At 62.2% G+C, this 57,475-nt stretch carries 46 protein-coding genes, 4 tRNA genes and 1 pseudogene; 46 read left to right on the plus strand and 5 right to left on the minus strand.

Annotated elements, in window-relative coordinates:
* Both ARB25_RS04465 and ARB25_RS04470 read right to left on the minus strand, forming a co-directional pair.
* A partial coding sequence (locus ARB25_RS04465) for a diacylglycerol/lipid kinase family protein (protein WP_055286128.1) occupies positions 1–841 on the minus strand: 841 nt, incomplete at its 3' end.
* An 87-nt stretch (positions 842–928) separates the two neighbouring features.
* Positions 929–2,350, minus strand: coding sequence for a chloride channel protein (locus ARB25_RS04470; protein ID WP_172676321.1), 1,422 nt, complete (start codon positions 2,348–2,350; stop codon positions 929–931).
* A 210-nt stretch (positions 2,351–2,560) separates the two neighbouring features.
* On the opposite strand from ARB25_RS04470, the gene ARB25_RS04475 reads away from it, so the two are divergent.
* The 16 genes from ARB25_RS04475 to ARB25_RS04550 all read left to right on the plus strand — a co-directional run bounded on the left by ARB25_RS04475 (position 2,561) and on the right by ARB25_RS04550 (position 18,158).
* Positions 2,561–3,823 (plus strand): molybdopterin molybdotransferase MoeA, encoded by a 1,263-nt coding sequence (locus ARB25_RS04475; RefSeq protein ID WP_055286130.1) that lies wholly within the window; start codon positions 2,561–2,563, stop codon positions 3,821–3,823.
* A gap of 10 nt (positions 3,824–3,833) precedes the next feature.
* Positions 3,834–4,313, plus strand: coding sequence for a MogA/MoaB family molybdenum cofactor biosynthesis protein (locus tag ARB25_RS04480; RefSeq protein ID WP_055286131.1), 480 nt, complete (start codon positions 3,834–3,836; stop codon positions 4,311–4,313).
* A gap of 203 nt (positions 4,314–4,516) precedes the next feature.
* Positions 4,517–5,389: a molybdate ABC transporter substrate-binding protein gene (gene modA / locus ARB25_RS04485; RefSeq protein ID WP_055286133.1), complete on the plus strand. Its 873-nt coding sequence runs from the start codon at positions 4,517–4,519 to the stop codon at positions 5,387–5,389.
* A gap of 68 nt (positions 5,390–5,457) precedes the next feature.
* Entirely contained in the window at positions 5,458–6,900 is a 1,443-nt protein-coding gene (gene modB, locus ARB25_RS04490; RefSeq protein ID WP_253276046.1) for a molybdate ABC transporter permease subunit, read from the plus strand.
* A gap of 3 nt (positions 6,901–6,903) precedes the next feature.
* A complete protein-coding gene (locus ARB25_RS04495) occupies positions 6,904–7,974 on the plus strand; it encodes a sulfate/molybdate ABC transporter ATP-binding protein (protein WP_055286137.1) in 1,071 nt (356 codons plus the stop codon).
* A 429-nt stretch (positions 7,975–8,403) separates the two neighbouring features.
* Positions 8,404–9,687, plus strand: a complete 1,284-nt coding sequence (locus tag ARB25_RS04500) for a double-cubane-cluster-containing anaerobic reductase (RefSeq protein WP_055286139.1) — start codon at positions 8,404–8,406, stop codon at positions 9,685–9,687.
* 154 nt (positions 9,688–9,841) lie between these two features.
* Positions 9,842–11,005: a double-cubane-cluster-containing anaerobic reductase gene (locus tag ARB25_RS04505; RefSeq protein WP_055286141.1), complete on the plus strand. Its 1,164-nt coding sequence runs from the start codon at positions 9,842–9,844 to the stop codon at positions 11,003–11,005.
* Between the two features lie 155 nt (positions 11,006–11,160).
* On the plus strand, positions 11,161–11,925 hold the full coding sequence (locus ARB25_RS04510; RefSeq protein ID WP_055286143.1) for an acyl-CoA dehydratase activase: 765 nt from the start codon (positions 11,161–11,163) through the stop codon (positions 11,923–11,925).
* A gap of 70 nt (positions 11,926–11,995) precedes the next feature.
* The gene (gene selD / locus ARB25_RS04515; RefSeq protein ID WP_082421864.1) at positions 11,996–13,045 is read left to right on the plus strand and encodes a selenide, water dikinase SelD; all 1,050 of its coding nucleotides are present in this window, start codon (positions 11,996–11,998) and stop codon (positions 13,043–13,045) included.
* 60 nt (positions 13,046–13,105) lie between these two features.
* A complete protein-coding gene (gene yedF, locus ARB25_RS04520; RefSeq protein WP_055286145.1) occupies positions 13,106–13,732 on the plus strand; it encodes a sulfurtransferase-like selenium metabolism protein YedF in 627 nt (208 codons plus the stop codon).
* 19 nt (positions 13,733–13,751) lie between these two features.
* Positions 13,752–14,003, plus strand: a complete 252-nt coding sequence (locus ARB25_RS04525) for a putative Se/S carrier protein (RefSeq protein ID WP_055286147.1) — start codon at positions 13,752–13,754, stop codon at positions 14,001–14,003.
* Positions 14,000–15,139 (plus strand): aminotransferase class V-fold PLP-dependent enzyme, encoded by a 1,140-nt coding sequence (locus ARB25_RS04530; protein ID WP_055286149.1) that lies wholly within the window; start codon positions 14,000–14,002, stop codon positions 15,137–15,139. The genes ARB25_RS04525 and ARB25_RS04530 overlap by 4 nt, the downstream gene beginning before the upstream one ends.
* A gap of 77 nt (positions 15,140–15,216) precedes the next feature.
* Positions 15,217–16,575, plus strand: coding sequence for a branched-chain amino acid transport system II carrier protein (gene brnQ, locus ARB25_RS04535; RefSeq protein ID WP_055286151.1), 1,359 nt, complete (start codon positions 15,217–15,219; stop codon positions 16,573–16,575).
* A gap of 91 nt (positions 16,576–16,666) precedes the next feature.
* Positions 16,667–16,743: transfer RNA gene (locus ARB25_RS04540), tRNA-Pro, on the plus strand.
* 6 nt (positions 16,744–16,749) lie between these two features.
* Positions 16,750–16,823 (plus strand) — tRNA-Gly (locus ARB25_RS04545).
* Between the two features lie 333 nt (positions 16,824–17,156).
* Positions 17,157–18,158, plus strand: a complete 1,002-nt coding sequence (locus ARB25_RS04550) for a hypothetical protein (protein ID WP_055286153.1) — start codon at positions 17,157–17,159, stop codon at positions 18,156–18,158.
* Positions 18,159–18,268: 110 nt separating this feature from the next.
* On the opposite strand, the gene ARB25_RS04555 is transcribed toward ARB25_RS04550, so the two are convergent.
* Entirely contained in the window at positions 18,269–18,745 is a 477-nt protein-coding gene (locus ARB25_RS04555; protein WP_055286155.1) for a type II toxin-antitoxin system VapC family toxin, read from the minus strand.
* Entirely contained in the window at positions 18,738–19,061 is a 324-nt protein-coding gene (locus ARB25_RS04560) for a type II toxin-antitoxin system RelB/DinJ family antitoxin (RefSeq protein ID WP_055286157.1), read from the minus strand. The genes ARB25_RS04555 and ARB25_RS04560 overlap by 8 nt, the downstream gene beginning before the upstream one ends.
* 426 nt (positions 19,062–19,487) lie before the next feature.
* On the opposite strand from ARB25_RS04560, the gene ARB25_RS04565 reads away from it, so the two are divergent.
* The 30 genes and pseudogenes from ARB25_RS04565 (at position 19,488) to ARB25_RS04705 (ending at position 56,164) form a co-directional block, all read left to right on the plus strand.
* A complete protein-coding gene (locus ARB25_RS04565) occupies positions 19,488–20,006 on the plus strand; it encodes a 4Fe-4S dicluster domain-containing protein (protein ID WP_070100736.1) in 519 nt (172 codons plus the stop codon).
* Between the two features lie 75 nt (positions 20,007–20,081).
* Positions 20,082–20,231: pseudogene (locus ARB25_RS10430) on the plus strand (hypothetical protein); the annotation flags it as partial.
* A complete protein-coding gene (gene fdhF, locus ARB25_RS04575) occupies positions 20,217–22,304 on the plus strand; it encodes a formate dehydrogenase subunit alpha (protein WP_465038248.1) in 2,088 nt (695 codons plus the stop codon). The pseudogene ARB25_RS10430 and the gene fdhF, both read left to right, overlap by 15 nt.
* A 78-nt stretch (positions 22,305–22,382) precedes the next feature.
* Positions 22,383–23,000, plus strand: coding sequence for a 4Fe-4S dicluster domain-containing protein (locus ARB25_RS04580; RefSeq protein WP_055286162.1), 618 nt, complete (start codon positions 22,383–22,385; stop codon positions 22,998–23,000).
* Complete coding sequence (gene hyfB, locus ARB25_RS04585) at positions 22,993–25,011, plus strand: hydrogenase 4 subunit B (protein WP_055286164.1); 2,019 nt, start codon at positions 22,993–22,995, stop codon at positions 25,009–25,011. Before ARB25_RS04580 ends, hyfB begins: the two co-directional genes overlap by 8 nt.
* Before the next feature lie 12 nt (positions 25,012–25,023).
* Positions 25,024–25,950: a respiratory chain complex I subunit 1 family protein gene (locus ARB25_RS04590; protein WP_022095201.1), complete on the plus strand. Its 927-nt coding sequence runs from the start codon at positions 25,024–25,026 to the stop codon at positions 25,948–25,950.
* 15 nt (positions 25,951–25,965) lie between these two features.
* The gene (locus tag ARB25_RS04595) at positions 25,966–27,423 is read left to right on the plus strand and encodes a hydrogenase 4 subunit D (protein WP_055286165.1); all 1,458 of its coding nucleotides are present in this window, start codon (positions 25,966–25,968) and stop codon (positions 27,421–27,423) included.
* Positions 27,424–27,436: 13 nt separating this feature from the next.
* A complete protein-coding gene (hyfE, locus tag ARB25_RS04600) occupies positions 27,437–28,090 on the plus strand; it encodes a hydrogenase 4 membrane subunit (RefSeq protein ID WP_055286167.1) in 654 nt (217 codons plus the stop codon).
* Positions 28,091–28,093: 3 nt separating this feature from the next.
* Positions 28,094–29,653, plus strand: coding sequence for a hydrogenase 4 subunit F (locus ARB25_RS04605; protein WP_055286169.1), 1,560 nt, complete (start codon positions 28,094–28,096; stop codon positions 29,651–29,653).
* A 3-nt stretch (positions 29,654–29,656) separates the two neighbouring features.
* Complete coding sequence (locus ARB25_RS04610) at positions 29,657–31,429, plus strand: hydrogenase large subunit (protein WP_055286171.1); 1,773 nt, start codon at positions 29,657–29,659, stop codon at positions 31,427–31,429.
* 1 nt (position 31,430) lies between these two features.
* Positions 31,431–32,147, plus strand: a complete 717-nt coding sequence (locus ARB25_RS04615) for a formate hydrogenlyase complex iron-sulfur subunit (protein ID WP_070097519.1) — start codon at positions 31,431–31,433, stop codon at positions 32,145–32,147.
* A gap of 2 nt (positions 32,148–32,149) precedes the next feature.
* Positions 32,150–32,932 (plus strand): NADH-quinone oxidoreductase subunit B family protein, encoded by a 783-nt coding sequence (locus ARB25_RS04620; protein ID WP_055286173.1) that lies wholly within the window; start codon positions 32,150–32,152, stop codon positions 32,930–32,932.
* Positions 32,933–33,514 (plus strand): formate hydrogenlyase maturation HycH family protein, encoded by a 582-nt coding sequence (locus tag ARB25_RS04625; protein WP_055286175.1) that lies wholly within the window; start codon positions 32,933–32,935, stop codon positions 33,512–33,514.
* Entirely contained in the window at positions 33,514–34,017 is a 504-nt protein-coding gene (hycI, locus tag ARB25_RS04630; RefSeq protein WP_055286177.1) for a hydrogenase maturation peptidase HycI, read from the plus strand. Before ARB25_RS04625 ends, hycI begins: the two co-directional genes overlap by 1 nt.
* A gap of 39 nt (positions 34,018–34,056) precedes the next feature.
* Positions 34,057–34,896, plus strand: a complete 840-nt coding sequence (locus ARB25_RS04635; RefSeq protein WP_055286210.1) for a formate/nitrite transporter family protein — start codon at positions 34,057–34,059, stop codon at positions 34,894–34,896.
* 123 nt (positions 34,897–35,019) lie between these two features.
* Positions 35,020–37,137 carry a molybdopterin-containing oxidoreductase family protein gene (locus ARB25_RS04640; protein ID WP_055286179.1) on the plus strand — a complete coding sequence of 706 codons (2,118 nt, stop codon included), beginning with the start codon at positions 35,020–35,022 and terminating at the stop codon, positions 37,135–37,137.
* A gap of 52 nt (positions 37,138–37,189) precedes the next feature.
* Positions 37,190–38,647, plus strand: a complete 1,458-nt coding sequence (gene selA / locus ARB25_RS04645) for an L-seryl-tRNA(Sec) selenium transferase (protein ID WP_055286181.1) — start codon at positions 37,190–37,192, stop codon at positions 38,645–38,647.
* The gene (selB, locus tag ARB25_RS04650; protein ID WP_055286183.1) at positions 38,644–40,611 is read left to right on the plus strand and encodes a selenocysteine-specific translation elongation factor; all 1,968 of its coding nucleotides are present in this window, start codon (positions 38,644–38,646) and stop codon (positions 40,609–40,611) included. The genes selA and selB overlap by 4 nt, the downstream gene beginning before the upstream one ends.
* Positions 40,612–40,647: 36 nt before the next feature.
* Positions 40,648–40,744: transfer RNA gene (locus ARB25_RS09985), tRNA-Sec, on the plus strand.
* A gap of 155 nt (positions 40,745–40,899) precedes the next feature.
* Positions 40,900–41,532: a molybdenum cofactor guanylyltransferase gene (mobA, locus tag ARB25_RS04655; RefSeq protein WP_172676322.1), complete on the plus strand. Its 633-nt coding sequence runs from the start codon at positions 40,900–40,902 to the stop codon at positions 41,530–41,532.
* A 15-nt stretch (positions 41,533–41,547) separates the two neighbouring features.
* Positions 41,548–41,943 (plus strand): putative Se/S carrier protein, encoded by a 396-nt coding sequence (locus tag ARB25_RS09750; RefSeq protein ID WP_055286188.1) that lies wholly within the window; start codon positions 41,548–41,550, stop codon positions 41,941–41,943.
* Positions 41,944–42,200: 257 nt separating this feature from the next.
* Complete coding sequence (gene gdhA / locus ARB25_RS04665; RefSeq protein WP_055286190.1) at positions 42,201–43,556, plus strand: NADP-specific glutamate dehydrogenase; 1,356 nt, start codon at positions 42,201–42,203, stop codon at positions 43,554–43,556.
* 167 nt (positions 43,557–43,723) lie between these two features.
* On the plus strand, positions 43,724–44,626 hold the full coding sequence (locus tag ARB25_RS04670) for an FAD binding domain-containing protein (RefSeq protein ID WP_216595111.1): 903 nt from the start codon (positions 43,724–43,726) through the stop codon (positions 44,624–44,626).
* Positions 44,626–47,457, plus strand: a complete 2,832-nt coding sequence (locus ARB25_RS04675) for a molybdopterin-dependent oxidoreductase (protein WP_082421869.1) — start codon at positions 44,626–44,628, stop codon at positions 47,455–47,457. The genes ARB25_RS04670 and ARB25_RS04675 overlap by 1 nt, the downstream gene beginning before the upstream one ends.
* Positions 47,458–47,890: 433 nt before the next feature.
* A tRNA-Leu gene (locus ARB25_RS04680) sits at positions 47,891–47,974 on the plus strand.
* Between the two features lie 88 nt (positions 47,975–48,062).
* Complete coding sequence (tig, locus tag ARB25_RS04685; protein WP_253276047.1) at positions 48,063–49,364, plus strand: trigger factor; 1,302 nt, start codon at positions 48,063–48,065, stop codon at positions 49,362–49,364.
* A 163-nt stretch (positions 49,365–49,527) separates the two neighbouring features.
* Positions 49,528–50,148, plus strand: coding sequence for an ATP-dependent Clp protease proteolytic subunit (locus tag ARB25_RS04690; protein WP_022095182.1), 621 nt, complete (start codon positions 49,528–49,530; stop codon positions 50,146–50,148).
* Position 50,149: 1 nt separating this feature from the next.
* Positions 50,150–51,556 carry an ATP-dependent Clp protease ATP-binding subunit ClpX gene (gene clpX, locus ARB25_RS04695; protein WP_055286195.1) on the plus strand — a complete coding sequence of 469 codons (1,407 nt, stop codon included), beginning with the start codon at positions 50,150–50,152 and terminating at the stop codon, positions 51,554–51,556.
* Positions 51,557–51,843: 287 nt separating this feature from the next.
* Entirely contained in the window at positions 51,844–54,540 is a 2,697-nt protein-coding gene (locus ARB25_RS04700) for a valine--tRNA ligase (RefSeq protein WP_055286197.1), read from the plus strand.
* A gap of 280 nt (positions 54,541–54,820) precedes the next feature.
* A complete protein-coding gene (locus tag ARB25_RS04705) occupies positions 54,821–56,164 on the plus strand; it encodes a bifunctional folylpolyglutamate synthase/dihydrofolate synthase (protein WP_055286199.1) in 1,344 nt (447 codons plus the stop codon).
* A 105-nt stretch (positions 56,165–56,269) separates the two neighbouring features.
* On the opposite strand, the gene ARB25_RS04710 is transcribed toward ARB25_RS04705, so the two are convergent.
* A complete protein-coding gene (locus ARB25_RS04710) occupies positions 56,270–57,358 on the minus strand; it encodes a M24 family metallopeptidase (protein ID WP_055286200.1) in 1,089 nt (362 codons plus the stop codon).
* Positions 57,359–57,475 lie beyond the last annotated feature (117 nt).

Consider the following 57,475-nt stretch of genomic DNA (forward strand, 5'->3'; position numbering starts at 1 on the left):
CATGGTGGCAGCGGCGCATGCGAACCGGCGGCAACTTGGTATGGTGGCCGTCCTTGGCCGAAAGAAACATAGGCAGGGCAACCGCGCGAGGGACGGGGCCGCAGGCGTAGCAGACGTCGAGTATGCCGTCGCAGGGGTCGGCATCGGGGCAGATGCGATAGCCCGAGCCATAGGTGGGTCCCAGCTGGATGGCCATGATAATCGCCCGCACGCGCTCGGCGGGTGCGCCATCAAAGCTGATGGTCATGGGGTAATTGCGATAGCGTAGGCCAAACTGCTCAAGTCCCGAAAGAGTGTAGAGCGGCGCGCCGGTGAGGCTCGTCTTTTTGCGTAGCTCGGTGGTGCCAAGGCCGATGGCGGCATCGATGCCGACCGAAAGCGTCTGGTCGTAGTACTCAACGGTAGCCTCGCCGCTGCCGCTTGTGGGGTTCCATAAGCGAATGCGCCCGATGTCCTGACGCTGCAGCTCGCAGGTGAGCAGCGCGCCAAAATCCTTACCGGAGAAATCGTCGATGCCGAGCGTTTGGGCAAAATCGTTGCCGGAGCCCACGGGTAGGATGGCAAGAGCGGGGCGGGTGTCCTCCTCTTGCGTCATAAGCCCGTTGACGACCTCGTGAATCACGCCGTCGCCGCCAAGGGCGATAACGGTGCGATAGCCCTGAGCCTGTGCGGCCAGCTCCTTGGCGTGTCCCATGCGCTCGGTCAGCACCAGGTCAAACTGGGATGCGCGCGCGGTCATATCCAAAAAGCGTTGCAGGCGCTCGGCAACTTCGCGCGCCGCACCCGACTGGGCGGCTGGGTTGGCGATGATGAGCGTGAGGCCAAAATCAGTTGCGTGCATGGGGCGACTCCCGGCGTATGACGTGACGGTGCGGTCGCGCTCAGGTCGAATTGCCCCCGATTGTGGCTGCACGTCGAATACTTACGTCTACTCTATCAGGTCGTTGTGGCGCTCGATAGCATCCGCTACCGTACCGCCCTCATCCACAATAAGCGAACGGCGCTTGGGCGAGATGATGCGCTGGGCGGGGTACACGCCGCGGTGTCCGGCGGTTAGGTAGCTGATAAAGGCCACGATGACAAAGAACCCGGCTGCCGTGCCGTGGAACAGGTCGATGGCCATCATACAGGTGGTGATAGGCACGTTAAGGCCGGCGCAGAACACGCCGAGCATGCCCAGCGCTGCTAGAAAGCTGGGATCGATTCCGACGAGGCAACCGATCCAGCCGCCGAGCGCCGCACCGATACCAAACAGGGGCGTGACCTCGCCGCCTTGGAAGCCGGCGCCCAGGGTGAGCGCTGTGACGACCAACTTGATGACTGCGTCCGCCAGGGTGGTGTTGCCGGCAAATCCGGCGCCGGAAAGCCACGTGGAAAGGCCGGCGTAGTCCCAGGCGTCGAGGAGGGCATAGGCGGCCAAAACCACGAGTGCACCTATGAGTGCGCGAATAAGATAATTGGTGATAAAGCGACCGTACAGGCTCTTGACGGTTCGAACTGACCAGGCAAAGAGGCGTGCCGTCAGACCGAAGATAATGGCGCTGATAACAACGATGACAACCGTCCGTGGTGTCATGTTGGGAACGCTGGCGATAACATTCGCCTCGTACTCGGTACCTAGGGCGTGTGATGTAAAGTAGCCGGTAAATGAGGCGACCAGGCAGTAGATGCCCGCCGTGTAGTCGATCTTGCCGATAAAGCACATCTCCATGCCAAAGAAAGCTCCGGCAAGGGGCGAGCCGAATACGGCGCCAAAGGCCGACGAGATGCCGGCGAGCATGAGGTCGTGGTGGTCATGCTTTTTGAGGTGGGCGAGGCTCGAGATGTTGCTGGCGATGGTGCCGCCAATCTGCACCGCGGCTCCCTCGCGACCGGCCGATCCGCCCGTTAGGTGCGTGAGCGTGGAGCAGACGAAGGTGAGGACGGCCATGCGCATATGGATGAGGCGTGTGCCCAGAGCGGAGTCGATGACCAGGTTGTTGCCACGCTTGGCGGCAAGACCGTGGTTTTTGTACACCCATGCGGTGGCAACGCCCACAACGGGAAGCAAGGCGTAGACCCACACATGGTGCTCGCGATAGTCGGTCGCGATATTCAGCGAGGCCAAAAACGCCCAAGCGGCAACGCCCATGGCGAGCGAGACGATGACGACGAGTACGAGCAACTTAGCGCTCGCAAGTAGGTTGCGGGCGTTGCGGCGCGTGTCGGCAGCCAAGAGATGCTCGGAGCGGGTAAGTTGATGCCTGCCTGCCGTGATGACGTCATTAAGGGAGAAAAAGCCGCCGTCGTCGAGCGGCTGGGAATGATCCTGCGCTTTGTTTGCGCTTTCGGGTTTGTCGTTATGAGCCATACGTTCCTCTTTTAGGTTGCAACGCAAGCATTATAAAACGCGGTAAACGCGACGAGCCGGTGGGTTGGTTTCCATTCTGTTTCGCGGCCTGCAACCGACAGGTGTATTTGCGGGTACAGGCCGAGTCGCTGTCGTGCGTTGGGGGATTATACTGAGAAAAGCATAAAGAATTGGCGCCCCTGTTGTGCGCCGTGGCATTAAGAGGTGCATATGGCAGAGAAACTCATTCCACTGGAGGACGCACAGTCGATTGTCCTGTCGCACGTTGCTCCGACCGATCTCGTCGAGATTCCCGTGTGGCAGGCGGCTGGTTTTCCCTTGGCCGAGGACGCGGCGGCCGATATCGATATCTCGCCGTTTGCCAACAGCGCTATGGACGGATATGCCGTGCGCTCGGCGGACTTGGTGCAGGCATCTGGCGAGGCGCCGGTGACGCTCGACGTTATCGGACACGAGGCCGCGGGCCATGTGTTTGAGGGCGCAATCGGTGCGGGCGAGGCGGTCCGCATCATGACAGGCGCGCCGGTGCCCGAGGGTGCCGATGCCGTGGTGAAGTACGAGATCGTCGATGTGCTCGACGGTGACGGCAACGAGGGCTCGCACGTTCGCTTTTCGGCGCCGGCCAAGGTAGGGGAGAACGTTCGCTCTGCTGCCGAGGAGGCCCATGCCGGCGATGTTGTGATGCACGCCGGCGAGGTCGTGGCTCCGGCGGGCGCGGGTCTGCTGGCGAGCGCCGGATACGCGAGCGTGAAGGTGCACGCTGCCCCGCGTGTGGGCATCATCTCGCTGGGCACGGAACTGGTCGCACCGAGTAAGGTACCGGCGCGTGGTCAGATTCGCGATTCCAACTCCTCGGCGCTGATGGCCGAGGCACTCGATGCCGGCGCCGAGCCCGTGTTCTACGGCATCGCACCCGATGATGAGCAAGCGATTGCCGAGCTGGTACATCGCGCCACGCGAGAGTGCGATTTTGTCATTACGAGCGGTGGCGCCTCGGCGGGCGATTACGACTATGTGACGGCGCTCGTCCGGCGCGAGGGCGAGGTGCTGTTTGACCGCATCTCGATGCGTCCGGGCAAGGCCATCACGTTTGGCTTGCTCGGGGGTAAGCCCTACCTGGGGCTTTCAGGCAATCCGGCCGCGGCGTATGTGGGCTTTGAGATGCTCGCCCGCCCGGCGATTCGCAAGATGCGCGGCTTTGCCGAGGGTACGCGTCCCGTGCAGCAGGCGACGCTCACGCACGGCGTGAAAAAGCGACAGCATCGCCGCTTCTTCGATCGCGCCACGGTTTTGCGCGACCCCGAGACCGGTGAGTTGTTGGTGACCGAGGCTAAGACACAGAATTCGGCGCTGCTTGGAACTATGCAGCGTGCGAACTGCCTGTTGCGTATTGACGAAGGACCGTGCGAGCTCAAGGCGGGAGATGCCGTGGACGTTGTTCGCGTCGACCTGCCCGAGGGAACGGCGCTATAGGAGGAACGCTATGGAGTTGAAGATTTCGATCGTGACGTGCTCGGACACACGCGATCTTTTGCAGGATGAGGCCGGAGCTGCACTCGAGGAACTTATCGAGGCACAGGGCTGGACGGTCGCCTCACATGTGGTCGTGCGCGACGACGTCAGCGAGATCGGTGATGCCATTGTGGAAGCTGCCGATGAGTGCCACGCCAATGTCGTGCTCACCTGCGGCGGCACGGGGCTTTCGATGCGAGATGTGACGCCCGAGGCGACGCGTGCCGTCTGCGACCGCGATGTGCCGGGTATTGCAGAGGCAATCCGCGCGTATTCGATGACCAAGACGCGCCGCGCCATGCTCTCGCGCGCCGTGTGCATGCAGCGTGGGCATACGCTTGTCATCAATTTTCCGGGATCTACGAAAGCCGCCCGCGAAAGCTGGGAGGCCGTGAGCGACCAGCTGGAGCATGCGGCCCAAATGACGGCGGGCGGTGGACATACCAACTAAGCGGTTTACCTGCGGCGGGGCGACCTGAACGGCTGCTCCGCCTTTGTTTTCCGCCGAATCGACGCCGAGGTGCACGGTAACTTGAAACTATATTCTCTGACGAGAATAATATCTCACTATCATTATTCGCGCAGAAGTATAATCTGATTGCAGATTAAAGCCCGCGGCGGGGTGCCCGGGCATAGCGTTCGAAAGGGTTGAACATGTTCGATATGGTTTCTCGCCGCGGATTCGTTTCGCTTTCTGCTGTCGCCGCTGCCGGCCTTGGTCTTGCCGGCTGTTCGGGCAGCAAGACGTCCGAGCCGGCCGGATCCGATGTCGGTTCTGCTAAGGCATCTTCCAAGAAAGCTGTCGAGCTGCAGGTCTTTGCCGCCAACTCGCTCGAGAAGGCCCTGCCCGAGGTTCAGGAGCTCTACACCGAGCAGACCGGCACCACCTTTGCCGACACGCAGTTTAAGGCGTCTGGCGACCTTGTCGAGCAGATGCGCGCCGGTGCCGCCGTCGACGTGCTCATCACGGCTTCCAAGGGCACCATGGACGACGCCGAGGCCGCCGAGCTCGTCGACGCCGACACCCGTGAGGATATGTTCGTCAACGACCTCGTGATCATTCGCGCCGAGGGCTCCGACACCAAGGTCGAGGCCATCGCCGACGTCGCGAATCTGGACGGCAAGATTGCCATCGGCGACGCCAAGACCGTTCCCGCCGGAAAGTACGCCAACCAGGCTCTGGCCTCCGTGGGCCTCTACACCGGCACCGAGGGCGACGACGGCGAGTATACTCCCGAGATCGCCGACAAGGTCGCGCTGGCCGATAAAGTGGGCACCGCAGCTGCCTATGTGTCCACAGGCGACTGCGTGGCCGGTTTTGTCTACAGCTCCGACATCTACCGCTACGACGGCATCGAGGAGGCCTTCGTGTGCCCCGAGGACTCGCACAAGCCCATCGTGTACCCGGGTGCCGTTGCCGAGAGCTCCGAGCACGCCGACGAGGCCAAGGCGTTCATCGACTTCTGCCTGACTAACAAGAAGGCTCAGAAGATTTGGGCCAAGTACGGCTTTGAGCTTTCCGCGTAGTGCGGCTTGGCGCGATAATTCCATCGTTTTGTGTTTCACTCCGTCCTTGTATTCGCTTGGAGCTTTTCGTGCTTAATAGATTCCGCATGCTTGTCGCCTGTGCTTTGACCTTCGCGCTTTGCTGGGTGCCGGGATTTGCGTTTGCTGGGGACGCTGAGGACGGGGCCCAGGTTGCTGCGACCGCCCATGGGCTTTCCTATGGGATCGAGGGTTTTGAGCGGTTGGCCAAGGGGACCGCTCGTGCCATGGAGGGCCAGCCTGAGGGCTACCGGTTTCCCGTTGACGAGGACGTGGACCTTGTAGTGGCGCTTGCTGCCGATCGCGTTGTGGTGTGGATATCGCCCAACGCGGTCGAGAAGTATGGATTGGATCCGCAGGACAACGAGTGCGTATCGGGTCTTAAGGCCCTCGTCTGTGAGCTCGACAGCGCAAACTGCATGGGAGGTGCGCAGCTAGGGGACGTGGACCTTCCTTGGTATGTCACGGCGGAAACAACGTTTGAATCCGGCGGGTATACCTATGGTTTTGACGAGTGCGGTGCGGATGGGGACCGCTATGTGGTGATTGCATCAGCCTCGGGTGATGCCAAGGGCGGCGCGCGTTGGCTTGATAGCGCTCACATGGTAGAAGCATCGTCTGTCGTGTTGCGGGATGAGCAGGGGCCCTTGACCTCTCTGGCCTCCTTTTTGGGCGACATCGACTATCGCCCGTTTTGGGTGTCCATAAAAACGAGCGGCCTTGCCCTGCTGATCTCCTTTGCGCTGGGTCTGTTCGCCGCGTGGAAGACTATGGGTACCTCGAGCCGCGTGAAGGGTTTGCTCGATTCGGTCTTTACGATTCCTATGGTGCTGCCGCCCACGGTCTGCGGCTTTCTGCTCCTCATGCTGTTTGGCCGCTCGACTGGGGTGGGTCAGTGGCTCATCGCGCACGGCGTCTCGATCGTCTTTACCTGGCCCGCGGCGGTGATATCTGCCGTGGTGGTGTCGTTTCCCCTGGTCTACCGCACGGCGCTCGGTGCCTTTGAGAGCCTTGACACGCAGATGCTCGATGCGGCGCGAACCCTGGGCTGGTCCGAGCGTCGCATCTTCACCAAGCTTATGATGCCGCTTGGCTGGCCCTCGATTGCCGCCGGCACGGTGCTCGCCTTTGCCCGCGCGATGGGCGAGTTTGGCTGCACCCTGTTCTTTGCGGGCAACTATGCCGGCATTACGCAGACCATTCCCATTGCGATTTACTTTGAATGGATGGGCGGCAATACGTCGGTGGCCCTCTTTTGGGTCGTGGTCGTAATAGCGTTTAGTTTCCTAGTCATCCTGTTCATCAACATGTACACCGCTCATTCGCAAAAGTATCGCGAGCGGGGCCTTGCCCGTGCGGAGCGCAAACAGGCCAAAGATCTCACCGGACAGGGCGATTCGCTCGACCCGGCGGGCGGCGATGCGCTGCGTATCGATCGCGAGGCGCTGACCGAGCTCATGCGCGATGATGCCGCCTTGCAGGGAGGTCGATAGGCCATGTCGCTCGTTCTGGATATCAAAAAGCGCTATTCCGGGTTTATGCTCGACATGCAGCTTGAGGCCGGCGAGGATCGTGTGGCGCTGCTCGGTGCCTCGGGTTGCGGCAAGAGCTGCACCTTGCGCTGCATTGCCGGTGTGGAGACGCCCGACGAGGGCAAGATCGTCGTCAACGGCGTGACCTTTTTTGACTCTGCGGCGGGCATCAACCTGTCGCCCCAGGAGCGAAAATGCGCCCTGCTGTTCCAAAACTATCAGCTGTTTCCCAACATGACGGTGGCCGATAACGTATGCGCCGGCGTAAAGGACGCGGGCGACGCCGCCGCGCGCAAGCAGCTTGCCGAGCGCTACCTGGGCATTTTTGGCCTGGCCGATTTTGCCGACCGCTATCCCGCGCGCCTCTCGGGCGGCCAGCAGCAGCGCGTGGCGCTTGCCCGCATGGTGGCGGCACACCCGGGCATCTTTATGTTCGACGAGCCCATGAGCGCACTCGATGCGTATCTTAAGAGCGCGCTCGAGCAAAACATGCTCGACCTCTTTGATGTGTGCAACCGCACCGTGCTCTACGTGAGCCACGACATCGACGAAGCGTGCCGCCTGTGCCAGCGTATCTGCGTGATGCACGACGGGCATGTTGAGGAGATCGGCTCCGTCGAGGACGTGGTCCGCCGTCCGCAGACGCTGGCGGCACTGCGCCTGACGGGCTGCAAGAACACAAGCCGGGCGCGCAAGATCGGGTCTCAGGAAGTTGAAGCCCTGGACTGGGGCATGACCTTTAACGTGGGCCATGAGGTTCCCGATAACGTGACGTACCTCGGTATTCGTGCGAGCTACTTCCATGTTGACAATCGCGCGGAGCGCGGTCGCAACAGCTACGATTTGCACGTGGCCCGTGTGAGCGATTCGCGCTTTGAGCGGCTGGTGCTGCTGGACGTGCCGCGTGCTGATGCGCCCACGCGTCTGCAGTGGAAGGTCAACAAGGTGGGCGTGCCTGTCGACGAGCTGCCGCAAGCAGGCGAGACGCTGCGCATGCACTTCGATGCGAGCAGGATCCATCTGGTTTGTCGGTAGCGCCGGGTAATGCCGTCGGGGATATAAGTCTCGGCGGCTTTGTCTTGCCGTTCGCCTAATGGGGAATGACAAACTCTTATCAACACAGATAATTATTTATTAAACGGCGGCACACGACGCTGTCGTACGAATGTCAACGGTGTTCGCATGGTCGACGACCGTTGATATAGTTGACCTTAACTTGTAAAGGAGGACGCGCACATGCCGCAGACGACATACATTCGCCGCGTTGCCGCGCGCGCCCTGTATATGGCTCGGAGTCGCATATGAGCAGGTATGTTCACGGCTCCGGGAGAGACGACGCACAACTAAATAATCGACCGCAAAGCAGGTTCCCCAAAATTCCGGGTTTAGGCACGGCTGGGTTTTCGCCGCCCACCGTGCAGCAATACCGTAGTTATCCGTATTTGGTTCGAGAGGGGAACCGTCATGGCTGAAGAATTCGATTTCCATCCGATGTGGGAGAGCCTCGGCATGAATCTTGCCGATCACGACATGCTGCTGGGCGCTGTGGGCCAGATGTACGGCGATATGTTCCTGACGCAGAACAATCGCCCCAAGTCCACGTCCTACCTGGATTTTGTCGCCACCAACATCCACAGCGGCCGTATTAAGGAGATGCTCGACAAGAAGGAGGCCGGCGAGGCCACCAAGATCGTCGGTTCGTTCTGTGTGTACGTGCCCGAGGAGATCGTGCTTGCCTGCGATGGCATCCCCGTTGGCCTGTGCTCGGGTGCCGACTGGGCGACCGACAAGGTCGAGGAGCATCTGCCGCGCAACACCTGCCCGCTCATCAAGAGCTTTGCCGGCTTTAAGCTGGGCGAGGTCTGCCCCTACATTGAGTCGAGTGATCTGGTGGTGGGCGAGAACACCTGCGATGGCAAGAAGAAGGCCTACGAGTTCTTTGCCACGCAAAAGAACATGTACGTCATGGATATCCCCAACGTGCACGACGAGTCGACGCTCGTGACCTGGAAGGCCGAGGTTAAAAAGCTTGCCGCCAAGATCGAGGAAGAGTGCGGCGTCAAGATTACGCCCGAGCGCCTGAAGGCTGCCATCCACGCCGTCAACGAGAAGCGTCGCGCCCTGCAGCGTCTGGCTGCCACGCGCGCTGCCGATCCGGCGCCCATCAGCGGTCTCGACAGCCTGCTGACCGTTCAGGCCGCCTTTATGGACGACACGCCGCGTCTGACCGGAGCCATCAACGAGATGGCCGCCGAGTGCGAGCAGCGCGTTGAGGCCGGCGAGGGCGTGGCGCCCAAGGGGACCAAGCGCATCCTGTACACCGGCACGCCCATGGCCGTGCCCAACTGGAAGCTGTTCAACCTCATCGAGAAGGCCGGCGGCGTTGTGGTAGGCGAGGAGTCCTGCACGGGCTCGCGCTACTACAAGGACCTGGTCGACGAGTCCGGTGAGACGGTCGACGAGATGCTCGACGCCATCGCCGAGCGCTACTTTAAGATTAACTGCGCCGTCTTTACGCCCAACGATCAGCGTATGAAGGACATTGTCCAGATGGCCAAGGACTTGCATGCCGACGGCATCGTCGACGTGGCCCTGCAGTTCTGCACGCTCTACGAGATGGAGTCGTTTGCCGTGGAGAAGGCTGCCGAGGAGGCCGGCATTCCGTTTATGCACATCACGACCGACTACGCCGGCGAGGATGCAGGCCAACTGCAAACCAGGATTGAGGCTTTCTTGGAAACCATTTAGGGGTATCCGTCCCGGCGGCTTCCACAGGCACCCGATCTTGCCGTTCAAACCATCGTTTGCGTACCAAAGTACGCGGCGCTTCTCTTTCACGGCAACCTCGGGCACCTGGGAAAGCCGTTTCCTTGGTTGGTCAAAAGGTTTGTTAAGGAGTTATATGTCGGAAAATATGGAGCAGCCGTTGCCATCCACGTTTGAGGAGTTCAACGAGCAGCGCAAGGCGGCGTTTATTCGTGTCAAGGATTACAAGCAGGCGGGCAATCGTCTGGTCGGCTTTTTGTGCAGCTATACGCCGCTCGAGATTATCGATGCCGCGGGCGCCTCGAGCGTGGCCCTTTGCGGTACGTCCGATGAGGTGATTCCCGAGGCCGAGAAGGTGCTGCCGGCAAATCTGTGTCCGCTCATCAAGTCGACGTATGGTTTTGCCTATTCGCAAAAGTGCCCGTTTACGTACTTTAGCGACATGATCATCGGTGAGACCACCTGCGACGGCAAGAAGAAGATGTACGAGCTACTCAACGAGCTCAAGCGCACGCACATTCTGCATCTTCCGCAGGGTCGCGATCGCGCCTACGAGCGTGAAGGCTGGTACGAGGAGTGCTGCCTGCTCAAGGAGGAGCTCGAGAACTTCTACGGCATCACGATTACCGACGATGACCTGCGCGCTGCCGTCCGTCGTCGCAACCGCTTGCGTGCGGCCCAGCTCGAGATGTTTGCGCTGCAGGCCAACCAGCCGGCGGCCATGAGCGGCGTCGACCTGATGAGCACCATGTTTGCCGGCACGTTCAGCTTTGATATCGAGGCCTATGCGCAGCAGCTGGAGCAAAAGATTGTCAAGCTGCGCGAGGCCTACGACGCGGGCGAGCGCCCGGTCGCGGCGGATGCCAAGCGCATTCTGATCACCGGCTGCCCAGTGGGTGGCGTAATCAACAAGATCGGTCGCACCATCGAGTCCAACGGCGGTGTGGTCGTGTGCATGGACGACTGCTCGGGTGAGCGCACGGCGGCCATGATGATCGACCCGGAGGCTCCCGATATCCTGCGCGCCATCGCCGACCGTTACCTGGACATCAACTGCTCGGTCATGACGCCCAACGACGGCCGTATGGAAAATACGCTGGCCATGTGCGAGAAGTACCATGTCGATGGCGTGGTAGAGAGCGTGCTACAGGCCTGCCACACCTTCAACGTTGAGAGCGCGCGCATGCAGGGGGCTGTCGAGGGTGTGGGTATTCCGTATATGAAGATCGAGACCGACTACAGCAACGGTGACATGGGCCAGATCGAGACTCGCATCGCCGCCTTCATCGAAACCCTCTAGCTTCCTCAGGCACCGGATCTTGCTCCTCAAACCGTCGCTTGCGTACCCAAAGTACGCTGCGCTCCTCTTTCGGGGCAATCTCCGGCACCTGAGAAACCTAGAGCTAAGGCGCCTGAACGCGCAGCTGTCTTTGATGTTTAGATTGGGAGAGAGCCATGATAGGGATCGGGATCGATATCGGGTCTACGGCGGCTAAGGCTGCTGTGGTCGACGGGGAGGGTTCGGTGGCGTGGACGTGCGTGCAGCCAACCGGGTTCTCCTCGGTCGATGCTTCCGAGCGGCTGCGCGAGGCGCTGGCAGCGGCCGGCTATGACGTGGCAGCCGACGATGTGCGTGTGGTCGCGACCGGCTACGGTCGTGTCGCCGTGCCCTATGCGCACAAGGTCGTGACCGAGATCACCTGCCACGGTACCGGTGCCGTGCGCCTGTTTGGCGATCACGGCACGGTGATTGACGTAGGCGGCCAGGACACCAAGGTCATTCAGCTTAAAAGTGGCCGCGTGGCCAAGTTTGCCATGAACGACAAGTGCGCCGCCGGCACGGGGCGCTTTTTGGAGATCATGGCCGATCGCCTAGGCATTTCCCAGCAGCAGATGGCTGACCTGGCGCGTTCCGGCGAGCCCACCAAGATCAGCAGCATGTGCACGGTGTTTGCCGAAAGCGAGGTTATCAGCCTGATCGGTCGCGGTGAGCCGCGCGAGAACATTGCGCGTGGCGTGATCGACAGCGTGGTCTCGCGCGTGGCGACCATGGCCGGGCAGGCCGCGGGCGCCCCGTACTACCTGACCGGTGGCCTGTGCGAGAACGCCTTCGTGGTGGAGCGGTTGGGCGAGCTGCTGGGGTCGCCGGTGACCACCTCGCCCCAGGCTCGCTTTGCCGGTGCCATCGGCGCGGCGATTCGCGCACAGGCGCTCAATTAATGCATCCGCCGCAGGCTCGCATTCATGCGTATACTGGGAGAAAATGATTGACCGATGAGAGGAGGTATCGATGGCTGACGATCAGATTAAGCTCACGTCTATGACTGCCGCGAGCGGTTGAGCCGCTAAGTTGGCTCCTGGAGCCCTCGCCCAGGTCCTGGGCGATTTACCCAATGTGCATAACGACAACTTGCTCGTGGGGTTCGATACCTCCGACGATGCGAGCGTCTTTCGCGTTGGCGATAACTTGGGTCTCGTGCAGTCCATCGACTTCTTCCCACCGATGGTCGACGACCCGTTTTTGTTTGGCCAGATCGCCGCGGCAAACTCGCTGTCGGACATCTACGCCATGGGCGGGCGGCCGAGCCATGCCATGAACTTGCTGTGTATCCCGAGCTGTCTGGGCGTTGAGGTTGCCGGTCAGATTCTGGCGGGCGGCGCCGACAAGTGCGTCGAGGCGGGTTGCTCCATCGCGGGCGGTCACACCATCAACGACGACGAGCCCAAGTACGGCCTGTCCGTGAGCGGGTTTGTCGCGCTCGACCGCATGCTCGCCAACAGCGGCGCGCGCGTGGGCGATGCGTTACTGCTGACCAAGGCGGTTGGCTCGGGCATCATCACCACGGCCATTAAGGGCGAGCTCATCGAGCAGGACGAGGCCGCAGCCATGTTTGACTCGATGCGCACCCTCAACGAGGCTCCGATTCGTCTGGCCGAGGGACTTGAGCTTCACGGCTGCACCGACATCACGGGCTTTGGCCTGATCGGGCATGCGTGCGAGATGGCCGAGGGCTCGGGCGTGCAGATTGAGCTTGCGTCGGGGGCGGTGCCGCTCTTTGACCAGGTGCTCGACATGGCGCGTTTGGGCATTATCCCCGCGGGCTCCTACCGCAACCAGGACTTCTTTGGCCCGCGCGTGACGGCCGACGAGGACCTTGAGCCGGGCATGCTCGACGCGCTGTACGACCCGCAGACGTCTGGTGGCCTGCTTATCGCGGCACCTGCTGCCGATGTGGATGAGCTTGCGCGCCGTCTGCATGCCGAAGGACGTATTGCCGCCGTCGTCGGTCGCGTGTGCGAGTCGGTGCCAGGCGGTCCTGCCGTCCACGTTGTTCGCTAGCCCGCACGTTTATGTAACTGTTTACCGTTCTCTAGAACGGTTCTTTCGAAAGGAAAAGCTATGTCTACCAAAATTGAAGTCAATGCCATGGGCGATGCCTGCCCGCTGCCCGTCGTCAAGACGCTCAAAGCCCTGAAGCAGCTCGATGGCGAGGGCGCCGTCGTGACCTCGGTCGATAATGAGACCGCCGTCAAGAACATTTCCAAGATGGCGCAGGAGAAAGGCTGCACGGCCTCGGTCGAGAAGGTTTCTGACGCCGAGTGGCACGTGACCGTGGCGACCTCTGGCGCCGTTGCCGTGGCCGATCCCGAGCAGGATGGCGCTGCCTTCTGTGATGCCAGCGCCGGCAAGGGCAAGCTCGTCATTTCCGTCTACACCGACTGCATGGGCCGTGGCGACGACGAGCTGGGCCACAAGCTCATGAAGGCGTTTATCTTTGCCGTGACGCAGCAGGAGGAGCTGCCCGCGACCATGCTGTTCTACAACGGCGGCGCCAAGCTCACCGTCGAGGGCTCGCCGGTGCTCGACGACCTGAAGGGTCTGGCCGAGCAGGGTGTCGAGATTCTCACCTGCGGTACCTGCCTCGATCACTATGGCATTAAGGACCAGCTCGCGGTGGGCGAGGTCACGAATATGTACGTGATTGTGGAGAAGATGGAGCAGGCCGTGCGCGTCGTGCGCCCGTAGCGTATTGGTTGGAGTTGCCATGAGGGAGAAGCGCCCGGCGCTTGTCATCACGTTTCCCACCACGGCGGCCGCCATGGGCTGCGAGTCCCTGTGCATTGAGCGCGGTCTTCCCGGGCGAACGATTCCCGTACCCGGGGAGGTCGCTGCCGGCTGCGGTCTGGCGTGGAAGGCGTTGCCTGCCGATGAGGAACTGCTGCGCGGCGAACTCGCCGCGGCGGGCGTTCCCACCGAGGACTTTACGGTGATTGATATGTGGGAGGTCGTGCGATGATCTACCTGGATAACGCGGCGACGACCATGCACAAGCCGCAGACGGTCATCGATGCCGTGACGCAGGCGATGTGCTCGCTCGGCAATGCCGGACGCGGCGCCACGTCGGGTGCCCTCGATGCCGCTCGTACGATTCATGGTTGCCGCGCCAAGCTCGCGCGCCTTTTGGGTTGCCCGAGGGCGGACCATGTGTGCTTTACGCCCAACTCTACGGCGGCGCTCAACACCGCCATCAACGGGGTGGTGTGCCCCGGCGACCGTGTGGTCACGACGGTGCTCGAGCACAACTCCGTGCTACGTCCGCTTAACCGCCTGGCGGTAGAGCGGGGCGTGACCGTTGAGCATGCGGGCTGCGATGCGAGCGGCGCGCTCGACTACGACGAGCTCGAGCGGCTGGTGACGCCTGACACGCGTGCCGTAGTGGTGACGCACGCCTCCAATGTGACCGGCAATGAGGTCGACATTGCGCGCGTGGCCGCCATGGCCCATGCGGCCGGCGCGCTGGTGATCGTCGATGCCTCGCAGTCTGCCGGCACGGCGCATATCGATATGCAGGCCATGGGGCTCGACGTGGTGTGCTTTACTGGCCACAAGGGACTCATGGGTCCGCAGGGGACCGGCGGGCTGGCCGTGGCGGAGGGCATTGACGTGTGGCCGTGGGCCATGGGCGGCACGGGCGTGCACAGCTTCGATGCGCTGCAGCCGCTTGAGTGGCCCACGCGTCTTGAGGCGGGCACGCTCAACGGCCACGGCATCGCGGGCCTTTCTGCCGGCCTCGACTTTATCGAGGCGCAAGGCGGGGTCGAGGCGATCGCGGCGCATGAGCGAGCGCTGGCTGATCGCTTTCTCGCTGGCGTGCGCGAGATTCCGGGGATTAAGCTCTACGGTGCGTTTGACCAGCCCGTGCGCTCGGCGATCGTCTCACTCAACGTGGGTGATATCGACTCTGCCGAGATCTCGGACGCGCTCATGCAAGGGTGGGGGATTGCGACGCGCCCCGGCGCCCATTGCGCTCCGCTCATGCACCGCGCGCTCGGGACCGAGCGCCAGGGTGTCGTTCGCTTCTCGTTTGGGTATTTCAACACGGACGAGGAAGTCGATACCGCGATTGACGCTTTGCGCGATTTAGCCTGCTAAAGCTGCTAGACCGTTTATACTTGCGGGACGGGTGTTTTTGCCCGTCCCGTTTTTGTTTCGACCCGAAAGGTGTGCCTATGGCCTCATCCGCACCGCGCGGTCTGCGCTCCGACCATGTCGTTACCGTCGGCATTGCGCTGTTCTCGATGCTCTTTGGCGCCGGTAACCTCATCATTCCGCCATTGCTGGCACTTCAGGCCGGCACGGCCACACCGCTTGCCATGATCGGCTTTTTGATTGCCGCTATCGGTCTGCCTGTTATGGGATTTATCGCCGTCGCGCTCGCCGGCACGGCCCGCGAGCTGGCTGGGCGCGTGCATCCTAAGTTTGGCGAATTCTTCGTTGCGGCGGTGTATTTGGCCATCGGCCCGTGCCTGGCCATTCCGCGCACAAGCTCTACGGCCTTCGAGATGCTGGTGCCGCTACTGCCCGAGGGCGTTTCGCTCGGCACGGCTCGCCTGGTGTTTGCCGTTGGCTTCTTTGTCGTCGCGTTTGCGCTCACGCTGCGTCCGGGCGTTATCACGCGCGTGCTCGGGCGCATTACGGGCCCCGCGCTCATTGCGCTCATCGTGCTGGTCGTGGGTGCTGCCGTGATCTCGCCGCTGGGACCGGCTGCCGCGCCGCAGACTCCCTACAATGCCGGTGCTACCGTGCAGGGCTTTTTGACCGGTTATCAGACCATGGATCTGCTTGCGTCGCTCGCCTTTGGCATTATCATCGCCGAGACCATTCACGAGCTGGGCGTTACCGACGACAAGCGCGTGGCCTTCGAGATTTCGCGTTCCGGTGTGATCGCCGGCGTGCTCATGGCCATCATCTACTGCGGCCTGGCGCTTGCCGGAATGCAACTCGGCACGGTTATGCCCGATGCCACCAACGGCGCCGCGATTCTTGCGCGTTCTGCCTCTATGCACTTTGGTCTTGCTGGCACGGTTGTCGTCTTTGCGATTTTCTTCCTCGCTTGCATGAACGTGTGCATCGGCCTTATCAGCTGCTGCTCACGCTACTTCTGCGAGACGTATGTGGTCGAAGGGGGAGCGGAGGCTTCCGAGGAGGCCATGCGCCGACCCTTCGCGATTCTCGCCTTTGTGTTCGCAGCGTTTTCGTGCGTGCTCTCCAACGTGGGTCTCGACGTGATCCTCATGTTCTCGGTGCCTATGCTCAATGCCCTGTATCCCGTTGCCATCGTGCTGGTACTTATGGGCCTGGTGCACGGCTTTTGCGACGCGCATTCGCAGGTATGGGTCTGGGTCGGCGGCGTTGTCGCGGTGCAGAGCGTGATCACCTCGGTTCGCGACGCGTTCTTTGCGGGCGCGTGGCTACCGTTTGATGCGCTGCCACTGGCAGATATCGGTGCCGCGTGGGCGCCGGTTGCCGTGGTTGCCTTTGTGATCGGTCTGCTCCATAGTCGTTTTGTCGCACATTCGAGGAGCTAGGGTTTCTGCGCTTGCACAGGCGGGGAGTCTCCCCTATAATTTCCTTCGATTTGGGACACGCAAGGTTTAGACCTTAGCTGCTCAACACCTTCGGGACGTGGCGCAGTTTGGTAGCGCGCCTGCTTTGGGAGCAGGATGTCGCAGGTTCAAATCCTGTCGTCCCGACCATATCTTGCGGGCGTAGTTCAATGGTAGAACCCCAGCCTTCCAAGCTGATGACGCGGGTTCGATTCCCGTCGCCCGCTCCATAAGATAGACGAACGGCTCTGGCTCCTTTTGGGACCAGAGCTGTTTTCATATACATGCCGGGGACCCCACATCCCCTCCTAAGTTGCGGTGAAATACGGACTGTTTTTCGGCTTTTATGGCCCATGTAGTCCGTATTTCACCGCAACTATTTGTAAGGTTGGATTTTGATGCCGTTGGGAGGGTCGTAGCGACCGTCTACCGAGAGTGGAATTATTTTTTGAAGCTCTGACCTGCGGCGTCAAGTTTTTGGTCAGCTTTTGGCAAGGCCTGCGGACGGAGGCATGCGATAGCGTAATGGTATTCTCTCCGCCGTGATGGTTATGGGGTTGGCCATGCTCGATAAAGGCAAACATTTTCCGCAGTCATATGCAAGAATGCTATTCTCGGCCGTTGGAATTCATCAAGATGGACAGCTGCTTATAACAATTGATCCTTGGGATGAACGCCGTGCGCGCGAGCTTATGCAGGAAGAGCTCATGCTTCGTCTTTACAACCATGTGTATGCGGATCCGGTCTATTGGAATAATCTTGGGGTTGAAGATCGCATCTTTCAGCTGGCATCCGCTATTGCGGTCGTTGAACCGGATGCTGTGTTTTGCGGATCGACGGCAGCGCTGCTCTACGGCATCGGCTCGGCGTATACGCTTCTGGATAAAGTGCAAGTACTGCTGCCACGGTCTACAAGGCGTGATACGTATGAGTTCGTTGAATACAAGCGCTGGCGGGCGGGCGAAGTGTGGCGGCTAGGTCTGTTTACACTGACGGATCCGTGTCGAACGGTTGTTGATATCGCTCGAACGAGCGCCTTTCGCTATGCGCTGGGCTATGTCGATGGCTTGGCCCGTGAGTACGATGTCGAACGCGAAGAACTGCGAGCATACGCGCAGGCAAATTGCCGAGGGTTGCATGGCATCGCGCGTGCTTTTGACGTTTTTGAGTATATGGACGGCAGGTCAGACAATGGCGGCGAGTCTGAGGCGAGAGCAGCGATGATTCTCGCTGGGGTTGCCGCGCCCGAGCTTCAAGTTGAGATAACGCGACCGGGAAACGCTGGCTATTATCTAGCAGATTATGGCTGGCAGATGCCAGACGGCTCATGGACGCTGGCAGAGCTGCATGGGCTAGGCAAGTTTGAAGACGAGGCTCAAAATGATCCAGAGCGGGCGGCGGCAAAAACGTATCGAGCGGCCCTCATGCGCGACGCGAACCTTCGCGCCATGGGCCACAATGTCATTCATTTCAAACTCTCGGACACCTACGACGTGGAATCGTTCGGTGCCATGATGCGCGGCTACGGCATTCCGACAACAAAACCCTACGTCGACTCCCGATAGCGAAATCGTTCGCGGTCAACCTTCAATAAGTTGCGGTGAAATACGGACTGTTTTGCGGTTTGACCAGCAAAAACAGTCCGTATTTCACCGCAACTTAGGAGGGGATGGGGTTAGCTGCGGGGGCGGTGACGGAGCTTGTCGATGGTGGAGTCGGTGCTTCGGCTGCGGGCTTCGGCGGCGCGGTCGCGGGCGTCGGCGGCGGTTTGGCGCTGGCGGCGGTAGTCGATCATGCCTTGGATGATGGGCTTGCCAAAGCTCACGACGTCGTCGTTATAGATGGCGGTTCGGGCTGCGAGGAGGCAGTCGGTAAAGTCCATATGAGTCTTGCAAAAGAGTTTGATGGCAAGGGCGATAACGGTGGGCTCGTCGACCATGACGTCATCGAGCAGCTTGGTCATGGCCGTCGCAATCTCCACGCGCGGGACCTTGTAGACGTCGCGCAGCGTAACGGCGACGCGTGTGATGATCTCGGGGTAGACGCGAGCGGTGCGCGTGGCGATGACCTTGGCGGCGCGCGGTGACAGGACCTCGTCGTCGTTAAGCAGGTAGCGCAGGATGACGGTCTCGTCGATGATGGTGCTACTCATGGATATCTACTTCCTCGGGACCCAAAACCGACTCATCGCTTTCTGTGGCTAGGTATTCAATCCAGGCATTGCGCTCCTCGGCGCGGCGATTGGGGTCACCATATGCTTTGAGCGATCCATAGGCGGCGGTGCCGTCCTTTGAGCGCACGGCGACCGGCTGAAAGGGGAGCTTGCGCATCAAAATGCTTTGCGCGACAAATAAGCGGACAGCCTCGGCGAGCGATGTGCCCATGGCATCGTAGAGATGCTCGGCATGCTGCTTGTCTTCCTCGCGAATGCGCACCTGCAGGATGGCTCTTTTTTGAGTCGATGACATCACTGGCCCCCTTAATGAGCGTGCAATATAGTCGGTCAAATGCGGCATGTGCCGATACTTGAGCATCTTATAACGATTACTTTATTTCACTCAAGTTGATAACCATAAACACGAATACAAGCGTAGTACATCCAAAATGAGAGCGCATAAAAATCTCTGAGGCGTACGCATGTAATACACTCACCTTTATAGCTTCTAGAGAATAATTCCAACCTGCCAAAACCCCTGCAATACACCCGTATTGCAGGGCCTATGCTCAAGTTTGCCACCTGCAACTGCGTATATTTAACCTGTATATCGTTGGAGAAACTCTACCGAGTGCATGTTTCGCCGCATGCATTTGATACGTCGATGCCAGGCCACGGGCGGCTTGGGTCAATGTCGACAGGGTCTCTTCGGCAAGGGATTCAGGAGGGAGTGAACAACATGGGTAATAAGCGAGTCGTAGCCGATTCTTCGCGTTGCATTGGGTGTCAAACCTGCATGGCGGCGTGTATCGAGGCGCACGACATCCCCGGTAACATCGCCGCGCCGCGCCTGCGCGTGACGCGTACGTACGAGATCTCCGCACCGGTGGCTTGCCATCACTGCGAGGATGCCCCGTGCGCGAAGGCCTGTCCTACGGGCGCCTTGTTCTTTGATCCAAAGAACCATCGCATCGGCGTCAACGAGGACAACTGCATCGGCTGCAAGAGCTGCGTCATGGCATGCCCCTTTGGCGCCGTGAGCGTGGCGACCACGCAGGTCCCCGTCTTGATGGGTGACGTTCGCGTGGGTTCGCAAACTAAGAGCTTCGTGCTCAAGTGCGACCTGTGCGTGGACCGTCCCGGCGGTCCGGCGTGTGCCGAGGCGTGCCCGACCAAGGGCCTCACCCTGGTAGACGAGGATCGCCTGGCAGAACTGACTGCCGAGCGTGCCCGCGCCACCATCGAAAACGAGGCGTAAGCGTTGGGGCGACAGGCCCAATGATTGTCAAATACGTACCGAGTATTCGGTAGCAGAGAAAGGAAGGAGGGTGTCATGGAGAAGCATAAAGTGATTTGCCCGTACTGCGGCGCCGGTTGCCAGTTTAACCTCTTGGTCCAAAACGGCCAGGTCGTGGGTACCGAACCGCTCAACGGCATCACCAACCAGAGCGAGCTGTGCCTGAAGGGCATGAGCGGCTACGACTTCATCAACGACACCAAGATCTTGACTCCTCGCGTACTGCACCCGATGATCCGCCGCACTAAGGGCGCGGATCTTGAGCGCGTAAGCTGGGACGAGGCACTGGATTTCACCGCATCTAAGATGCAGGCCATAATTGACGAATATGGTCCTAACGCTGTCATGACCACCGGCTCTTCGCGAGGCGGCGGCAATGAGGCGAACTACGTCATGCAGAAGTTTACGCGTGCGTGCATCGGCACCCACAGCGTAGACAACTGCGCCCGTACTTGACACGGCCCTACTGTCCTCGGTCTGATGGACACGGTTGGTTCAGGTTGCATGTCATGCTCCATCCCCGGTATGGAGGATGCGGGCTGCATTTTCCTCTTCGGCTATAACCCTGCCGATTCGCACCCCATCGTCGCAAGGCGTATCGTGCGAGCCAAAGAAAAGGGTTGCAAGATCATCGTCGCCGATCCGCGCCATATCGAAACCGCGCGTATCGCCGATCTCTACCTTCCGATCAAGAACGGTTGCAACGTTGCGTTCCTCAACGCCTTTGCCAACTGCTTGGTCAACGATGGCCTCTACGACAAGGAATTCGTCGCCGAGCACACGAACGGCTTTGACGAGTGGTGGGAGACCATTAAGAACTACACTCCCGAATCCGTACAGGACATCACGGGTGTCGAGCCCGCGTTGATCCACCAAGCTGCCGAGATGTACGCCACGGCGAAGCCCTCCGCCATCATTGGCTGGGGCATGGGCGTATGCCAGCAGAAGCAGAACCTGAAGACGGTGCACACCATCGCCTCCATCGCCTGCGTTGCCGGCCAGATCGGCAAACCCAATTCCGGTCTCGCGCCCGTGCGTGGTCAGAACAACGTCCAGGGCTCCTGCGATATGGGCATGCTGCCCAACCTGTACCCTGGCTACCAGAAGGTCACCGACCCGGCAGTGCGTGCCAAGTTTGCCAAGGCTTGGGGCGTGCCCGAGGAAAAGCTCCCGCTCGAGGAGGGCTACAAGCTCACCGACCTGGGCCACCTGGTCGACGAGGGCAAGGTGCACTGCTTCTACAACTACGGCGAGGACCCGGTGCAGACCGAGCCCGATTCGGCCGGTATGCGCAAGACGCTCTCCGAGCTGGATCTGTTCATTTGCCAGGACATCTTTATGACGCAGACGACCATGCTCGCCGACGTCATCCTGCCCGCTACCTCTTGGGGCGAGCACGAGGGTGTCTTTACCGCATCCGACCGTAGCTTCCAGCACTTTGACGCGGCCGTTCCGCCCAAGGGCGAGTGCCGTCACGACTGGGAGATCTTCGCGGACCTGTCCACGCGTATGGGCTATCCCATGCACTACGACAACACCGAGCAGATCTGGAACGAGTGCATTAGCCTGTGCCCCAACTTTGTGGGCGCGACCTACGAGAAGATGGCTCCCGAGGGCGGCTACGCCCAGTGGCCCGTCAAGAGCACCGATGTGAACGACCACGGTACGCCCGACATGTTCGCAGGCGGCAAGTTCACCACCAAGGATGGCCGCGCCAACCTGATGGCGCACGACTGGGAGGCGCCCTCCGAGCTTCCCGACGATGAGTACCCGCTCATTCTGTGCACCGTCCGCGAAGTCGGCCACTACAGCTGCCGCTCGATGACCGGCAACTGCAAGACGCTGGCGCTGCTCGCCGATGAGCCCGGCTTTGTCCGCATGAATCCCGCGGACGCCCAGGCGCGCGGCATCAAGAACGGCGACATCGTCTCGATTCACAGCCGTCGCGGCCAGGTATACAGCCGCGCCGACGTGAGCGATCGCATCAACAAGGGCACGGTCTACATGACCTATCAGTGGTGGATCGGCAAGTGCAACGAGCTGACCATTCACAAGGTCGACCCGGTCTCGCACACGCCCGAGGACAAGTTCTCCGCCTGCCAGGTCGACGCCATTGCCGACCAGGTTTGGGCAGAGGGCGAAGTCGAGCGTCAGTACACCGAGCTCAAGCAGGCTCTGGTGGACGCCGCCGCTCCCCAAGACGTTGAGCCCGGCGCCGCCAAGTTCGACGACGAGACGCACGTGAACCAAATCGTGTAGTCCCGTTCTCGTTGGCTTTTTGGGCCGGGCGTCCCGTACGTTCGGGAGCCCGGCCCGTTATTTTGAAAGGAAGTGGGGATGAACCGCTTCATCGACATCAACCCGGAGAGGTGCATCGGCTGCGGAACATGCCAGTCCGCCTGTGCCGACGCCCACCGGATGCAGGGTCTTCAGGATACGCCGCGTCTGGCGCTCGTGAAGACCGGCGGTATTTCGGCCGCCCTTGCCTGCCACCATTGCGAGGGTGCCCCCTGCGCCGAGGTCTGCCCGGTGAATGCCATCGAGCACGATGGCGATCGCATCCACGTCAAGGAGCAGGAGTGCATCGGGTGCAGGCTGTGCGCCATCGCGTGCCCCTTCGGAGCCATCCATCCCGATGGCACGTCTATCGCCGGTGTCGCAGGCATGTGCGACCCGACGCCTTCGTATCCTAAGTCCCTGAGCAGCCTGCTCACGTGGGCTCCTGGCCAGTACACCTGCGCCGTCAAGTGCGACCTGTGCGCCTTCGATCCGGACGGCCCGCATTGTGTGGCGGCGTGCCCCACCAAGGCGCTGACCGTCATGGGCGGTGCGGCCGATCGCGAGCTCGACGAGGCCAAGCGCCTGCGCTCGATCGAAAACGGTCCGGCTGTCGACGTTACCGCCGTGGCCCAGGGCCTGTCCGAGAAAGCAGAAGGGAGCGAAAACAATGGATAGCATGACGCTGTTTATCGCATCGCTTGCCGTCTCGTGCATCGGTGCGCTCGCCTCGGTTCTGCTGATCAAGGCCGATAACGCCGCCAAGACCGCCGGCTGCCTTATCGGCGCCGTCGCCGCGGTGCTTTCGTTTGTGGCCGGTCTCCAGGCCGTGCTGGGCGATGTCACGTCGGTCGACACTATCGTGTTTTTCCCGTTTGCCCATTTCCAGCTGCTGCTCAATCAGCTGTCCGGCCTGTTCGTGGCGCTCATCTCGGTGCTCGCGTTTGCCGGCTCGATCTACGGTCTCAACTACTTTGATGAGTACCCGGGCAAAAAGGGCCGCGCCGGCTTCTTCTTTAACACCTTCGTGGCGTCCATGATGCTCGTCATCACCGCCGACAACGTGTTTTGGTTCCTGGTCGCCTTTGAGCTCATGTCGCTGACCTCGTACTTCCTGGTCGTGATCGAGGAGAACGAGAACTCCATCCATGGCGGTTGGCTCTACTTTGTGATCGCGCACGTGGGCTTTGTGCTCATCATGGCGAGCTTCCTCACCATGACCAACTTCGCCGGCGGCTCGTTTGCCTTTGCGGATTTCCGCGCTACGCAGTTTAGCCCCGCGGTCGCATCCGTGTGCTTCGTGCTCGCCTTCTTTGGCTTTGGCGCCAAGGCCGGTATCATCCCGCTGCACGGCTGGCTGCCCAAGGCGCATCCCGAGGCGCCGTCCAACGTGTCGGCCCTCATGTCCGGCGGCATGATCAAGATCGGTATCTTCGGTATCCTCAAGGTGGGTCTCGACCTGCTCTCCGCCTCGGGCGTTCAGGTCTGGTGGGGCCTTATGGTCATGGTCTTCGGTGCGATCTCGTCGGTCCTCGGCGTGGCCTTCGCCCTGCAGGAGCATGACATCAAGCGCCTGCTGGCCTATCACTCCGTCGAGAACATCGGCATCATTCTGCTCGGCGTCGGCGCCTCCATGGCCGCCATGGCGCTCAACTCGGTCGGCATCGCCGTCCTGGCTCTGATGGCCGCCCTCTACCACACGTTTAACCACGCGATGTTTAAGGGCGAGCTGTTCTTGGGCGCCGGTGCGCTGCTGTACTCCACGGGTACGCGCAATATGGAGAAGATGGGCGGCCTGTTCCGTCGTATGCCGGCAACGGCCATCTGCTTCCTCGTTGGCGCGCTTGCCATCTCGGCCATCCCGCCCTTCAACGGCTTTGTGTCCGAGTGGTTTACCTACCAGTCGCTCTTTAACGCCGCCATGCAGGGCGACAAGGCCGTCATGATCGTGGCCGTGTTCGCTGCCGTCGCGCTTGCCATTACCGGCGCGCTGGCTGTCACGTGCTTCGTCAAGGCCTATGGCGTCTCCTTTGCCTCCGCGCCCCGCTCCGAGGCCGCGGCCAATGCCAAGGAGGTTCCCGCCCCCATGGTGTTTGCGCAGGGCCTGCTCGCGGCCATCTGCGTCGTGCTGGGCATTGGCGCTCCCGTGATCGCGCCCGTGCTGGTCGATGTCGCCGCGTCCGTGCTGCATCCGTACGGTGGCGTGTTTGCCGCCGAGGGCATGGAGCTCATGAACCAGTACTCCGGCGCTGCCACCTCCACGCCCGCGATCGCCATTGCGCTCGTGGTGCTCGTCGGCCTTGCCTGCGGTTATCGCAAGCTCAAGACCGTCGGCAAGGTGCAGAAGTCCCAGCCGTGGGCATGTGGCTATGCTCCCAACGAGCATATGCCCGTCGTGGCCACGACCTTTGCCTCCGAGGTGTCCTGGTTTATGCAGCCGCTCTACACGCTGCGTGACCGCTGCACGGCCGTCTGCTGGTCCATCGCGCACTTCTTCCAGAAGCTCACCGGTGTGGCCGAGGCTGTGGAGCCCGTACCCGACAAGGTTCTCGTCGATGCCCCGCATAAGGGTGTCGAGAAGCTCGCCGATCTCGCGACTAAGCTCGAGGGCGGCAACTACAGCATCTATATCTGCTACATCGTCGCGGCACTCGTGGTGTCCCTCGTGCTCGCCGTGCAAATGGGTTAGGGAGGGGAGAGCATGAACAACATCGTACTTGCCGTTCTGCAGGGCGTGGTCGTCATGGCCGTCGCACCGTTCTTCTCCGGTCTCGGCCGCGTGATCCGCGCCAAGATGCACAACCGTCGCGGCCCCAGCATCATGCAGGACTACCGCGACCTGGCCAAGCTCTTTGCGCGCCCCGAGTCCCAGAGCGAGGATGCGAGCTTTGCGCTGCGCATCATGCCGCCGCTGTTCTTCGCCGTCGCCTTTATGCTCGCGATGGGTCTGCCGCTCTTTACGGCGCAAAGCCCCATCCCGGTCTTTGGTGACGCCATTACCATCATGTACAGCCTGGCGCTCGCCCGTTTCTTCTTCGCCCTCTGCGGTGTGGATTCGTCCAACGCCTACGCCGGTATCGGCGGCGTCCGCGAGCTGCTCATGAGCGTGCTCATCGAGCCGTCCATGCTGCTGGCGCTGTTTGCCGCCGCCCTGGTGTGCGGCTCCACCGACATCGCCACCATGGGTCAGCACATCATGACGGGCGCCATCGACGCGCCGGTCGCCGTGATCCTCGCCGGCATCGCCTTTGCGATTGCCTGCTACATGGAACTCGGTAAGCTGCCGTTTGATCAGGCCGAGGCCGAGCAGGAGCTTCAGGAAGGTCCGCTCGCCGAGCTTTCCGGCCCGTCGCTTGCCATGGCCAAGCTCGCCATGTCCATGAAGCAGGTCCTGGTCGTTGCTTGGTTCTGCGCGATCTTTGTCCCCTGGGGTGAGCCCGCGACCGTGGGCGCCGCCGCCGTTTTGGGCGCGGTTATCTTCCTGGTGAAGTGCCTGATCGACTTTGTCGTGTGCGGCGTGATCGAGAACTCCTGCTCGCGCTCGCGTTTTAAGGTGCTTGGCAATCAGACTTGGGCCGTTGTGGGCATCGCCGTTCTGGCGTTTGTCTTCGTGGTCGTCGGCGTGTAGGAGAAGGGAGAAACAATGTCATTTGCAGTCAGTCTGTCCCTTCTCGGCTTGGTCGCTATCGCGGCCCCGATGGTGGCCTCGGTGCTTGTCGCCCTGTTCCCCCGTCCGTACGCCAAGTGGTTCAGCGTTTTGGGTGCCGCCGTCTCGACGGTCTGCACCATCGCCCTCGCCGCGAATTTCGCTGGCGCCGGCATGCCCGACACGCAGGTCCCCCTGATCTCGTTTGGGCAGACCCTCGTCATGGGATTCACTTTTGATCGCATGAGCACGCTGCTCGCGCCCGCCTTTGTGGGTATCGGCCTGCTCGTCGTGATCTATTCGATTCCCTATATGAGCGAGAATAACCGTGAGCATCCCGATGCGCCGCGTCGTCGCTTCTACGCGTACCTCGCGACCTTCATCGGCGCCATGGCCGGCCTTGTGTACAGCTCGACCCTTTTGGGTCAGCTCGTGTTCTTTGAGATCACGGGTGCGTGCTCTTGGGGCCTCATTAGCTACTACATGTCGCCTACGGCCAAGAAGGCCGGCATGAAGGCCCTGATCATTACGCATATCGGCGCGCTCGGCCTGTATCTGGGCGCCGCCATCGTGTTTGCCCACACCGGCACCTTCGCCATTACCGCGATTGCCGGCCTCGACGCCAAGCTCAAGGCTATCGTCCTTTTACTCGTGCTGTTTGCGGCCTGGGCCAAGTCCGCACAGGTTCCCATGTACATGTGGCTGCCTTCGGCCATGGAGGCGCCGACGCCTGTTTCGGCCTACCTGCATGGCGCCTCGATGGTCAAGGTCGGCGTGTGCGTGTTCGCGCGTGCACTCGTCTCTGCCGGCGAGATTCCCGAGATCGTGGGCTGGGTCGCCATTATCGACGCCATGGTCACCATGCTCTTTGGTTTCCTTATGTACCTGCCGCAAAAGGACATGAAGCGCCTGCTGGCCTTCTCCACGATCGCCCAGCTCTCCTATGTGTTCTTTGGTCTGGGCCTTTCGGTCTTTGGCAGCCAGCTGGCCTTTGACGGTGCCGTGTGCCACATCTTTAACCACGCCTTCGCCAAGACCCTGTTCTTCCTGATCGCCGGTTCGTTCTCCTTTACCCTCGGCACGCGTATGCTGCCCAAGCTTCGCGGCATCGTAAAGAAGTACCCGATCTCGGGCGTGGGCTTTGGTGTCGCGGCGCTCGCCATTGCTGGCGTGCCGCCCATGAACACGTTCTTCTCGAAGTTCCAGATCATCGCCGGCGGCTTTTCTGTGGGTGCCGGCAACGTCGCGATCCTGGTGCTCGTGTGCATCATGGTTGCCGAGACGGTCGCCACCTTCGCCTGGTTCCTCAAGTGGATGGGCTATTGCCTGCCCGGCGAGCCGAGCGACGAGGTCGCTGCGGGAGCCCCGCTTCCCCGCGCGATGGCATTCGTGTTCATCGTGCTCATCATCATGGTTATCGTCAGCGGCCCGCTTTCGGCCAGCTGGATCGGTTAGGAGGTAGAACGACATGGGTTATTCGATCGTCAACATCCTTGGCGGCCTTCTGATCGTCACGTCCACCATGGTGGTCGTCTCAAAGAACATCAAGCACGCCATCAGCTGGTATGCGGTGCAGTCGCTGGTGCTCGTGGGACTGCTCGCCACGCTCGGTGTCACCACCGGTGCGCAGGAGCTGCTTATGTGGGCTGGATCTGCCTTTATCACCAAGGTCGTCCTGGTCCCTTATATCCTCAACCGTGCGTATAAGAAGATGGGCGAGCCGAGCGACGCATCGCTCAAGGCCGGCCTTAAGCCCGCGTGGGCCATCTGCATCATCGCCGTGGAGGTCGCGATCTGCTTTGCCGTCGTGACGCAGATCAGCCTGCCCACGGCCGAGGTCGCAACGCCTGCGCTTGCCATTAGCTTCGCTCACTTCTTTGTGGGCCTCACCTGCATCATTTCGCAGCGCAACATCATGAAGCAGATCTTTGGATACTGCCTTATGGAAAACGGCAGCCATGTGACGCTCGCGCTTTTGGCCCCCACCGCTCCCGAGATTATCGAGATCGGTATCGCCACCGACGCCATCTTTGCTGTCATCATCATGTCCATCGTCGTGCGTCGCATCTGGGACGACTCCCACTCGCTCGATGCGCGCGACCTGTCCGAGCTGAGGGGGTAGTCCATGGAAACGTTGATTCTCGCCCTGCTCGCGACTCCTTTGGTGTTCTCGCTGGTCATGGCTTTTTTGCCCAAGAACACGTCCTATAACGTGTTTGCCGGTCTCAACCTGGTCTCCGTCGCAGCCGTCCTGGTGCTGTCGATTATGACGGCCGGCGACGTCCTTATGAGCGGCGACACCGCGAGCGCTCTTGGCCTGTGGTTCCACCTCGATTCGCTGGGCGCCATCTTTGTGCTTCTCATCGGCTTTATCGGTTTTCTTACGGGGCTGTTCTCGCTGCCCTATGTAAAGGCCGATATCGAGGAGGGCTCCATGCCCGCCGAGCGCGCCAAGCAGTATTTTGCGCTGTTTAGCCTGTTTGTGTTCACCATGCTGCTCGCGTGCCTGTCCAACAACATGATCCTCACGTGGGCCGCCGTGGAGGCAACTACGCTTTCCACCGTGTTCCTCGTGGGTATCTACAAGAACAAGACGGCCCTCGAGGCTTCTTGGAAGTATGCGATGGTCTGCACCGCCGGCGTGGCCTTTGGCCTGTTCGGTACGCTGCTGATCTACGCCAACGCCGCCGACGTGATTCCCAACGCCCACGAGGCCGCATTCCTGTCGTGCGTGCTGCCGTATGCCGACCAGTTCGACCCGACGCTCATGCGCCTCGCCTTTGCGTTTATCGTGATCGGCTTTGGCACCAAGGCCGGCCTGTTCCCCATGCACACTTGGCTGCCCGATGCCCACTCCCAGGCCCCGAGCCCTGTCTCGGCCCTGCTCTCGGGCGTGCTGCTTAAGTGCGCCATGCTCGTGATCATGCGCTTCTACGGCTTTACCATCCAGGCCGTGGGCGCCGAGTATCCGCAACTTTTGCTGCTGATCGTCGGCACGCTGTCCATTTTGGTGGCGGCACTTTCGATGTTTCGCCAGGACGACCTCAAGCGCCGCTTCGCGTACTCGTCTGTGGAGAACGTGGGCGTTATCGCCCTGTGCCTGGGTATCGGTGGCCCGCTAGGTATCGCCGCGGCCCTGCTGCACTGCGTGTTCCACGGCTTTACCAAGACGCTTGCCTTCTGCGTGTCCGGCAACATCCAGCACGCTTTTGGCACGCGTAGCCTGGCCAAGATCCAGGGCGTCGTCGAGGTTGCCCCCGCAACCGCCGCGCTCGCCGTCCTGGCGCTGCTCGGTCTTGGTGCCTTCCCGCCCTTTGGCATGTTTATCTCCGAGTTCCTGACTTTTGTCGCCGGTGTTACCGCCGGTCCCATGTGGCTGGTCGTCGTGGTCGCCCTCGGTCTTACCGTGGCCATCTCCGCGCTCACCCGCATCGCACTCAAGTCGGTATTCGGCCATGCGCCCCAGGGCATGGGCAAGCATGAGGCCCCGGCGCTCATGCTTATCCCCGAAATCATCCTGGCTGTCATGATCTTGTGGTTTGGCATCGCCACCCCGCTGCCCCTCGTGCACGGTGTGGAGACCGCGACCGGCATCGTACTCGAGCAGAGCACCGAGGAACTTCACGCGACGCCGATGTACCGCGCTGTGTTCGGTACCGAGACCGCTCAGAGCGAGGTGGAGTAACGAATGATTGAAACTGAGAACAAGGTGTATGCCCGCCGCTGCGAGAGCCATGTCGAGGCCCTGCGCCGCGCCGTTCCGGGCTGCATCGAGAAGGTCGAGTGGCAGTGCGAGGACCAGCTGACGATTACCGTCAAGCAGGACAAGCTGCCCGAGGCCGTCCACTACCTGTACTACGAGCGCTACGGCTGGATTCCCGTGATCATCGGCAACGATGAGCGCAGCCTGTGCGGCCGTTACGCCGTGTACTACGTCATCTCCATGGAGGGGGAGGATCCCGGCTGGGTGACCGTGCGCACCGAGGTCGATCCCGCCAAGATGACGTTCCCGTCCGTGACGCCGTTCGTCCCCGCCTGCGTGTGGGGCGAGCGCGAGCTGCGCGACATGTTCGGCCTGATCCCCGAGGGTCTGCCCGATCGTCGTCGCCTGGTACTGCCCGACGATTGGCCCAGCGGCCTGTACCCGCTGCGCAAGGACTCCATGGATTACCGTTTCCGTCCCGCTCCCGCGAGCGGCATGGAAAACTACGAGTTCTTGGCCGACACCAAGGGCAAGGAGACCACGCTCGTCCCCATGGGCCCGTTGCACATTACCTCCGACGAGCCCGGCCACTTCCGCCTGTTTGTCGAGGGCGAGACGATCGTCGACGCCGACTACCGCCTGTTCTACGTGCACCGCGGCATGGAGAAGGTCGCCGAGACGCGCCTGAACTATGACGCCGTGACGTTCCTCGCCGACCGCATCTGCGGCATCTGCGGCTGCGCCCACTCGGTGGCCTATGCCGAGGCCGTCGAGCGCGCCCAGGGCATCCATGTCCCGCCGCGCGCCCAGTACATTCGCGCCATCATGCTCGAGGTCGAGCGCCTGCACTCGCATCTGCTCAACATTGGCCTGGCGTCGCACTACACGGGCTTCGACTCCGGCTTCCAGCAGTTCTTCCGCGTCCGCGAGAAGTCCATGGACCTGGCCGAGAAGCTCTCCGGTCACCGCAAGACCTACGGCCTCAACGTGATCGGCGGCGTGCGTCGCGACATTTTGGCCGAGCAGAAGCTCTCCACGCTCACGACCATCCACCAGCTGCGCTCCGAGGTTCAGGAACTCGTCGACGTGCTGCTCTCCACGCCCAACTTTATTGAGCGTACGAGCGGTATCGGTATCTTGGACCGCAAGATCGCACGTGACTTCTCGCCGGTCGGCCCGCTCATGCGTGGCTCGGGCTATGCCCGCGACGTGCGCTTTGACCATCCCTTCGACGGCTACGCCGATCCGGATATTCAGAAGATGCACGCCGCCACGGCCGACACCTGCGATGCCTTCGGCCGTACCGCCGTCCGCATCCAGGAGGTCTACGATTCGATCGACATGATCGAGACCATGCTCGAGAACTGCCCGTCGGGCCCCATCCTCACCACGGATTGGGAGTACACCCCGCACAAGTACGCCATCGGTGCCACCGAGGCGCCGCGCGGCGAGGACGTGCACTGGGCCATGCTCGGCAATAACCAGAAGTGCTACCGCTGGCGCGCCAAGGCCGCCACGTACAGCAACTGGCCGGTCCTGCGCTACATGTTCCGCGGCAACACCGTGGGCGATGCGGCGCTGATCGTCGGCTCGCTCGACCCGTGCTACTCCTGCACCGACCGCGTGACGGTGACCGACGTCGCCGCCAAGCGCGACCACGTGCTCGACAAGGAGCAGTTCGAGAACGTCTGGCGCGACAAGTCGCCGCTCGCGGGCGAGGGCACCATGGCCGCTCCGCTCGATGAGGAGGCGCTCTAATATGCTGAAGCTTTGGAAGGTTAACGCCAAGGCCGGCGACGCGACGGTCAAGTACCCGTTTGCGCCGTTCCCCACCAACAAGGACATGCGCGGCAAGCCCGAGCACAATGCCGAGCTCTGCATCGCCTGCGGTGCCTGCGGCGTGGCGTGCCCGGCCGATGCCATTCGCATGGACACCGACCTTGCGGCCGATACCATCACCTGGTCGATCGACTACGGCCGCTGCATCTTCTGCGGCCGCTGTGAGGAAGCCTGCCCCATGGAGGCCATCAAGCTCACCGAGGAGTTTGAGCTGGCCGTCATGAGCAAGGACGACCTCACCAGTAAGAGCGTCTATACGCTCGAGCACTGCTCGCGCTGCGGCAAGCCGTTCGCCCCTCACAAGGAGATCGACTACGCCAAGCGCCTGCTGCAAAAGGCCGGCGGCATGGAGGCCGAGCAGGCTGCCCGTACCGTTGGTATGTGCCAGGAGTGCAAGCGCGAGCTCGACGCCCTGCGCGCCGCCTCGGCCGTAAAGACCGGCAACGCTGCCGGCATGGCTGCCAACGAGACGCTTGCGTCCGGCGAGCCCCAGGGCCCCGGCATGGAGTATCTGGGCGGCCACGGCGTGAACCCGGAGTATATCGACCGCGAGCTCAACCCCGATGCGCCCGAGATTCCCGCCGGTCCGGCGCCGGTCGAGGGCATCATCATGGATTTTGAAACGAAGGAGGAGTAACCATGGCCGAACCCACGCTTTTGCCCGAGCGGCTTCAGTACCGCCCGACCAAGATCGAGCTCGACGAGAGCATCGAGAAGGCCAAGGCGACCCTTCTTAAGAAGATCAAGCGCTCGGTGTACGTCTACCGTGTTGACTGCGGCGGCTGCAACGGCTGCGAGATCGAGATCTTCGGTTCCATCACGCCCGTCTTTGACGTCGAGCGCTTTGGCATCAAGGTCGTGCCTTCGCCCCGTCACGCCGATGTGCTGCTGTACACCGGCGCCGTGACGCGTGCCATGCGTATGCCGGCCCTGCGCGCCTTTGAGGCCGCACCCGATCCCAAGATCGTGGTGTCCTATGGCGCGTGCGGCTGCACCGGTGGCATCTTCTACGACAACTACTGCGTCTGGGGCGGCACGGATAAGATCCTGCCGGTCGACGTCTACATTCCCGGCTGCCCGCCCAGCCCCGCGCAGACCGTCTACGGCTTTGCCATGGCGCTCGGTCTGCTGGACCAAAAGTTCCATGCCGAGACCACGGTGGAGGCCGCTGGCGAGCAGGCCGATATTCTGCACCCCGGCGTGCCGTACAAGCTGCGCGTTGCCATCGAGCGCGAGGCTCGCGCCATGAGCGGCTACCGTTACGGCCGCGACCTGGCCAACGAGTTTATGGATACGCTCGAGGGCGCGCCCAAGGGCGATATCCGCGGTGCCATGGCGCTGCTCATCGACAAGCAGGACGATCCGCGCCGCGTCGAGGTCTACTCGGCGCTGCAGGATCTGGTGCTGGCCGGAGGTCGCTAGATGGAGCTCACGGACCGCTCTGGTTACTTTGCGGGTCCCGGCATGCTCGGCGGCTCCTTTGGCGATGCCTCGCGCGCAAGCGACGAGGCCGCCGAGGGCGTCGCCGACCCCTGCCTGGGTCATGCGCCCGACCAGGTGGTCTTTTACGAGCTCACGCGTAAGTTTGTGGAGACCGAGGAAGACGTTCCCCAGGAGGCCTGCGACGTACTGTACTACACGCTCGCCGTGGGCCACCACACCGGCGTGCTCGACTGCTTTGAGCCGCGCCTGTCGGTGCCGGTGGATGTGTTCTATTCGCTCGTCGACGCGCTGCCGGAGGGGGAGGCCAAGACCAAATTCGAGGCCATCCGTTCCTTTGGCGAGTGCCAGCTCGACAAGGCGGCGGTGCCGTCGCTGCTCGAGGCCTGCGATACGCTGCTCGACGAGCGCGGTTTTCGCGGGTCGGCCAAGGCCGGAATCTCGGTGTTCGATGACGACTTTGGCCTGCATGCCCAGCAGGTCGCGTTCTTAATGAAGTTTCGCGATCTGGTTGAGCGCGTGCGCGATGTGTCGGGCGTGTATCTGACGGGAAGGTTGCAATAATGGGTCGCGTTGTGGATGGTCGTGTGAACGGCGCCCCGTTTGCGGGTATCGTGCTCACGGCGGGAAGCGTGCTGCGTGCCGACGATGCCGCCGGCCCCGTGCTCTCCAAAAAGATGGAGGACGCACCCATCGCCGGTTGGTACACCATCGACGGCGGCCAAACGCCCGAGGACGACATTATCGAGGTCAAGCGCGAGCGTCCGCCGCGTTTGGTTTTGGTCGATGCCGCCGACATGGCGCTGCCCGTCGGGTCCATCCGCTTGCTCGACAAGCGCGATGTGGCCCGCAAGTCGATGTTCACCACGCATTCGCTTCCTTTGTCGATTCTGATCGAGGAAATCGAACAATCGTGTGATGATATCGTCTTCGTTGGGATTCAGCCGGGCGACACGGAGTTCTACAACCCCATGTCCCCGGAAGTCTTTGACGCCGTCGACGCCGTGTACGACGCCGTGGCTGCCAACGACTTTTCCCACTTTGTCCGCTTGGGACAGGAGCAATAGCAGCGCTTGTCTCTGCTGAATAGGAAAGAAGTGATTGACATGGCAGATTCCAAGGTGGAGTATCCCGCTCCCGATTGCCTGGCGCCCGCCGCGATCGAGGCCAAGACCGAGACCGCCGGTGTGACCAAGGCTAACCTGCCGGTCGCTAAGGCCTTTCTGTTGGCAATGTTCGCCGGCGCGTTCATCGCCTTCGGCGGCCTGTTCTTTACCGTGTTCTTGAGCGATAGCACGCTGGGCTGGGGTGCCCAGCGCGTCGTGGGCGGTTTGTGCTTTTGCCTGGGCCTGGTGCTGGTGCTGGTGTGCGGCGCCGAGCTGTTTACCGGCAATTCTCTTATGGTCTGCGCGCTCAAGAGCAAAAAGATCACTCTGGCCCAGATGCTCAAGGCCTGGGTCGTCGTGTGGGTCGGCAATTTTGTCGGTGCTCTGTTCATCGTCTTTTTGGTGTACATGGCCGGCATCTATAAGCTCAACGGCGAGGCGGTCGCCAATTCCATGGTGAGCGTCGCCGCCGGCAAGGTGACGATCGACTGGGTGACAATCTTCTTCCGCGGGATCCTGTGCAACATCTTTGTGTGCCTGGCCGTGTGGATCGGTACCGCCGGCAAGACCGTGGTCGATAAGGTCGTGGGCATTCTGCTGCCCATCGCCGCCTTTGTGGCCTGCGGTTTTGAGCACTGCGTTGCCAACATGTACTTTTTGCCCATGGGCGCCGTGATGCATGCATGCGGCTACGGTGCCGACGTCGCCGGCGCCGATGCGCTCAACGCCGCGGGTATTGCGTTTAACCTGTCCGCCGCCACGCTGGGCAACATCGTGGGCGGCGCGGTTCTGGTCGCGCTCGGCTACTGGTTTATCTACGCCAAGAAGTCCGAGGCGTAAGGTACCGTCTGTTTGACGTTGGGCCTCCCGCGGGGCGTTGCCGTGCGGGAGGCTTTTTGGGTCTGGGGGCTCGTTGCCGGGCTTTTGGCCTGTTGTGTTTGGCTGATGAAAGGGGTAATCGAGATGGCATCTGCTGTGAAGCGTGACGGTCGCGCCGTGGTGACCACATGCGGGGGATGCTATGCCGATTGCGCCTTTGCGGCACGCGTTGAGGACGGTCGCGTGGTGGCCGAGCTGCCGGTGCCGGGGCATCCGTGCGCGGCGCGTGCCCTGTGCGCCCGCGGACGGCATCGCCTGGCAATGCCGTTTGATGAGCGCGACCGGATTTTGCACCCCATGCGTCGCCGAGCTGATGGCTCGGGGTTCGATGCGATTTCCTGGGACGAGGCGTTCGCGCAGATTGCAGAGCGTCTTTTGGGGATTGTTGACGAGCGCGGGTCTCGTGCGCTGGGCATGACACTCGGCGTGCCCTCGTTCGACCGCTACTGGGCGTATCGCTTTATGCATGCGCTGGGCTCGCCCAACGTGTACGGTGCCGACGGCGCCTGCGAGGTGAGCCGTCTCACCGGCTGGGAACATAGCTTGGGCTATAGTCCTGCCTCCGACTTGGCGCACACCGATTGCATCATGTACCTGGGGCGTTCCATTGTCGATTCGTCGACGATGGGGGCTGTTGATGCGCTCAACGATGCGCGCCGGCGTGGGGCGAAGATCATCGTGGTCGACCCGCGGCGCAGTGGCTCTGCGGCGCTTGCCGACCGCTGGTTGCGCGTGCGCCCGGGCTGCGACTTGGCGCTGCTGTTGGGTATTGTCCACGTGTTGATTGCCGAGGGCCTGTACGATCACGAGTTCGTGGACCGCTACGCCACAGGCTTTGACGAGCTGGCGCAGGCGGCCAGTGCTTGGACACCCGAGTGGGCCGAATCGATGTGCGACGTGCCGGCCGCAGAGATTGTCGCCACGGCGCGCGATCTCGCTGCCGCGGCGCCTGCTGCGGTGGTGGACGCGGGCTTTCATGGCGGCATCGGTATCGCGTATGCCAATAGCACCCAGACCGCGCGCGCTATTTGCTTGGTCGATGTGCTGCTGGGCTGCATCGGACACGCGGGCGGTGCCCTCAACCCGCCCACGCCGCTTGCTTTGGGCGATTTGGACCCTGCGCGTTTCGCGACGCCGTCGATGCCACGTGAGCCCAAGTTGGGGTCCGAGCGCTATCCACTGGTCGATCCGGTGCGCGGCCTGTGCACGACCATCGGTCAGTCGATTCTTGCTGGCGATTTGCGTGGACTCATCGTCTATGCCAGTAACCCCGGTGCGGGCTATGGCAATGCGCAGGCTTGGTTGGGTATTTTGCAGCAGCTTGACCTGCTCGTGACGATTGATATTCGCTGGTCCGAGACAGCGCGCGCTTCTGACTTCGTGCTGCCCGACGTGACGTATCTGGAGGCCGACCGCGGTGTGGGCACAGTCGTGGGCGCCAATGATTCGCGCGTGTTCTACCGCAACGCCGTGCTGCCCGTGTTACATGACGACACGCGTTCCGGTCGGGAGATTTTTGCCGGTCTGGCGCAGGCGTGTGGCGTGGGCGAGTACTTCCAGTTTACGTCTGACGACCTGGCGGCTGCCCAGGTGGCGCCTTTTGGGATAGATCTGGACGAGCTCAAGGAGCGCGGCTGGGCCGACACGGGTGTCGCGTTGCCGTCGCGTACGGGCGAGCCGGTGATTCCATTTGATGGCGGCAAAATTGCGCTGGCAAGCGACGTATGGGAACGAGCCGGCATGGGTCGTGTGCCCAACTGGATTGCTCCCATGGTGGAGCCCGGCCCGGGGATGTTTCGCCTCATTAGCGGTAACCGTCCCTTTGAGTCGCACACCTCGCGCAGGCTTGCGGCCCAAGGTGCCGCCGAGGCTGGATCGGACCTGGATGCCGTGCAGATGAATGCCGATGCTGCAGTGCTCATGGGCATCGCCGACGGCGAGATCGTCGAACTCGTGAGTGATATGGGCCGCGACCGCGTGCGCGTGGAGACGACGCCGTATCTGCATCCGGCGTGTATCTTTACGTCGGCCGCCCCCGGCGGGCGTTCGTTTGGCGCCGATGCCGGTGGCGCTCAAGCCTTGGGCGTGGGCCCGCTCGACCATACGCCGCTGCGCTGGGACCCGTTGACGGGTGCTGCGCTCACCCAGGAAAACGCCGTTCGCGTGGAAAAGATCGCGGCGCGCGAGGATAATAACGAGTAATTGACTCAGCTGATGTATTCGACTGATCCACGTTTCTTTTGAAAGGCCGCACATGAGCGATAGCCAGAACATGTCCGATGAGGTACGCGCCCGCCTTCGCGCTATTCCTTCCGTCAACGAGCTGCTCGCAGAGTGGCCGGTTGTGAAGGCGGCGGGGGAGACCCGCGACGCGGTGGTGCATGCCGCCGTCACGGCCGAGCTCGATGAGGAGCGCGCCGCGATTCGTGCCGGTGCTGCCCCGCGCTCTAAGCGTGACCTGGCCTCGGCCATCGAGTGGCGTGCGCACCGCTCCGCGCTGCCGAGCCTGCGTCCCGCCGTCAACGCCACGGGTGTGGTTATCCATACCAACCTTGGTCGAGCCCCGCTCGCGGAGTCGGCCGCCAAGGCCGTGGCCGAGGTCGCGCGCGGCTACAGCACGCTCGAGTACAGCGTGGACACCTGCTCGCGCGGGTCGCGCAAGGAGCATGCCGCGCAGCTCATCCGCTCACTTACCGGTGCCGAGGACGCGCTGGTCGTCAACAATAACGCGGCCGCGGTGCTGCTAGTGCTTGCCACCCATGCCGCGGGCAAAGAGGTTATCGTCAGCCGCGGTGAGCTCGTCGAGATCGGTGGCAGCTTCCGTATTCCCGACGTCATGGCGGCCTCGGGCGCCAAACTCGTCGAGGTCGGCGCCACCAACCGCACGCATCTGGGCGACTACGAGCGCGCCATCACGCCCGATACGGCCATGATCCTCAAGGTCCATCCTTCCAACTATCGCATCGAGGGCTTTCACGAGGAAGTGGGCTCTCGGGAGCTTGCCGCCCTGGCCCACAAGCATGGTCTGCTGTTCTACGAGGACCAGGGTTCGGGCGCGCTTTTGCCCGATGACATCCTGGTGCGCGGCGGTGAGGAACCCACGCCGGCTTCGGTCGCGGCAGGGCTCGATCTGGTGTCGTGCTCGGGCGATAAGCTGCTCGGTGCCGCGCAGGCGGGCATTATCATGGGTCGCCGCGATCTGGTGCAGGCCTGTGGGTCGCATCCGCTTATGCGCGCCCTGCGTCCGGGCAAGTTGGCGCTCACGGCGCTCGAGGCCACGCTGCGTATCTACATGGATGGCGCCGATGTCGCCCATCGCGATATTCCGGTGCTCAGCATGCTCACGCTTCCGCAGGCTCATCTGGAGCGTCGCGCACGCAAGTTGCGCGATCTGATGGTCGCGGGCCTCGATAAGGCTGGTTGCCCTTGTGCCGTTCAGGTGGAGATCGTCGAGGAGTCGTCGACTCCCGGCGGCGGCTCGCTGCCCACCGTGGAGCTGTCCACGATGTGCGTTGCCGTGCGTCTCGTTGATGAGCGTCTTTCCGTTGACGCGCTCAAGCGCTCGCTCGTCCAGGATTTCGACACGCCGGTCGTCACGCGCGCCTCGCACGATCTCGTTCTGTTTGACGTGCGTACGCTCGTGGGCGACCGCGATATCGAGACGGCGGCATCGACGGTCGTCGCGTGCGTTGAGAAGGCGATTGCTCGATGAGTGAGGTTCAGGCGCTGGTGGAGTGTCCCGTTATCGTTGGCACGGCGGGCCACGTCGACCACGGTAAGTCGGCGCTGATCGAGTCGCTGACCGGCAAGAATCCCGATCGTCTGGAGGTTGAGCGCCGTCGCGGTATGACCGTGGAACTGGGCTTTGGCGAGCTGGCGCTGCCGAGTGGCAAGATCGTCGGCCTGGTCGACGTGCCGGGCCACGCGCATTACTTGCGCGCCATGGTGCAGGGTGCCACGGGTATCGACGTGGCCGTGCTGGTGGTTTCGGCCGTCGAGGGCGTGATGCCGCAGACCCGCGAGCACGTGCATGTGCTGGAGCTGCTGGGCGTTACGCATATGGTGGTCGCGCTGACGATGTGTGATCTGGCCGACGCCGAGATGACCGAGCTTGCCGAGCTTGATGTCGATGACTTTTTGTCGGGTACCGTGTTTGCGGACGCGCCGATCGTGCCTGTGTCGTCCAAGACAGGCGAGGGGATCGAAAGGCTGCTCGCCGTGCTCGACGAGCAGGTTGCCGCTTGCTGGGATGCCTGCCGTTCCCGCGCCGAGCTCACTGATGCCGCGCCGCGTCTGCCGATTGACCGCTGCTTTACGATCAAGGGCGCCGGCACCGTCGTGACGGGAACGCTGCACGATGCGCCGGTTGCGGTGGGCGATGAGCTCGTCGCGCTGCCGTCGCGTACGGCCTGTCGCGTGCGTGGGATTCAGGTGCATGGCGATACGCTGCGGGCGTTGCCCGGTCAGCGTGTGGCGCTCAACTTGGTGGGCGATGCCGTCGCCGCGCTCGATCGCGGTGAGATGCTCGGTGTGGCGGGTCGCTTTGGCCAGACGATGCGATTTATGATGGCGTTTACGTATTTGGGTCGCGAGGGAGCCAAGCCGCGTGTGCTCGAGTCGGGTGCGCGTGTGCACGTGATGGCGGGTACAGCCGAGGTTGTCGGTCGCATCATGTTCATGGAGGGTGAGGCCCCCATGGCGGTGGGCGAGACCCGTATTGTTCAGGTGCGCTTGGAAAACTCGCTGCCGCTGCGCGCCGGGGACCATGCCGTGGTGCTGTCCTATTCGCCCGTGATGCTTATTGGCGGCGGGCGCGTGCTGCTTTCGCGCTGCCGTCGCTCGCGCGAGCTTGCCGAAGGAGAGCGTGCGCTGTATGCGGCGCTTGAGTCCGGCGATATCGCGGGCGGTGTGGGCGCTTGGCTGGCGCTGCAGACGCTGCCGGTTACGACGGCTGATGTTGCCGAGGCTTTGGATCTTGGTGTCGGCGAGGTCGATGCCGCACTGCACGGGTTGGTGGCGCGAGGTGTTGTTCGCGAGCTTGCCGGCTCGGGCGGTACGCTGTATACGAATGCCGCTGTGCTCGACGCTGCGATGGACGCACTGGCGGCGACCCTGTCAGCCATGCACACAGCGTCTCCTAAGGAGACGGGCTTTACGCCCGGCGCCGTCGCCCATGCTGCGTGGCCTGCCGCCGATGAAGTCGTTGCCGCGGCTCTGATTGCCGAGGGCTGCTCGCGTGGCGTGTGCGCCGCCGAGGGTGCCGAGGTATTCGACCCGCACTCCGCTGCCGCCGCGGCGCGTGTGGTGCGCGAGGCCTGCGAACGTATCGTTGCCTTGCTGGACGAAGCCGGCCTCGATGCACCGGCGCTTCCCGAGGTGGGCGAACAGCTGCAGCTCGGCCGCGACGCCATGACGCGTGCCCTGCGCGAGCTTTCGCTCAACCGCTCGATCGTTAAGGTCGAGCGCGACGTTGCCCTGTCCGCTGCCGCTGAGGCTCACGCGCGCGAGCTCGTCGCCGCCGTCATCGCCGAAGCCGGCGGTGCTGCCACCACGAGCGTGCTGCGCGAGGCGCTGGGTGTGTCGCGCAAACGTGCCATCAGCATCTTGGAGCACCTGGATGCCGTGCGCTTTACGGTGCTCGACAAGGATGCCGGCGGCCTGCGCTCCCTGCGCTAGATTGGCTGCTCGGTTTGGTAAAATACCGGCGCACTTGGGAACGGATGGGCTCCGGTGGGCTCCGCGGTCCTCAAAACCGTTGCGAGGCGTGCAAAACGTCTTGGATGTGTTCGATTCACATACGTTCCCGCCATACGCTACCAGCGCTTTTGTGCTCGCGGTCTTGCTGCGTGCCGCAAAGGCGCTGTTTTGTTTTTGTACGGGTCCGCCGTGTCGCCTGTCATGTCGTCTACGGTAACTGATCCCGTGTGTCGGGTTTCGAGCATGCCGATGGAGGTGTTTTGCCGTATGACTACCGTAAGACGGGCCGATCTTTCTTGCGTCGTTCAAGCGGGCGGGATGTCCTCGCGCATGGGCTGTGATAAGGCTCGCATGGCGTTTTGCGGCGAGCCGCTCATCGAACGTGTGCTGGGTCGGCTGGCGCCAGTTGCCGGCGAGTTGGTCGTGACGACGTCGCGTCCCAGCGAGCTTGCCTTTCTTGAGGAGTGCGCGTTTGGCGGCTTGGTGCCGCGTGTGGTGGCGGACCTAGAAGGGTCGGCGGGCGCCATGCGCGGCATCGCGAGTTCGCTGACTGCGGCCCGGCTGCCTCTCGTTGCTATCGTCGCCTGTGATATGCCGTTTGTCTCTTCGGAGCTAATCGGTGCCCTTGCTGGCTGTGTCGAGGCCGAGGCGCTCGACGTGTGCGTGCCGCGCGAGGAGCGGGGGATTGAGCCGCTTTGCGCCGTCTGGCGCCGTGACGCGTGTGCGCCGGTTGCCCAAGAGCTGCTCGCCGATGACCGTCAGCGAATCCGCTGCCTGATCGACCGGGTGAATGCCGGGTATTTGGACGAGCCACAGATTGTCGCGGTCGCCGGCTCGACGCTCTGCTTCGAGAACGTCAATACGCCCGAGGAGTTTGCGGCGGCCGAGTTACTCGCCTAGACGATTGGAGTTGCCATGTCTCACGATATTTGTCCCGACACGGGAGAGCCTTGCACTTGCGATGGTTCCGAGCCCTGTACCTGCGGCTGCGGTGGCTGTGGACATACTGCGGAAGAGGAAGCGGCCGCCGCGGCGTATCGTGAGGCACACCGCGAAGGCCCGTCCGGTGATGCCCTCGACCACGAGCGCAAGATCATCGTGTCGTTCGACAGCACCTTCGATGTGATGGAATGCGAACAGCTGTGCCTTGCCGCCGGTGTTCCTGGGCGCATCATGCCGCTGCCCGGCTCCATCACCGCCGGCTGCGGACTGTGCTGGGCCATGCCGTTCTCGGGCGATGCCCTCGCCGCCTTCCGCGCCGCCACCGAGGGCCGCGTAACCCCCGCCGACTACCACCAGCTCGTCCTCTAACCACCAACACCACCACAAAGGTGCCTGTCCCCAATGTGGTGGTTTGGAACACGTGGACGAAACAGCTTCGAAACACGCGATTTGTGGGTCGGGTGCTCAAAAACGCTTCTACCTGCATCGTAATCAAAACGAAACATCTGCTTGTCGGCTTATGCGAAACTTTGCTGCAACAGTGCGATATTATCCATACTCGATAAAGCTCGCGGCGCATGGGGCGCCTCGAACGACACTTTTCTTTTCCATCAATTGGAGGAAGCATGAGCTACACGCAGAAAGTTCTCGACGAGCTCAAGGCCCGCTATCCCGAGCAGCCTGAGTTCATCCAGGCCGCGACCGAGATCCTCGGCACCATCCAGCCGGCGCTCGACGCCCATCCCGAGTACGAGGAGGCCGCCCTGCTTGAGCGCCTCGTCGAGCCCGAGCGCATCGTCATGTTCCGTGTCCCCTGGGTCGACGACCAGGGCAAGGTCCATGTCAATCGCGGCTACCGCGTCGAGTTCAACTCTGCCATTGGACCTTACAAGGGCGGCCTGCGCTTTAACCCGACGGTCACCCTGGGCATGCTCAAGTTCCTGGGTCTGGAGCAGATTCTCAAGAACAGCTTGACCACCCTTCCCATGGGCGGCGGCAAGGGCGGCTCCGACTTTGACCCCAAGGGCAAGTCCAACAACGAGATCATGCACTTCTGCCAGTCCTTCATGACCGAGCTCTATCGCCACATCGGTCCCAACACCGACGTTCCCGCCGGCGACCTGGGCGTTGGCGGCCGCGAGGTTGCCTACCTGTTCGGTCAGTACAAGCGCCTGACCAACGAGTGGACCGGCGTCCTCACCGGCAAGGGCCTCTCCTTTGGCGGCTCGCTCGCCCGTACCGAGGCCACCGGCTACGGTCTGGCCTACTTTGTGGACGAGTACCTTAAGAGCCGCGGCGACTCCTTCGAGGGCAAGAACGTCGTCGTTCACGGTTCCGGTAACGTCGCCATCTACGCGGTCCAGAAGGTCGCCCAGCTCGGCGGCAAGGTGCTGGCCTGCTCCGATACCCACGGCTGGGTCGAGGATCCCGACGGCATCGACTACACCGTGCTCGAGCACATCTACAACAAGAAGCGCTCTGGCCACGACAAGGGCGTTACGCTCGCTATGTATGTCGACGAGAAGCCCAATGCCACGTGGCACGAGGGCGACGGCCGTGGCGTGTGGCAGCTGCCCTGCGACATCGCGCTGCCCTGCGCACGCGAGAACACGCTGCTGCTCGAGGACGCCCAGGCGCTCGTCGCCAACGGCTGCAAGGTGGTCGGCGAGGGCGCGAACATGCCCACGACCATCGAGGCCACGACCTACTTCCAGGAGAACGGCGTCGCCTTTATGCCCGGTAAGGCTGCCAACGCCGGCGGCGTGCTCGTGTCCGGCCTGGAGATGAGCCAGAACGCCGAGCACCTGTCCTGGACCTTCGAGGAGGTCGACGGCAAGCTCGAGCAGCTCATGCGCGGCATGTTCCACAACGTGGACGATACCGCCAAGGAGTACGGCGAGGAGGGCAACTTCGTCATGGGCGCCAACATCGCCGGCTTCCTGAAGGTCGCTGACGCCATGCTCGCTCAGGGCGTCTGCTAAATCTTCGCTCGATATAGCATCGCAGAAGGCTCCCAGTCATCTTGGCTGGGAGCCTTTTTTGATCCGCATGCGACGGAGGAAAACGGTTCATTTTGTCCCGACACGAGCTGTGCCCCCTCGTTTGGTACACTTAAAGGTACTGGACAAGTGAAGAGATGGGGGAGAACGTGCTCAAGTTCGGTACCTACGTCCGTGTTGGAAACGCGGCCGAAGCCTATGAGCTCTTACAGAAGAACCGCAACAATAAGATTGTGGGCGGCGGCATTTGGATGCGCCTGGGTTCGCGTCGCGTGGCGACGGCGATTGACCTTTCGGCCTGCGGACTCGATCAGATCGAGGAGACCGAGACCGAGTTTCGCATCGGTGCCATGTGTACCCTGCGTCAGCTCGAGCGTCATGCCGGGCTCAACGCGCTTGTCAACAATGTCTTTGAGTTCGCCGTCCACGATATCGTAGGCGTGCAGCTGCGCAATACCGCCACGGTGGGCGGCAGCATCTACGGCCGCTTTGGTTTCTCGGACGTGCTCTCGGCCTTTTTGGCGCTCGATTCGTACGTTGAGCTGACGGGTGCCGGTCGCGTGCCGCTCGCCGAGTTCGTGGACATGGGCTACGTGCGCGACGTGATCGAGCACGTGGTGGTCGTTAAGCACGATTACCGCGCAAGCTATGAAGCCGTGCGCAAGGCCGCGACCGACTTCCCTTCCTTAAACGTCACCGCCGCCTGGTGGGACAACACCTGGCACGTCACCGTGGGTGCCCGCCCGCTACGCGCGACCCTGCTGCAGGGCGAGGCATGCGGCCTTACCGCCGAGCAGCCTTCCGAGGACGAGCTTCGCGCCCTGGCCGCATCCGTGCGCTCGCTGAGCTATGGCACCAACCTGTGGGGCTCGGCCGACTACCGCCGCCGCATCTCGGCCCCGCTGGCGATTCAGGCCGTGCGCCGCGCCGCCGGTATCGAGCTTTCGGCCGCGCTTGCCCGCGAGCTCGAGGGCGTGCAGATCCCCAAGTTTGCCACGGACGAGTATTCCTGCCGCCGCGTGCCCGGCGTCGATTCTAGCGAGGTGCGCTAATGGCTGCCAAACTCATCGATCTTTCCTTTACGCTCAACGGCCGCAAGGTCAAGGTTCAGATTGCCCCCGACACCATGCTCTTTGCGCTGCTGCGCGAGCAGGGCTGCGCGTCGGTGCGCTGCGCCTGCGAGACCACCAACTGCGGCCTGTGCACGGTGTGGCTCGATGGCGATCCGGTGCTGAGCTGCTCGGTTCCCGCCGCCCGTGTTGAGGGCCGCTCCATCACCACGCTCGAGGGCCTCAAGGCCGAGTCCGAGGCACTGGCCCGCGCGATGGCTGCCGAAGGCGCCGAGCAGTGCGGTTTTTGCGCCCCCGGCCTCATCATGAACGTGTTGGCGCTTGCCCGCGCCGCCAAGGAGGACCCGAGCCTCGTCGCCACGCGCGAGGAGCTCTCGCGCCAGCTTGCCGGCAATCTCTGCCGTTGCAGCGGCTACGAGAGCCAGCTGCGCGCCATCGTGCGCTTCCTCAACGAGTCCGGCGTGCAGGTGGGCTTCGAGATGCCCGAGCTGCCGGTCAATAACACCAGCTCCGATGGTGTCGCGTACAAGCAGATCACTCACAAGCAGCCCAAGAAGGATTCGAAGTCTCTGCTCGAGGGTCGTCCCGTCTACACGGGCGACATGGTGCCCGCCGGCGCGCTCATCGTCAAACTCAAGCGCAGCCCCTATGCCCGCGCCAAGATCCGCTCCATCGATACGTCGCGCGCCCTGAAGGTGCCCGGCGTGGTGGGCGTCTACACCTACGAGGACGTGCCCCAGCGCCGCTTTACCATCGCCGGCCAGAGCTATCCGCAGCCGAGTCCCTACGACCGCCTGATCCTCGAGAACCTCGTGCGCTACCAAAACGAGGAGGTGGCGATCGTCGCCGCCGAGACCGAGGAGGCCGCCGACAAGGCGCTCAAGCTCATCAAGGTCGACTACGAGGTACTCGAGCCCCTGCTCGACTTTACCCAGGCACTCGATAACGACATCGTGGTCCACCCCGAGGGCGACGTGACCTTTATGTTCCCGCAGGGTGGCGATGTCCCTCGCAACCTGGTCTGCAGCGGTACCAGCGATTTTGGCGATCTTGATGAGGCCTTCGCCCAGAGCGACATTGTCTTTACCCGCACTTACACCAGCCAGGCCACGCAGACCGCGCCCATGGAGACCTTCCGTGCCTTCGCGACGACCGACGCGTTCGGCCGCATTTCGGTGACCACCTCTACGCAGGTGCCCTTCCACGTGCGCCGCATGGTCGCGCAGTCGCTCGACATTCCGCAGTCGCAGGTGCAGGTCATTAAGCCGCGCATCGGCGGCGGCTTTGGCTCCAAGCAGACGGGCTGCTGCGAGATCTTCGTGGCGTTCGTGACCCAGCAGACCGGCCGTCCGAGCTACTGCTGCTACACCCGCGAGGAGACTATCACCGCGGGCAACTCGCGCCACCAGATGCAGATGACCGTCAAGCTGGGCGCCATGAACGACGGCACCATCACGGCCATCGACCTGCACACGCTGTCCAACGCCGGCGCGTATGGCGAGCATGCCACCACGACGATCGGCCTCTCGGGCCACAAGAGCCTGCCCATCTACAATCACGTGAAGGCGAGCCGCTTTAGCTGGGACGTCGTCTACACCAATACCAACCGCGGCGGCGCGTATCGCGGCTACGGTGCCACCCAGGGCCAGTTTGCCGTGGAGAGCGCCGTCAACGAGCTCGCCGACATGCTGCACATGGACCCCGCCGACCTGCGCCTTAAGAACATCGTGCGCGAGGGCGAGATCATGCCGCAGTACTACAACGAGAAGCTCAATGCCTGCGCGCTCGACCGCTGCCTGCTGCGCGCGATGGACATGATCGGTTGGCGCGACAAGCCGCTGGCCGTGGACCTGGGCGACCGCGTGCGCGCCCTGGGCTGCGCGCTCACTATGCAGGGCTCGGGTATCTCCAATGTGGATATCGCCGGCATCGACATGCGCCTGGAAGAGGACGGCTTCATTACCATCGGCACCGGCGCCACCGATAACGGCATGGGCGTCGACACGATCCTGGCGCAGATTGCCGCCGAGGAGCTGGGCGTGGAGAGCTCGCTCATTGTGGTGCGCGGCGTGGACACCGATGTGTCGCCGTTTGACGCTGGCTCGTATGCGAGCTCGGGTACGTACGTGACGGGCCTTGCCGCCAAGAACGCCGCGACCGAGCTGCGTGAGAAGATTTGCGCCAAGGCAGCCCAGATGTGGGACGTGGACGCCGCCGACGTGGTCTTCGATGGCCAGTACGTGCGTCTGTCCGACGAGCGTGCCGCTCGCGAGCAGAACCGCTACCTCACGCTGCGTGACTTTGCCAACCTGTGCGTCAAGAACATCGCGGGCGGCGACGCGCTGACCTCACATGCCTCTGCCTGCCTGCCCGTTTCGCCTCCGCCGTTTATGGCCGGCATTGCCGAGGTCGAGGTCGACAAGGCCACCGGTAAGGTGACCGTGGTGGACTATGCGGCAGCTGTGGACTGCGGCACCGTGATCAACGAGGCGCTCGCGCGCGTCCAGGCCGAGGGCGGCATTGCCCAGGGTATCGGCCACGCGCTCTACGAGATCGTCGAGCACGATGATCGCGGCCGCCTGCGCACCGGCAACTTTATGAGCTACAAGCTGCCCACGCGCCTGGATATCGGCAGCATTCGCGTGGCCTTTGAGCCGAGCTACGAGCCGACGGGCCCGTTTGGTGCCAAGTCGATTGGCGAGGTCGTCATCAACACGCCGCTCGCCGCCGTGGCCTCGGCCGTCGCACACGCTACCGGACATCAGGTTCGCTCACTGCCCATCACGCCCGAGAAGGCCCTGCTGGGGGAGTAGGCGAGGAGGCGCTGTACCCGCTCATTGCCTAGCCCGGGGAAACTGCAGCCCACTTTTCAACTGAATCGTGGGCTGCAGTTTCCGTTTGAGGGCCTTGGCGGAAAGTGCATCCCGGAATAGGGGCTCAAAACGGGTTGCAGTTTCCGGTTGATGGCTATAGCGGAAATTGCATCCCATTCCGAGGCCCCAAACCGGGACACGCTTTCCGGCGCATGGCCAGCACCGCCAGACTGCCGGGTCCCACCGAAGTTGCGGTGGAATAGTTCCTGTTTTGGAGGACTGGAGCCCCAAACAGGAACTATTCCACCGCAACTTATGAGATGGGGTGGCGTGCGCTCTGTTGGCTTGGACTCGTGGTGAGGTCGTGAGCCTGTAAAAGGTGTGCGTGCGCTTGCCGTTCGTATCTGCTATCATTCCTAGTCTGTGCGCTCATGCGGGCGTGGCGGAATTGGTAGACGCGCCAGATTTAGGTTCTGGTGGGATTCCCGTGAAGGTTCGAGTCCTTTCGCCCGCACCAACGCACCAGCGTCGGCCTTGGCCGTCGCGACACTTTGTTGCATAAAGGTACCAGCACCTCAGATAAGCTGGGCAGTATGAGGAGGAACGTGTTGAACATCACCGCTTCTGACGTCAAGGACGCCAAGCTCACCGCTACGGTCACCATCCCGGCCGCCGACGTCGACGCCGCGATTAAGAAGGCCTACAAGGATACCGCCAAGAAGTACCGCTTCCCGGGCTTCCGCGCCGGCAAGGCTCCCCGTCCGGTCATCGACTCCGCACTTGGCGCCGAGGCTACCCTCGCTCAGGCCACCAACGACCTGATCGCCGCCAACGAGCCCGCCGTCCTCAACGAGCTGGACATCGTCCCCACCAAGAACGGTGACTACAAGGAGCTCGACCTCGCCAAGGATCACGAGGACTACACCTACACCGTTGAGTTCTCCCTGCGTCCTGCTGCCGAGCTCTCCTCCTTCGACGCTGTCGAGATCGAGATGCCCCCTGCGGAGGTCACCGAGTCCGAGATCAACAACCAGGTCGAGATGCTCCTCAACTACCGTGCCACCTTCGAGGACGTCGAGGGTCGCGCCGTCGAGGCCGAGGACTACGTCACCGTCGATCTCAAGGCCGTCGAGAACGCCGACAACTTTGCCGCCGAGGGCCGCATGCTCATCGCCGGTAGCGACAGCAACCCCAAGGAGTTCAACGAGGCCCTGATCGGCGCTAACGTTGACGACGTCAAGACCGTCACCTGGACCGACGAGGTCGAGGAGGGCGAGGAGGCCGAGACCCACACCGTCGAGGTCACCGTCAAGGGCATCAAGGTCCGCAACACCCCCGAGCTCACCGACGAGCTCGTCAAGTCCGACTTTGGCTTCGACAGCATCGACGCTATGCGCGACGCCATCAAGATCGAGATCGAGCAGGACAAGGCTTCCCGCCTGCCGGCCGAGAAGGAGAACCGTTGCGTCTCCGCTCTCGCCGAGCGCCTGCAGCTCGACGAGATGGATGCCGACTACGAGCAGTCCGTCTTTGAGGAGCTTGGCCAGAACTTCCTGTCCAACCTCGCTGCCCGCGGCATGACGCTGGACACCTGGCTGCCCGCTTCCGGTCTGACCATGGAGCAGTTCATCGGCGACCTGCACAAGCAGGCCAACGACGTCGCCCGCGAGTCCCTGGCTCTGGACGCCCTTGCCCGTGAGCTCAAGATTGAGGTCACCGAGGACGACATCAACGCCGAGTTCGAGAAGGCTGGCGTCAAGGACGTCGAGGCTTCCAAGGCTGAGTTCATCGCCGATGGCCGCATGCCTGCTGTCCGCGAGTCCATCCGTCGCTCCAAGGCCGTCGACCACCTGGTCGAGAACGCCAAGGTGACCGAGGTCGACGAGACCGCCAAGGACGCCGAGTAATTCTCGCCACCTTGCCCGCGAGCGCATGCGTGCGCCCGTGATGGGGTAAAGTTATACACCGGTTATCCGGTTGCTTCGTACGGTGCCAGCCAATGCATAGCATGCGGGCACCGTACGTTTATCTAGAACCAATTTGGTCCGCAAGAGAGAAATGGAGATGCGTATGATCGCTAAGTTCGATTCCGCCCTCGTGCCATACGTTATCGAGCAGACGCCGCGCGGCGAGCGCAGCTACGATATCTATTCGCGCCTGCTCAACGACCGCATCATCTTCTTAGGCGAGGAGATCAACTCCGTCAGCGCCAACCTGGTCGTTGCCCAGCTGCTGCATCTTGAGAGCCAGGATGCCGAGAAGGATATCTCGCTCTACATCAATTCGCCCGGTGGCGAGGTCTACTCCGGCCTGGCGATTCTTGACACCATGAACTTCATTAAGCCGCAGGTCTCCACCATCTGCGTCGGTATGGCCGCGTCCATGGCCGCCGTGCTGCTTTCGGCCGGCGCCAAGGGCAAGCGTTTCTGCCTGCCGCACTCCAAGGTCATGATTCACCAGCCCAGCGGCGGTGCCCAGGGTCAGCAGACCGAGATCGAGATCGTGGCCGAGGAGATCAAGAAGACTCGCCGCGAGCTCAACCAGATCCTGTCCGACGCCTCGGGCCAGCCCATCGAGAAGGTCCAGGCCGACACCGAGCGCGACAACTACCTGACCGCTGCCGAGGCCCTCGACTACGGCCTGATCGACCGTATCGTCACCTCGCGCGACCTCGCCGCGAAGGACGCCTAGGATGGCCGGTAACATGCAGGACAACTTTGACGAGAACGGCAACCCCATCCGCTGCTCCTTCTGCGGAAAAGAGCAGGGGCAGGTTCGCCGCCTTGTAAAGGGTCCGACCAACATCTTTATCTGCGACGAGTGCGTTGCCGCCTGCTCCGAGATTTTGGAGGAGTCGCTGGCTTCGGACTTTATGGACGCCGCCCGCAACGGCAAGCTGCCGGGCTTCCTCAACGACCACGGCCAGGCTGCATCCCAGCCCGCCGCGGACCCCGAGACCGAGGGTTTTGAGCTCGAGGACGATCGCCAGGTCATCACGCACGTGCCGACGCCGCACGAGATCTATGACGAGCTTTCGGCCTATGTTATGGGTCAGGAGGACGCCAAGCGCGCCATGTCGGTGGCCGTGTACAACCACTATCGCCGCGTGATTGAGGGCGGCGCTGCGCTTTCGGCCTTTGACGACGGTTTGGACTCGCAGCTCGATGATGATATGGACGAGGTGGAGCTCGCCAAGTCCAACATTTTGCTGCTCGGTCCCACCGGTACCGGTAAGACGCTGCTCGCCCAGACGCTCGCACGTATCCTCGAGGTGCCGTTTGCCATCGCCGACGCCACCGCGCTCACCGAGGCCGGTTACGTGGGCGAGGATGTGGAGAACATCCTGCTCAAGCTCATCAATGCCGCCGATGGCGATATTGAGCGCGCGCAGGTCGGCATTATCTACGTGGACGAGATCGACAAGATTGCCCGCAAAGCCGAGAACCTCTCCATTACCCGCGATGTCTCGGGCGAGGGCGTTCAGCAGGCGCTGCTTAAGATTCTTGAGGGCACGGTGGCAAGCGTTCCGCCCACCGGCGGCCGCAAGCATCCCCAGCAGGAGCTGCTGCAGATTGACACGACCAACATCCTGTTCATCTGCGGCGGTGCCTTTGTGGGTCTGGACAAGATCATCGCCGATCGCGTGGGCAACAAGGGTGTGGGCTTTAACTCCGAGATCGCCGGCCCCACCTCGGTCGACGAGAACGACCTGCTGCGCCAGGTGCTTCCGCAGGACCTCAATGCCTTTGGCATGATTCCCGAGTTCGTGGGCCGCACGCCTGTCGTAACCCAGACGCAGGCGCTCGACGAGGACGATCTGGTGTCGATTCTGACCGAGCCCAAGAACGCCGTGGTGCGTCAGTACCGCAAGATGTTCCAGCTCGAGGACGTTGAGCTTGAGTTTGAGGACGCCGCCCTGCACGAGATCGCACGCATGGCGCTTGCCCGCAAGACCGGCGCCCGCGGCCTGCGCTCCATCTGCGAGGACGTGCTGCAGCAGACGATGTTCGACCTCCCCAGCGAGGAGGGTGTTTCCAAGGTCGTCGTGACCGAAGCTTCCGTAAAGGGCGAAGAGCAGCCCCAGCGCATCTACGGCTAAACCAGCCTAAAGCGTGTTTGCAAATAGCCTCCGACCACCCGCGGTCGGAGGCTATTTTATATATACGCAATAACCCCAACTACCTGTGCTATTCTGTGTGTTTGTTTAGGCCTCGGCAAAGTCAATTCAGACTGAAGTAATCGATACCTAAGGGGAGGAATGTAGGCCCGATTTTCGTAGATTCCGCACGAGCCGAAGACCACTTAATGTGGTCTTCGAGCGAGCCCAGGACCTGACCGAGCGAAAATCGGGCCTACATTCCTCCCCGGCGGGACAGGGAGAGATATATGGAAGAGATGCCCAAGAACTACGATCCGTCGACCAACGAGCCGGCGATCCTGCAGAAGTGGCTCGACGGCGGCTACTACAAGCGCCGCGAGGGCGTGGGCGACTGCACCGTCACCATTCCGCCTCCCAACGTGACCGGCAAGCTCCACATGGGCCACGCCACCGACGACTCCATCCAGGACGCCATCATCCGCATGGCCCGCATGCGCGGCAAGTCCACGCGCTGGGTGCTGGGCACCGATCACGCCGGTATCGCTACGCAGACCAAGGTCGACAAGAAACTCAAGAGCGAGGGCATTAGCCGCCTGGAGATCGGTCGCGACAAGTTTGTCGACGCTTGCTGGGATTGGACCCACGAGTACGGCGGCATCATCGTCGAGCAGATCAAGCGTATGGGCTGCTCCGTTGACTTCGATAACGAGCGCTTTACCATGGACGAGGACTACGCGCAGGCCGTGCGCAAGGTCTTCTGCGACTGGTACCACGACGGTCTGATCTACCGCGGCAAGCGCATCGTCAACTGGTGCCCCAACTGCACCACCGCCATCTCGGACGACGAGGCCGAGTACAAGGACGAGAAGGGCCATCTGTGGCACCTGCGCTACCCGCTGACCGAGCCGGTCAACGGCCAGGACTACATCGTCGTCGCCACCACGCGCCCCGAGACCATGCTCGGCGACACGGGCGTCGCCGTTTCCCCGAAGGATCCCGAGAAGGCCGCCTTCGTGGGTAAGACCGTCAAGCTCCCCATCGTCGATCGCGAGATTCCCATCTTTGAGGATTGGCATGTCGACGCCAACTTCGGTTCCGGCTTCGTTAAGGTTACTCCGGCCCACGACCCCAACGATTACGCCATGGGTCAGGCCCACGACCTTCCGCAGATCAATATCTTCGACGAGCACGCGGTGGTCGTCGAGGGCTATGGCGAGTTCACCGGCATGACCCGCGAGGAGTGCCGCGAGGCGGTCATCAAGTGGTTCGACGAGCACGGCCTACTCGATCACGTCGAGGAGCACGACCACTCCGTCATGCACTGCTACCGTTGCGACGCCGCGCTTGAGCCGTGGCTGTCCGAGCAGTGGTTCGTGGCCGTCGACAAGCTCAAGGGGCCGGCGCTCGACGCCGTCAACTCCGGTAAGGTCACCTTCCACCCCGCGCGCTGGACGCAGACCTACACCACTTGGATGGAGAATCTCAAGGACTGGTGTATTAGCCGCCAGCTGTGGTGGGGCCACCGCATTCCCGTGTTCTACTGCGAGGACTGCGGCTGGGAGGACGCCCTTACCGAGGACACCGATGTGTGCCCCAAGTGCGGCGGTCATCACGTGCATCAGGACGAGAACGTGCTGGACACCTGGTTCAGCTCGCAGCTGTGGACCTTCGCCACGCAGGGCTGGCCGCAAAAGCCGGAGCTGCTCGAGGGCCATCATCCCACGACGGCGCTCGTCACCGCGCGCGACATCATCGCGCTGTGGGTCGCCCGCATGGTCATGAGCTCGCTGTACTTCCTGGACGAGGTGCCGTTTAAGGACGTCGTCATCTACCCGACGATCCTTGCCAAGGACGGCAGCCGCATGTCCAAGTCCAAGGGCAACGGCGTTGACCCCATGGACCTCATCGGTATGTACGGCGCCGACGCCATGCGCTACAACCTTCTTACGCTGTGCACCAACAACCAGGATGTTAAGTTCGACGCGAACATCGACAAGAAGACCAAGAAGCTCATCGACAGCCCGCGTACCGACCAGGCCAAGAGCTTTGTGACTAAGATCTGGAACGCCAGCCGCTTCCTGCTCATGAACATGGAGGGCTACACGCCCGGCGAGCCCGTCGTGGAGACGCCGGCCGACGCCTGGATGTTCAGCCGCCTGGCCAAGGCCGTTAAGATGGTCACCGAGGGTATTGAGAACTACACCTTTGGCGATATGGCCCGCGGCGTGCAGCAGTTCTTCTGGAACGAGGTCTGCGACTGGTACGTCGAGGTCACCAAGGCCCGCTTGAAGGGCGAGGGCCGTCTGCAGGCTCAGCGCAACCTGATCTTTGTGCTGGATACCTCCATTCGCCTGATGCACCCGCTCATGCCGTTTGTCACCGAGGAGATTTGGGACAACATGCCGGCCAGCGTGCTCGACCTGGATGCCGAGGGCAACGTCGACCGCGCCGAGGCGCTCATGATTGCCAAGTGGCCCGAGCCCGCCGATTACGCCAAGTATGTCGACGAGGACGCCGAGCGCGCGTTTGAGCTGTGCCGCGCCGTCGTTTCCGCCGCCCGCGCCACGCGTTCGCGTTATCGCTTGAGCCCCAAGGCCGAGCTCGACGTGGTCGTGCGCGCCGGTGTCGAGGACATCGAGAAGCTCGAGAGCCTGCGTTCGACCATTGAGCCGCTGGCCAACACCGCTTCGCTGGTCATGGGTACCGACGTTGAGAAGCCGGCCGCGAGCATCGCCGTGGTCGACAGCGGCGTCGAGGTCTTTGTGGTGCTCGAGGGCAAGGTCGATCTTTCGGCCGAGAAGGCGCGTCTTGAGAAGGAGATCGCCGCGGTCCAGAAGGAGCTCGCCGGTTGCGAGAAGACGCTCGCCAACGAGGGCTTTGTGGCCAAGGCCGCGCCCGCGGTGGTTCAGAAGAAGAGGGACCGTGCAGCTGAGCTCAAGGAGATCCTGGCGGCACTGACTGCTCAGGTTGCAGACTTCTCGTAAGGTTTACTCGGGGGCGCGTCCCGATGCTTTGCTCTCCGCTGCGAACAGTCCTGCGCAAGACGGACAGCACATTAAGTGCTGTCCTTTGCGTGCGGAACTTGCGGCGAGCAAAGCATCGGGCCGCTCCTAGTGCGGTTACGTGGTTGTTTGCAACTGGTAGGTTAGGGTCACTGGGTTGTGGCCTTGATCTTGCTGCAAGCGGATAAAGGCTGATATTGTCAACGCGAGGGGCTCATTCTTTTTGATGGGCCTCTTTTTCTGTAATTGGAGACTTTGGGTTATGGCTAAGCGTTCTGGGTCGTATTCTGTGCCGTTCTCGTTTGAGTTGCTTTCGTTTGATGAGGCTGTTGCTTTGGCTGCTGATACGGGGCGGATTTCTGGGGATGCTGGGCCTCTGCTTGAGACAGTTGTCGATATGCTCGATGAGTTGGGGCGTCCGGACGAGTATTTCGATTGCATTCAGGTTGCCGGTACCAATGGCAAGACTTCGACCACGCGTTTTTCGGCTGCTATCCTTCGCGGCGAGGGGCTCAAGACCGCGCTGTATACGTCGCCGCAGCTGGTGCGCTATCCCGAGCGCATGGAAGTCGATGGACGCGTCGTGAGCGATGAGGCGTTTGCCCGTGGCGTTTCTGCCGCTGTCGAGGCGGGACGTCGCGTGAATGCGCACCGTGTGGCGGCGGGGGAGCGCGCCTATTCCATCACGCCGTTTGACTTGCTGACGGCTGCCGCACTCGTAGTGTTTGCCGAGGCTGCGGTGGATGTTGCCGTGCTCGAAGTCGGCATGGGCGGACGTTGGGACGCCACGAGCGCGACCGATCCTGTCGCCGTTGCAATCACGGGCATCGGCCTCGATCACACACGTATTTTGGGCGACACGCTCGAGGCCATTGCGGGGGAGAAGGCTGCGGTTATTAAGCCTGGGCGCTTTGTTGTTTTGGGCGAGGGTACGCATGAGGCGAGCGTTCAGCGCGTGATGGATGCCCGTTGCCGTGAGTGCGGTGTGGTGCCGCTCGTGGTGAACCATGCCACAACCAAGGTTCCGGCACACGTGGGCGACACGGTTGAGTTTAGCTGCACCACGCCGCGTGCGATCTATACGTCAAGCATGGTTAAGCCGGCCTACCAGCCGCAGAATGCTGCGTGCGCGATTATGCTGTGCGAGGGGTATTTGGGCCGCGAGCTCGACCACGATGCGCTGGATGCATCGCTTATGGGCTGCCCCACGCCGGGTCGTTTTGATGTGCTGGGGACCGATCCGCTCAAGCTGATCGACGCCTGCCATAACCCTCAGAGCTGCGAGAACTTTGTGAGCGCGCTGGACGAGATAGATCCGTGCGTCGAGAATCGCCCCACGCTGCTGTGCGCCGCACTGGCCGACAAGGATGTGGCCGGTATTGTCGATGTTCTGATTCCGGCCTTCCCGCGTGTGGTCGTAACCCAGACCGATTCCGATCGCGCCCTGCCGGCAGAGGAACTTGCTGCCCTGGTGGACGCCAACAAGCTTGCCGGTGTGTACCCTAGCGTGCCCGAGGCTCTCGCGGCTTTTGACGCCGTGGGCGAGTCCTTCGTTGCCGCCGGCACCATCACCCTAGCCGGCGAAGTAGCCGGCCTGCTGCGCTAGCCCATCCCCTCATCAGTTGCGGTGAAATAGTTCCTGTTTTTGGGTTCTAGCAGCCCATCCAGGAACTATTCCACCGCAACTTAGTTTGGGGGCTTGGGGACCAGGCTAGTCTAGGCGGAATGGGTCGTGAGGGTAGGCGTTGAGAATCTCGACGCCCTTCTCGGTCACCAGGGCCAAGTCCTCGATGCGGACGCCGGTGCGGCCGGGGAGGTAGATGCCCGGCTCGATGGAGAACGTCATGCCCGGCTCTACGACCTGCTCGTTGACGAGTGAGACGTCGCCCGGCTCGTGGTCTTGCAGACCGATCGAGTGTCCCAGGCGGTGCGTAAAGTACTGCCCATAGCCCGCATCCTCAATCACGTCGCGCGCGGCGCGGTCCAGGTCGCACATACGAACGCCCGGCGCGATAAGCGCTTCGGCGGCCTCGTTGGCACGGCGCACGATGTCGTAGATGCGTGCCGTCTCCTCGTCCGGCTCGCCCCAAAAGAACGTGCGCGTCATGTCCGAGCAATAGTTGCGGCGACGTCCACCAATGTCGAACAGCACCACGTCGCCACGCTTGAGTACCGTATCGTCGGGCTCGTGGTGCGGGTCGCCGGCGTTGGCGCCAAAGCTCACGATGGGTGGAAAGCTAAAGCCCTCGCAGCCGTTCTTGCGGTACAGACCGAGCATCTGATCGGCAATTTCGCGCTCCGTTACACCTTCGTGGACGAGCTTGATCGCGTCGGCCATCACGGCGTCGTTGGCGGCCGAAGATGCACGCATGAGTTCCTGCTCGGCGGCATCCTTGTAGGTGCGCGCGGCGGTGACGGCAAAGTCGCCCAGGAAAAACTCGCTTGCGGCGTGGCGCTCCATGAGCGGCATCAAAAAGCCGGAGCGCATGACGGTATCGATGCCGAGCGGTTTGGTCGGATCGATCTCACTCGCGATGGCGTCGGTCACGACGTCGGTATCGGTGTGGTAGGCAACGCGGGCATTGTCGTACTCGGGCAGCTGATGCAGCGCGTTGACCAAGATCACGGGCTCGCTACCGCGCGCGAGCAGCACACCGCAAAAACGCTCGAACATATCGGCATAAAAACCGGTCAGATAGTAAATCGACCACGGGTCGTTTACGAGCAGCTGTGCGCCGGGGTGCTGAGCCTCGAGCGCATCTAGCACGCGCGCCACACGCTGGTCATCGACATGTGCCATACATCGTCCTTTCGCTAGGGTGCCACCATGGTATCCCAAGCCCGGCACATAGGGACGTTCCTTTTAATATGAGCAGGACATTGTCAAGAGGCAAAATCGGGCCTGGCCCCAACGATA

Origin of the sequence: Collinsella aerofaciens (assembly GCF_001405375.1) — a bacterium.
In the GTDB taxonomy this organism is placed as follows: Bacteria; Actinomycetota; Coriobacteriia; order Coriobacteriales; family Coriobacteriaceae; genus Collinsella; species Collinsella aerofaciens_F.

What these genes read in the sequence shown, in the direction of transcription:
- ARB25_RS04690 (WP_022095182.1), top strand. Translation starts at nt 49,528, where the DNA reads ATGATCGCTAAGTTCGATTCCGCCCTCGTGCCATACGTTATCGAGCAG.
- ARB25_RS04625 (WP_055286175.1), top strand. Translation starts at nt 32,933, where the DNA reads ATGGAGCTCACGGACCGCTCTGGTTACTTTGCGGGTCCCGGCATGCTC.
- ARB25_RS04500 (WP_055286139.1), top strand. Translation starts at nt 8,404, where the DNA reads ATGGCTGAAGAATTCGATTTCCATCCGATGTGGGAGAGCCTCGGCATG.
- hycI (WP_055286177.1), top strand. Translation starts at nt 33,514, where the DNA reads ATGGGTCGCGTTGTGGATGGTCGTGTGAACGGCGCCCCGTTTGCGGGT.
- ARB25_RS04530 (WP_055286149.1), top strand. Translation starts at nt 14,000, where the DNA reads ATGATCTACCTGGATAACGCGGCGACGACCATGCACAAGCCGCAGACG.
- ARB25_RS04550 (WP_055286153.1), top strand. Translation starts at nt 17,157, where the DNA reads ATGCTCGATAAAGGCAAACATTTTCCGCAGTCATATGCAAGAATGCTA.
- ARB25_RS04705 (WP_055286199.1), top strand. Translation starts at nt 54,821, where the DNA reads ATGGCTAAGCGTTCTGGGTCGTATTCTGTGCCGTTCTCGTTTGAGTTG.
- ARB25_RS04675 (WP_082421869.1), top strand. Translation starts at nt 44,626, where the DNA reads ATGGCTGCCAAACTCATCGATCTTTCCTTTACGCTCAACGGCCGCAAG.
- ARB25_RS04495 (WP_055286137.1), top strand. Translation starts at nt 6,904, where the DNA reads ATGTCGCTCGTTCTGGATATCAAAAAGCGCTATTCCGGGTTTATGCTC.
- ARB25_RS04620 (WP_055286173.1), top strand. Translation starts at nt 32,150, where the DNA reads ATGGCCGAACCCACGCTTTTGCCCGAGCGGCTTCAGTACCGCCCGACC.
- modA (WP_055286133.1), top strand. Translation starts at nt 4,517, where the DNA reads ATGTTCGATATGGTTTCTCGCCGCGGATTCGTTTCGCTTTCTGCTGTC.
- ARB25_RS04555 (WP_055286155.1), bottom strand. Translation starts at nt 18,745, where the DNA reads ATGAGTAGCACCATCATCGACGAGACCGTCATCCTGCGCTACCTGCTT.
- mobA (WP_172676322.1), top strand. Translation starts at nt 40,900, where the DNA reads ATGACTACCGTAAGACGGGCCGATCTTTCTTGCGTCGTTCAAGCGGGC.
- gdhA (WP_055286190.1), top strand. Translation starts at nt 42,201, where the DNA reads ATGAGCTACACGCAGAAAGTTCTCGACGAGCTCAAGGCCCGCTATCCC.
- ARB25_RS04595 (WP_055286165.1), top strand. Translation starts at nt 25,966, where the DNA reads ATGTCATTTGCAGTCAGTCTGTCCCTTCTCGGCTTGGTCGCTATCGCG.
- ARB25_RS04605 (WP_055286169.1), top strand. Translation starts at nt 28,094, where the DNA reads ATGGAAACGTTGATTCTCGCCCTGCTCGCGACTCCTTTGGTGTTCTCG.
- ARB25_RS04470 (WP_172676321.1), bottom strand. Translation starts at nt 2,350, where the DNA reads ATGGCTCATAACGACAAACCCGAAAGCGCAAACAAAGCGCAGGATCAT.
- ARB25_RS04590 (WP_022095201.1), top strand. Translation starts at nt 25,024, where the DNA reads ATGAACAACATCGTACTTGCCGTTCTGCAGGGCGTGGTCGTCATGGCC.
- selA (WP_055286181.1), top strand. Translation starts at nt 37,190, where the DNA reads ATGAGCGATAGCCAGAACATGTCCGATGAGGTACGCGCCCGCCTTCGC.
- selB (WP_055286183.1), top strand. Translation starts at nt 38,644, where the DNA reads ATGAGTGAGGTTCAGGCGCTGGTGGAGTGTCCCGTTATCGTTGGCACG.
- ARB25_RS04710 (WP_055286200.1), bottom strand. Translation starts at nt 57,358, where the DNA reads ATGGCACATGTCGATGACCAGCGTGTGGCGCGCGTGCTAGATGCGCTC.
- ARB25_RS04565 (WP_070100736.1), top strand. Translation starts at nt 19,488, where the DNA reads ATGGGTAATAAGCGAGTCGTAGCCGATTCTTCGCGTTGCATTGGGTGT.
- ARB25_RS04480 (WP_055286131.1), top strand. Translation starts at nt 3,834, where the DNA reads ATGGAGTTGAAGATTTCGATCGTGACGTGCTCGGACACACGCGATCTT.
- ARB25_RS04700 (WP_055286197.1), top strand. Translation starts at nt 51,844, where the DNA reads ATGGAAGAGATGCCCAAGAACTACGATCCGTCGACCAACGAGCCGGCG.
- ARB25_RS04560 (WP_055286157.1), bottom strand. Translation starts at nt 19,061, where the DNA reads ATGTCATCGACTCAAAAAAGAGCCATCCTGCAGGTGCGCATTCGCGAG.
- ARB25_RS09750 (WP_055286188.1), top strand. Translation starts at nt 41,548, where the DNA reads ATGTCTCACGATATTTGTCCCGACACGGGAGAGCCTTGCACTTGCGAT.
- hyfB (WP_055286164.1), top strand. Translation starts at nt 22,993, where the DNA reads ATGGATAGCATGACGCTGTTTATCGCATCGCTTGCCGTCTCGTGCATC.
- ARB25_RS04635 (WP_055286210.1), top strand. Translation starts at nt 34,057, where the DNA reads ATGGCAGATTCCAAGGTGGAGTATCCCGCTCCCGATTGCCTGGCGCCC.
- ARB25_RS04505 (WP_055286141.1), top strand. Translation starts at nt 9,842, where the DNA reads ATGTCGGAAAATATGGAGCAGCCGTTGCCATCCACGTTTGAGGAGTTC.
- clpX (WP_055286195.1), top strand. Translation starts at nt 50,150, where the DNA reads ATGGCCGGTAACATGCAGGACAACTTTGACGAGAACGGCAACCCCATC.
- yedF (WP_055286145.1), top strand. Translation starts at nt 13,106, where the DNA reads ATGTCTACCAAAATTGAAGTCAATGCCATGGGCGATGCCTGCCCGCTG.
- ARB25_RS04580 (WP_055286162.1), top strand. Translation starts at nt 22,383, where the DNA reads ATGAACCGCTTCATCGACATCAACCCGGAGAGGTGCATCGGCTGCGGA.
- ARB25_RS04475 (WP_055286130.1), top strand. Translation starts at nt 2,561, where the DNA reads ATGGCAGAGAAACTCATTCCACTGGAGGACGCACAGTCGATTGTCCTG.
- ARB25_RS04510 (WP_055286143.1), top strand. Translation starts at nt 11,161, where the DNA reads ATGATAGGGATCGGGATCGATATCGGGTCTACGGCGGCTAAGGCTGCT.
- ARB25_RS04525 (WP_055286147.1), top strand. Translation starts at nt 13,752, where the DNA reads ATGAGGGAGAAGCGCCCGGCGCTTGTCATCACGTTTCCCACCACGGCG.
- ARB25_RS04610 (WP_055286171.1), top strand. Translation starts at nt 29,657, where the DNA reads ATGATTGAAACTGAGAACAAGGTGTATGCCCGCCGCTGCGAGAGCCAT.
- hyfE (WP_055286167.1), top strand. Translation starts at nt 27,437, where the DNA reads ATGGGTTATTCGATCGTCAACATCCTTGGCGGCCTTCTGATCGTCACG.
- ARB25_RS04640 (WP_055286179.1), top strand. Translation starts at nt 35,020, where the DNA reads ATGGCATCTGCTGTGAAGCGTGACGGTCGCGCCGTGGTGACCACATGC.
- brnQ (WP_055286151.1), top strand. Translation starts at nt 15,217, where the DNA reads ATGGCCTCATCCGCACCGCGCGGTCTGCGCTCCGACCATGTCGTTACC.
- ARB25_RS04615 (WP_070097519.1), top strand. Translation starts at nt 31,431, where the DNA reads ATGCTGAAGCTTTGGAAGGTTAACGCCAAGGCCGGCGACGCGACGGTC.